This is a genomic window from Kaistia dalseonensis, assembly GCF_030814715.1.
GTDB classification, from domain to species: domain Bacteria; phylum Pseudomonadota; class Alphaproteobacteria; order Rhizobiales; family Kaistiaceae; genus Kaistia; species Kaistia dalseonensis.
Genome location: NZ_JAUSVO010000007.1, coordinates 283,587 through 334,524, shown reverse-complemented (window position 1 = coordinate 334,524; position 50,938 = coordinate 283,587). Strand labels below are relative to the sequence as shown.

Here is a 50,938-nt window from a genome sequence, read left to right as displayed (position 1 = left end):
TGGGAGGTCATCAAAGACAGAGATCTGGCCCGCCGCCCCCTCTCCCGCTCTCCCCCCTGCGGGGAGAGAGGGCTGGCTGAGGGCTTCATCGGCGGTAGCGATCGCTTCCGAAAGCCGGGCGGCGTTGCGATCGATCGCCTCGCCGATGCGCGCCTCGGCCGCCTGGCGCAGGACGGCCTTCAGCGCCGATCCGGTCAGTCTGCGCGCGCTCATGGCCGTTCCTCCTCGGTATCGAGCACGAGAAACCGCCGCGTCTCGTCCGGGTCGCGCCAGGCGGTGATGCGGAGCGAGCGGCCGCGATGGGCGATCCGCATGCCGCCCGCCAGATCGGCGCGGAAGCGGACGGTGATGCGATGGGTGAGCCGCGTCGCGAGCCGATCGGACGCCGCATCCTCGCGCGCCGAGACCGGGTCGATCGCCGCCCAGACGGTCGCGAGCGCCTCCCAGGTGAGCGCGGCGCCGCCGGCCCCGTCCGGCGTTGCGACCGGGCGTTGGATCGTGACGCGATGCGCCAGAATGCCGGGATCGAAGGCGGCCGTCACAGCGCATGCACGCGGTAGGGCGCCGTCAGCGCCTGGAAGCCGAGCGGCGCCACCCAGCCGGCGAGATCGGAGCCGACCGCGCCGCGATGCTCGTACCAATGCGCCACCAGCATCAGGATCGCCTGACGGAGCGGCGCGGGAACATCCCCCGCCGCCGGGCCATAGCCGGCCGTCACATCGATTTCGATGCCGTTTTCATAGAGCGCCGCCGCCGGCCGGCTCGCGAAGACGATCCGCCCCGGCACGGCGGCGCGATCGAGCCTGTAGCCGGCGGGATCGAGCACATGCGGCACGCCGGCCATGTCGTAGAGCGTGACGGTGTCGATCGAGATCAGCGGGGTGACCGGCAGTTCGACGATCCGCCCGCGCGGCCAACCGTCGCGATAGAGGCGCCAGGCCTGCGTGATCAGCGCGCGCCGCGTCGCGACCTCGACATGGATGCGCGCCGAGACGATGGCGGCCGCGAGGAGCGCGTCGTCGGCGTCGCCATCAAGGCGCAGATGCGCCTTGACCTCGTCAAGCGTAACCGGCTCGATCGCCGGCCCGGTGATGAGAGCTGCGGTCATGGGATTTCCTAGAAGTGAAGCTATGGCGAAGGGGCTAAACCCTCCCCTTGAGGGAGGGTCAAAACCGCCTTGGCGGTTTTGGGGAGGGGGCGCTTTCTCCGGCCAGCACGCTTTCGGCTGACGCCGAAGCTACCCCCGCCCCGAAAACGCAAGGGCGTTTTCGACCCGCCCTCCAGGGGCGGGTTCAAGCAAGAACAGCGGCTACGAAGTCCCGAACTTCAGCAGCTTGATCGCATCAAAGTCCTGGACGCCGCCGCCGACGCGCTTGGTGGTGTAGAAGAGCACATAGGGCTTGGCCGAATAGGGATCGCGCAGCACGCGGACGCCGAGGCGGTCGACCACCAGATAGCCGCGCTTGAAATCGCCGAAGGCGAGCGCCAGCGCATTGGCCGCGATATCGGGCATGTCCTCGGCTTCGGTCACCGGGAAGCCGAGCAGCGAGGCCTCCCCGCCCGCCATGGCCGCCGGCTGCCAGAGATAATGGCCGTCGGCATCCTTCAGTTTGCGGATGACGGCTTGCGTGCGGCGGTTCAGCACGAAGCGGGCATTGGCGCGATAGCCGGCCTTCAGCGCATAGATCAGGTCGACCAGGATGTCGGACGGGTTGCTCGCCGGCAGCGCGGCGGAAACGCCGGTCGCGAGATAGCCGAGCTTGCCCCAGGCCCAGGCGCTCTCGAGCGCGGTCGGATAGGCGAGGAAGCCCTTCGGCTTGTTGGTGCCGTCGCCCGAGACGAAGGCCGTGCCCTCCTGCGTCGCGAAGGCGCCCTCCACTTCCGCCGCGATCCACTCGTCGATATTGACCGCGCTGTCGTCGAGCAGCGCGGCGGTCGCGGCCGGCATGGCGTAAAGCTCCATGGCGGGAAAATCGAGTGCCGCGATGGTGGGCGATGTCGTCTGGCTGCGCGCATCCGTCTCGCCGGCCCAGCCGACCGCCGGGCCCGCCGTCATGAAGGGCTTGCGATAGGTGCCCGACGAGACCTGGCGCACATCGGCGATGGCGCGGATCGGCGAGATCGCGGCGAGCCGCTTGCCGATTTCCGTCTCGGTCTCAACAGGCACGAGATAGCCGCCATCGGCGTTCGAGCCGGCCGAAAGCGCCTTCTGCTCGATGCGGCGATAGCCATCCTCGTCGCCGGCGCGGATATAGCTTTCGAACGCCGCCTTGTGCTCAGACGGCGCGCGGCTCGCCGCCCGCTCGGCCGAAAGCGGCGGGCGACGGCTCTTCAGCGTCAGTTCGTCGAGCGCCTTGTTGATGCGGTCGAGCTTGTCGGTGGTGACGATATCGGCGGTGAATTTCTGCTCGATCTCGGCGAGGCGCTCGTCATTCGTTTCCTTGAACGCCTCGAAGGCGCGCATGAAATCATCGAAGGCGGCGCCGACATCGCCGCTTTCGGCGGCTTTGAATTCGGGCGCGGCGGCGGGAACGTCGGTCATCGGCTGGTCCTTTGGTTGAGGGTAAGCGCCGCCCGCCGCATCCGGGCGGCGAGGCGAAGGGTAGACGATTTGACGGCCGCGATGCGCGCTTCGGGCTGCATCGGGAAGGTGACGACCGAGACCTCCCAGAGGTCGATCTCGGAAAGCTGGCGCGTGCCGGCCTTGCGATCGGCGCGGGCCTTGACGGTCTTGAAGCCGATCGAGAGCCCGTCGAGCGCGCCGGCCCGCATCAGCGCCAGCGCCTCGCGGCCCCGGGCGACATCGGCCATGATGCAGCCCCGCACGAACAGCCCGCGCCGGTCTTCGACGAGCGCGAGCCAGACGCCGATCGGCGCGGCCGGATCATGCTGGTAGAGCATGCGAATGCCGTTCACGCCGCGCGCCCGGATGGAGCGGGCAAAGGCGCCGGGCATGACGATATCGCCGGAGAGATCGGCGCTGCCGAACAGGCTCGCATAACCGGAAAAGACACCCTCGCCATCGACGCCGGACAAATCGGCGGCGGCGAACTTCACCTCGAGCGCGGGACGGAGTCCGGTGGGCGGAATGGGTACGGGCAGGATCGGAGCAGGCATGGGTTCTCCTTCACGGGCGGTTGCGCCGGCGTGGGACGAGTCATTTCAGTTTGTTAGGCGGCTTTGTTGAGAGGTTGATTCCGCTGCACGCCGAGATCGCGCGCAGGCTGAACATCGACCGAGACTCGAATTCCAGAGACGGCATCCCCTCCCCCTCGTGGGGAGGGCCAGGGAGGGGGAGCGCCGGGGCAGGGCGCGGGCTGTCAGGATTGCATTCGGCCCGGCTCACGTTCGATGCCCGGCAAGGTCCTCTGTCCGATTCTTCCCGTGTAAGGGTCGTCGTACACCAAGAATAAAACCTGCTCGACTCTGCGAATGCAGTCTGTTTCTTTAGCTTCTCGACCTCAGGAGATAGAAATGTCTGCTAGAATTGCCATAGCCTACGGAACTCATATGCCGTCCCGGCAGAAGGCGTCCGATCTCATCGAGCGATATTTTCATATCGTTCCCGAAACGGAGCGTATGAGAGATCTGGCAGGGCCCAATGATACGCTACAGATACTTCTGGAGTGGTCTTGGTGGAAGCAGCTAATCGTCTCAGGCGCAGCAATCTATGTCTCGGCGATTGTAGCCGAAGCCGGAAAAGACAGCTGGGTAGGTATCAAGGGGCTCCTAACGAAACGAAAATCGGACAAAAAGAAAACACCCCCATTGGAAGATCCCATCCAAGAGCTATCAACTATCGCGCGCGAAGCGCAGGGCGCAGGCAATTCTGTCATCCTCGGACTTCCGCTGGCCAGTCAGACTCCGAAACGAAATATAGGCATAGAGCTAAGCGGATTCGCTCCAGATGAAGTATTCAAAGCGGCAGCAACGCTTGCCTTGATAGGAGAAAGCTTGGCGTCGACCGTTGATGAACTTGTCGCTCAAAATTACAGCGTTTACGCTGTTGAGGGCAATTCGGATCGCAGTTGCAGAATCAGGCTCAATGAGGATGGTTCGAGTGCGGTCGCCTTCCGGGTGCACCCTACGGATTTCCGCTCTTCCTACACGCTAACAGTAATCTATGATAGCAGTGGCAAGGAAGTTGAGAGATTGCAGTCGCCAATGAAGAGTACTTTTTGAAATTCAGGATGATATAGAAACATCCAAGATAATTTTTCAAAGGCAAGTCATTATTCGTGACTCGACTGACATTTCATCAAGCATCCATTTTCCAATGGATCGGCAGACCGAAATACGAGAACTCATAGCGTCCATACCCTTCTTGCAGCGAGGTGCGCAAAGGGAAAGAGCGGAGGCAGCGTGCGGACTGTCGGGAATGGGGAAAGGGCCTATCCGGAGAAACCGAGCCGGTACCCCCTCCCCAAATGGGGGCGGGAGAAGAGGAGTCCGGCCCTCTGGCAGAGCTTCAAGCAATCAGGATCGGCGCTACCGGCCCGTCAGCAGCTTTTCCAGCACGCCGGCGAAATCGCGGAACACCCGGCGGTGGTCCGCATCCGGCCGTCCGAGCAGTCGCTTCAGCAGGATGGTCATGGTGGTCTCCCGATCAGATGTTCGAATGATTGGCCTGCCGTCCCCACACTCCGCCGTCATCCCGGGCGGCGCGAAGCGCAGACCCGGGATCCACCCAGCCGTGAAGCCTCGCGGCTGGATGGATCCCCGCTTTCGCGGGGATGACGGCGGAGCGGCGGGATGACTGACGGAGTGCGGTGTCGACGACGCGCTCCGCCGGCAAGGCAGAACGCCTCGGCGAGCGCCGAAGCTACCCCCACCCCGAAAGCGCTGCGCGTTTTCAACCCGCCCTCCAGGGGCGGGTTGAAGAAAGGGCAGGCTCAGTTCCCCGCCAGCGGCCGTGGCCACAGCGCGGCCTGGGCCGTCCGCACCGATTCCAGAGGCGGACAAACCCTCCCCTCGAGGGAGGGTCAAAACCGCGCAGCGGTTTTGGGGAGGGGGTGCTTGCGCACGACGACGCGCGCTCCACCGGTCAGGCAGAACGCTTCGGCTCTCGCCGAAGCTACCCCCGCCCCGAAAGCGCTGCGCACTTTCGACCCGCCCTCCGGGGGCGGGTTGAAGCAAGAGCGGGCTCAGTTCCCCGCCAGCGGCCGTGGCCATAGCGCGGCCTGGGCCGCCCACGCTGATTCCAGAGGCGCCCAAACCCTCCCCTCGAGGGAGGGTCAAAACCGCGCAGCGGTTTTGGGGAGGGGGTGCTTGCGCACGACGACGCGCTCCACCGGCAAGGCAGAACGCTTCGGCTCTCGCCGAAGCTACCCCCGCCCCGAAAGCGCTGCGCACTTTCAACCCGCCCTCCGGGGGCGGGTTAAGGAAGGAAAGCCACGGCCAAAACACCAAGGCGCAGAATCCCTTACCGCCTTCCATTGAAGAACTGATTCAGCCGCGCGATCTCGGCGACGAAATCGTTGAAGCGGCGGTTGGAGGCCGCGAGCTCCTTGAGCGCCCAGACGAGCAGCCCGCTGGAGCCCGACGCCCAGAGGAACAGCGCGAGATGGGCGAGATCGCCGCGCGTGGCAAAGACCTTGGTCAGGGCGTCCATTCTCCTTCTCCCTCTTCTTCTCCCGCTCCCTCGCTGCCGCCCACGCCGGCCGGTCCATAGCCGACGGCCGCGCGCTTCTCGTCGCGCGAGAGGAACCCCGCCGCCTCGACCCGCGACCAGAGCGCCGCGCGTTCGACCGAGAGCGCCTCCACCGCATCGGCGTCGTACCAGAGGCGCAGCGTCTCGCCATAAGCCGGCGCCAGCCATGCGGTCAGCGCCTGCGCCGTGCGGCCGACCAGCGGCAGCACGGTCTGGCGCCAGAAGGCGCGGTTCGCCTCCTGATAATTGGCATAGGTGGCGTCGCCGGGAATGCCGAGCAGCATGGGCGGGACGCCGAAAGCGAGCGCGATCTCGCGCGCCGCGCCGTTCTTCGCTTCCATGAAATCCATGTCGTGCGGCGAGAGCGACATCGCCGTCCAGTCGAGCCCGCCTTCGAGCAGAAGCGGCCGGCCGGCGTTCATCGCGCCCTGATAATTCGTCTCCAATTCGCGCTTCAGCCGCTCGAACTGGTCCTGGCTCAGCGTGCCGCCGCCCTCGCCCTTATAGACCAGCGCGCCGGAAGGCCGGGCGGCATTATCGAGCAGCGCCTTGTTCCAGGCGCCGGCGGCATTGTGGATGTCGAGCGCGATGGCGGCGGCTTCGAGCGGGGCGAAGCCGTAATGATCGTCGAGCGGATGGAAGAGCCTGAGATGCAGGATCGGCGACGGCCCATCGCCGATCGGAAACCGCACGGAGCGGCCCGCGACGGCATAATCATAGGCCTCGGGCCAGCCATCGGCGCCGGGCACGATCTTCATCCGGTCGGGGCGCAGCGTGTGCAGTTCGGCCGGCTTCGTGCCCAGCATGACCAGCTCGGCATAGGCATTGCCGGCGACGAGCAGATTGCCATAGAGCGCCTCCAGGAACGCCGCGCCGGATTGACGCCGGTTCGGATGGGCGAGCAGGTCGGTCAGCGGATGCGCCGCGATCTCGTCCGCGCCCTCATAGAGCAGCCAGGGCACGGAGGCGGCCGCTTCCGCGATCATGGTGACGGCGCGATAGACGACGGCGTTCTTCATGAAGCCCTCGCGCGCCAGGCTGGCGAGATCGCGCCCCGTCCAGACGGGCCGCCCCTGCACCTGCAGCGCGATCAGCGGCCCGGTCCGCGAGGCCTTCGCCTCGGGCACGACAACGCGCCGCCCGAACAGGCGGTCGAGAACGCTCGGTTTCATGGGTTGCTCCGTCGAAGGACGTTTTGAGTTGCTCTCGCCTCGGCACGGCGAGAGGGGCGCCGGGCTGCTCAAGACCGCGCAGCTACTCGCAGCCGCGGCAAAGGCAAACCGATGGCTCGTTCCGAAATGATCGCCTGCGGCGTATCTGGAGGTTGCACATGAGCGCGCCTGCCCGCGCTCAGTCTTTCCCGGCGTCGCGATGTGTTCTCATGAACGCCCAGACGATCGAACCAATGGTGGTGCCGCCCAGAATCGCCGCGACCCAAGGCTGGCGGTAGACGATGGCAAAGACCGTGACAGCCAGGCTCACCAGCACGAAGGCGAAGGACAGAACGCGACCGAGCAAATCCGCGCGGGCGAAAATGCGCATCTCCTCGCGTTCCATGGCGCGGCGATGGTCGGATTCGCTCTCCCACTGGCGCATGATGCGCTCGGCGCCGTTTTCGACGACATCGTCGAACTGCTTCAGGAATTGTGGCGGCGGAAGGGGGCCGACCCAGGCCTCATGACGAATGGAAATATCAGGTGTCCGCTCATCCGTGGCGTCCGGACGGCGTGGCGTATCGCCAATGGTTGATTGATCCCGACTACTCGGTGGGTTACTTGGCGGGCCGCTCACGCCCCGCCACCTTCCTCAGATCAGCACCGATGCGATCCCAATCGCTGGCGAGCGCGCGCGCGGACTTAGACGCCGTCGAGCCGCTCTCGCTGCGGCGAAGCGGATGGGCGAATATCGCGAGTGCGCCCAAGCCCTTCACAAAGGCTTCGGCCGTCGTGCTGCTGGCAGATTTCTTCGACATCGTCATTCCTCGGCTCACCCTCAAGAGATGCGCCGAATACCGCCGCAAATCAAGGGATCGACCAGCTCCATGTCCGGGCCCGCGCCAGTCTATCGGATCATCCACCCCCTCACAGCCACCGCACCCTCGGCTCGGCCGGCGGCTTCAGCATCAGCGCGGTCAGCGCCCAGACGAGCGCGTCGAGCCGGTCCGGCGAGCGGCCATTGGCGAGCCCTTCCGGGCCGAAATCGGCCATTTCATCTTCGAGTGCGGGAAACGTCCCCGCATGGCGCACCCTGCCCTGCGCATAAAGCGCGGCCACCGGCTCGGCGCGGAGATATTTGCCCCGCGTCGCCCGCACGCTCGTCACCGGCACGCCGGGATCGATCTCCGCGATGACGCTTTCCACCATGTCGCCGCCCTGGTTCACCTCCGCGACCAGCCCATCGGCGTCGAGCGCGCGATAGAGCCCCACCGCCGCGGCCGCCCAGGCGGCGGGCTTCACCTCGGCGAGGCTGCGATCAGCCAGCACATAGCCGACGCCATCGACGCCGAGACCGCAGGCGACGATGCCACAGGCATCCGCCCACTTGCGGCGCGAGGCGGGCGGATCGACCGCGACCACGATCCGCGCCAGTTCCGGCGCCTCGTCGACCCGCATCGCCTCGATGCCGTTGCGGCTCCAGAGCCCGTCGGCGCGATCCTCGATCAGTTCGCCGTCGATCTCCTGCCGGCCGAGCCGCGTGCCCTGATAACGCCCGACGACACGCTCCAGAAAGCCCGGCGCGAGATTGCCGAGATTGGCGCGCGTCGAGGCGCGTGTGATCACCGTCCGCTCCGCCTTGACCAGCCGGCGCAGCAGCGGCGTGGCGCGGGGCGTGGTCGTCACCAATTGGCGCGGCACGGTCCCGAGGCGCAGGCCGAATTGCAGCATGTCCCAGCACGCCTCCTGATGGCGCCATTTGCCCAGCTCGTCCGCCCAGGCGGCCTCGAATTGCGGCCCGCGCAGGCTCTCCGGATCCTCGGAGGAGAAGCAGAACGCCACCGCGCCGCTCGGCCATTCGAGCCTGCGGCGCGAGGGCTGCCAGAGCGGCCGCGCGCCGGCATCGTGCACCGAAAGCAGGCCCGAGACGCCCTCGATCATCACGTCGCGCACATCGGCCAGCGTCTCGCCGATGAGCGCGATCCGCCCGACCGGCGCCGGCGCGAAACCCGGCCGCCCGGCGACCAGCCCGCGCACCCATTCCGCGCCGGCCCGCGTCTTGCCCGCGCCGCGCCCGCCGATCATCAGCCAGGTGAGCCAGTCGCCATCGGGCGGCCATTGGTCGTCGCGGGACCAGAACGCCCAATCCTTGCCGATCGCGTCGAAATCACCCGCCGCCCGGATCGTCCGCGTCAGAATATCCGCGGGGTCCCAGCCCAGCCGGGTCAAGCGCCGCCATTCGTCGCGCAAGCTCGGCGCGCAGTGCGTCGTGATCGACGGGAGCATGGTTCCGCTCCTCCTTCTCCTCGTCGGCGCGCAGACCGTTCAGCGTCTCGAAGGTGCGGGCGAGCGCCGCCAGCATGCGGGCATCCTTCTCGTCCGCCGCCGCCCCGCCCCCGGCATAGCGCTTTTCCAGCGCCGCGATCTGCCGCTCGAAGGAGCGGAAGAGCCGCGCCACCAGCGCCGCCCGGTCGGGCAGACGATGCGCCGGCTTCGGATGCGCAGCGCGCCGCCCCGGCCGGGCGGCCGGCATCGCCCATCCCTCGGCGAGCGCGCGCTTCATGATGGTCGGCCGCGTCTGGCCGTGCTTTTCGGCGATCGCGCGCTGGCTGAGCAACCCGGCCTCGCAATCGGCGCGGATCGCGGCCCAATCGGCCGACACCTCGTCATCGGCCATGGCCGAGCCTCCGCTTTTTCCATGGAGAGAAGGCGGCGCGCTTTACCCGCGCGGCCCGCTTCGCGAAAATGATCCCGGAGGAACCATCATGCTGATCATCTTTGGCGGCCTGCCCGGCACCGGCAAGACCACGCTCTCGCGTGCGCTCGCCGCCGCGCGCCGCGCGACCTATCTGCGCATCGACATCATCGAGCAGGCGCTGCGCGAGGCCGGCCATCAGGGCCCGATCACCGCCGAGGGCTATGTGATCGCCTATGCGCTCGCGAGCGCCAATCTCCGCCTCGGCGCCACCGTCGTCGCCGACAGCGTCAACCCGATCGCGCTCACCCGCGACGCCTGGCGCAAGGTCGCGACCGAGTCCGGCGCGCCCTTCGTGGAGATCGAGATCATCTGCTCCGATCCGGCCGAACACCGCCGCCGCGTCGAGACGCGGGAAAACGATATAGAAGGCCATGTGCAGCCGACATGGCGAGAGGTGGTGGAGCGCGACTATGAACCCTGGACACGCGACAGGATCGTGATCGACACGGCCGGACGCCCGGCCGAAGAAGCGCTGGCCGAACTGACCCGCGCCCTCCCCTGACCGCCGCCCCGAAGCGCAACTGTCCGACTATACCTGAACCCTACCCGAACAGCGTGACGCTGTCAAGGACTTTATTCCTAGTTTCTTTCCACCACCTTCTTCGCGCCACCTCCCGTTCGCCCCTCGGCCAGGGCCCGGAATCGGGACGGGTGAGAACGGAATCATCCCCGCCCGCCACGCCAAAATGCTAATCTGCAGGTGACACGCCTTGCGTGTGATCGGCATTTCGGAGGACATGGCGATGACGGCTTATAATGTGGTGCGCTTCCGCGTGAAGCCCGGCGAGGAGCGTGCGTTCGAGGAGCTTTTCCGCAGCATTCCGCGTCCGTTCGACGGCATGCGGAAGGCGGCGCTGATCAAGACCGGAGACCGCACCTATTGCTCGATCGCCGAATGGGAGAGCTTCGACCATATCGTCGGCGCGCGTCCGCAGATGATCGGCAATCTCGACGGCTTCCGCCATCTCCTGGAAGAATTCGCCGATGGCGCCGGCGTGACCGACGCCGTATCCGGCGAGGCGGTGTTCGAGATCACGCCGAACGGCTGAGCGCGGCCGGTTCGGTCGCGCGAGGAATTGTCATCGCGGCTGGCATCTGAGCGGTCTGCGGCTGCGCGTCGTGACCGTGCGTCCCGGGCTGCGCCCAACCCGCCACCCCTGCCAGCGGCGCCCCCGCACCCAACCCCCCACCAAGCGAAGCCTCAACAACCGGCTTGCCGCAAGCAGCCATCCGGCGTAATCGGCGTTGTCGCGAAAAGCGGCCGCTCGTCTTTGTTGCCCTTTAGCGACCGACCGGCGGCCAAGCATACGCCGCCCATGCGCCCTTCGCGGCATGGCCGGCCAGCGTCTCCCTGAAGCCACGCCTGACCTGTCAGGCCTTGTCCCAAGCCGTGAGCGCCTCGTCGCGCTGAAGCGCTTGCGCCATTCGGAGCGCGCCATGAACACGTCTCTCATCGTCATCTTCGCCACCATCATGCTCGATGCCGTCGGCATCGGGCTGATCTTCCCGATCCTGCCTTCGCTGCTGCAGGAGGTCACCAAGGCTGGAAACGTCGCGCCCTATATCGGCGTCATGACCGCCCTTTACGCCGTCATGCAGTTCGTCTTCGCGCCGGTGCTCGGCGCCTTGAGCGATCGGCTCGGGCGCCGGCCCATCCTGCTGATCTCGCTCGCCGGCGCGGCGGTGAACTATCTGTTCCTCGCCTTCGCCCCCAGTCTCTCGCTGCTCTTTCTCGGCCGCGCCATTGCGGGCCTGACGAGCGCCAACATCTCGGTCGCAACCGCCTACATCACGGACATCTCGCCCGAGGACAAGCGCGCGCGCCGCTTCGGGCTCCTCAACGCCATGTTCGGCGTCGGCTTCATCGTCGGCCCGGTGCTGGGCGGCCTGCTCGGCGATCACTGGCTGCGCCTGCCCTTCATCGCCGCCGCCGCGCTCAACGCCTGCAATCTCCTGCTCGCTTTCTTCGTCCTGCCGGAATCGCGCGTGACCACAGGGGAGACGATCGACCTTTCCGCCCTCAATCCGCTCCTCCCCTTGCGCTGGGTGTTCGGCATGAAGGGCCTGCTGCCGATCGTCGTCATCTTCTTCCTCTTCAGCGCCACAGGCGAAGCCTATGGCACCTGCTGGGCGCTCTGGGGCCGCGACGCCTTCCAGTGGAGCGGCCTCTGGATCGGGCTTTCGCTCGGCGTGTTCGGCGCCTGCCAGGCGATCGCCCAGGCCTTCCTGCCCGGCCCGGCCGTGAAGCTGCTCGGCGAGCGGGCGGCGATCATGACGGGCATAGCCAGCGTCTCGCTGGCTTTGGCCGTCATGGCCTTCGCGCCTCGGGGCTGGATGATCTTCGCCATCATGCCGGTCTTCGCCCTTGGCGGCCTCGGCGTGCCGGCCTTGCAGTCACTGGCGACCCGGCTGGTCGATGAGGACAGGCAGGGCCAGTTTCAGGGCGTGCTGGTCTCGACCATCGGCCTCGCCTCGATCATCGCGCCCCTCGCCTTCTCGATGCTCTATTTTGCCGTTCGCGATGGCTGGCCTGGCGCCATCTGGCTTTCCGTCATGGCGCTTTACGCGCTCGCCATTCCGCTAGTTCTCCGCCTGCGGATGACCAAGCCCGCCACCGGCGACGCCTGAAAGCGCGTTGCACGATCGCGCCGTTGCCCTGACGAGCAACGGCCGGGGCCGGCGTGCGGTCGGGGGCCCCCACAGCCCCCTTCCGTCGCGCTACCCCGGCCGCGCTCCTCCCGGTTCAATCCCGTAAAACCAGGCCTGCGTCCGGTCCTCGGAAAAGTCCGGAGAAGTCAAAGCCAACTCCTCAGGCGGCTCGTCGCCCGAGCGCCCGCATGTTCTCGATCCAGCCGGCCCGTGCGGCCGCGCTCACCCCCTCGGCATTGCCGAGGAACGTCTCGCGCACCGGCTTGATGCCGACGAAATTCAATATGTTGCGCTCCATTCCGCGCACGCCATGCGCGCGATAGAACCAGCGATAGAAGAAGCCCGGCATGCCCATGGTGACGATCACCCGCGCCGAGCGGCCGGCGAGCAGCTTCTTCGGCAGGCCCTTCTCCTGGTGCGCGAAGGCGAGCCCCGGCCGCATCACATGCTCCAGAAAGCCCTTGAGCAGCGCCGGCATGGTGCCGAGCCAGAGCGGGAAGATGAAGACGATGTGCTGCGCGCCATGGATCGCGTCGCTCGCCGCCTCCAGCGTCGCCGGCAGCGCGCCATGGAGAAACTCGGCCTCGCTGCGCATCAGCGGAAAATCCAGCGCAGCAAGCTCGACCCGCACCACCTCATGGCCCGCCGCTGCGGCGGCTTCGGCATAGGCATCGGCGAGTGCATGGCAGAGATGGCGTTCGCCCGGATCCGGGTGACCCTGGATGATCACGATTCTGCTGGCCAAGGCACGGCCTCCTCATCTCGTCTTGCAGGCCAGAATAGGCGGGCGCGCCGATAAGGCCTTGATCTTGATCAACAGCGGTCGGGCCGCTCCGTTCCCGCAACCCGCCCGGCGCGCGAAGCGCGGCGGGACAGGAGGGACATGCTGGATTATCGTCGGGCGAGACCGGCCGCGACGCGGCGGGGAAAAAGGGAGAAAACGCCGTGACCGACGCCACCACCATGACCACAGCGACCAGCGAAGCCGCCGCCCGGCCGGGCCTGCCGCGCTTCGATCTTTCCGGCCGCACGGCGCTGGTCACGGGCGCCGGCCGGGGCCTCGGCCGCGCCGCCGCCCTCGCGCTCGCCGCATCGGGCGCCGATGTCGCGCTCGGCCTGCGCGAGGTCGAGGCCGATGGCGGGCTCACGGCCGAGATCGAGGCGATGGGCCGCCGCGCGCTGGCGCTGCCGATGAACGTGCTCGACCTGCCGCAGGCCTATGCCGCGGTCGACGAGGCCATCGCCGCCTTCGGCCATCTCGATATTCTCGTCAACAATGTCGGCGGCGGCACGCTCGGGCCGATCGAGGCCTTTTCCGAGGCCGAGTTCGATTTCACGATCGATCTCAACGTCAAGTCGACCTTCTTCCTGTCGCAATATGTCGGCCGCCACATGATCGCCCGCAGCCGCGGCGCGATCGTCAACATGGGCTCGCAAGCCGGGGCGATCGCGCTGCCCGGCGAGGGCATTTATTGCCTCTCCAAGGCCGCCGTCTCGCATATGACGAAGTGCTTCGCGGTCGAATGGGGCAAGCATAATGTCCGCGTCAATTGCGTGGCGCCGACCTTCATCCATACCGACGGCACGGCGAAGATGCTCTCCGACGAGGCCTTCCACGCCGATGTGATCGAGCGCATCGCCGCGCTGCACCGGATCGGCGAGCCGGAGGAAGTCTCCGGCGCGGTCGTGTTCCTCGCCTCCGACGCGGCTTCGATGATCACCGGGCAGACGCTGCTCATCGATGGCGGCTGGACGGCGCGGTAGCGCACGCGCCGATCCGCCCGGATCAGGATCTGCAAATCGGAGGGACCTGCCGGGCCGATGGGCGTCCGATGGTCTTTCGACACGCCCGACGGTGAAATACGGCGCCGCCTCCCGGCGACGCCGCTCGTTGCCTTGCCCGCCTAGTTGGCAGCTTACTTGGCGGCGGCCGCAGCCTCGATGACGGCGGCGACTTCCGCTGCATGAGACGCCAGCGAGGCGTGGCTGCCATCGACCTTCGTCACCTTGGCCTTGATGCGCCCGGCGAAGAATTCCTGCGCATGCGGGTCGAGAACGAGGTCCTTCGTGCTGAGGACGTACCAGCTCGGCTTGTCGTGCCACGCCGCGACGGTGGCCGGAGCATCGAAAGCGGTATGGTTGATCGGCATCTGATGGGCCGCCAGATGCTCGCCGACCGCCTTGGGAAGATCACCGGCGACGGCGCTCGGGAACACGGCCGGGTCGATCGTCAGATAGCCCTTGCTGTCGGGACGGATCGCCGCGGTGCCCGGCGTGGCCGGCCCGCCCGCCGCCAGCGCCGAAACGCTTTCGCCCTTATCAGGCGCAAAGGCGGAGACGTAGACCAGCGCCTTGACCTTGGCATTGTCGCCGGCCTCGCCGATCACGACGCCGCCCCAGGAATGGCCCACGAGAACGGTCGGTCCATCCTGCGCGTCGAGAACGGCCTCGGTGGCGGCGACGTCATCGGCCAGCGAGGTCAGCGGGTTCTTGACGGCGGTGACGGTATAGCCCTTGGCGGCAAGGATCGCGGCAACGCCGTCCCAGCTCGACGCGTCCACGAAGGCGCCATGCACCAGGACGATGTTCTTGATAGTGCCCTTCGGCAGGGCGGTCTGGGCGAAGGCCGGGGCGGCGCCCAGCATCGCGGTGGAGAACATGAGGGCAGAGATGAGAAGGGATTTCATTTCAAAGCTCCATTTGCGGCGCCTCGGCGCCAGGGGATGTCAGTCCGGACGTTCTGCGATAGTCTCGGCGCCGCGTTTCGTCGTTCCAGCATTCTGGCGAAATCCGATAACGCTTTGATTTATCTTTGTTAGTCCGTCTCAGAAGACACCCGTAAATTAGGATGTGGCGCCGTGAGTGACCATGACCGGGACCCCGCAAGGCATGCTCCATCGTCCAGAGCTGCGAGCATGCTCGCAGCCCGGGTCGACCTGCTGTCGCAGATGCTCGATCTGGTGAGGCTTCGCGGCGAGCTGGTGTTCTCCGTCGACCTCAACCAGCCCTGGGCGCTGCGTTTCCAGCCCGGATCGGCCTATTTCTTCGTGGTTCTCGAGGGGAAACTCAGCGTCGCGGTGGCGGGCGAGCCGCCCGTCGAGGCGATTGCCGGAGATCTGGTCATGCTGCCTCGCGGCGTCGGCCACGTCCTGACCGATGGCAGCGGCGCAGCGGAGGCGAATGCCGACGAATTGATGGCGGCGCAGTTCACGGATGAGCGCCTCGGTCTGCGCCATGGCGGCAATGGCGCGCAGACCCGGCTCATCGCCGGGTCGTTCCATTTCGAAAGCTCGGCCGTGCCGTGGGTCGTTTCGGCGCTTCCGGCCGTCATCCATATCGAGAAGTCAGGCGGACAGACTGGCGGATGGCTCGAGGGACTGGCCCATTTCATGATGATGGAAGCCCAGACCGTCTATCCAGGCTCTTCCGTCATGATCTCCCGCTTGATCGACGTGCTGATCATTCGCGTGATCCGGACCTGGGCGCAGACGAGCCACCCGAACAATACCGGATGGCTGGGCGCCCTGGCGGATCCGCGCATCAGCCGCGCGCTCAAATCCATCCATGACGAGCCGTTTCGCAAATGGAGCGTTGCCGAGCTCGCGAACTCGGTCGGAATGTCCCGGTCGAGCTTTGCCGATCGGTTCTCGTCGCTGGTCCAGCAAGGGCCTCTGTCCTACCAGACCCGATGGCGGCTGACGCTGGCGCACGGGTTCATGCGGCAGTCGAATGCGCGCGTCGGCGATGTGGCGAGGCGGGTCGGCTATGATTCCGAAGCCGCGTTCAGCCGCGCCTTCAAGGCGCAGTTCGGTGTTTCTCCCGTCGATATCAGGGCAACCAGCGAGGGGCGGCCGTAGCCGGGCGCGCCCTTCCGGCGAATGTCGCGCGGCGATTTCGGCGCGTCCGATCAGGGCCCTCCCCGCTCTATTCGGCGGCCTTCGTCGTCTCGTCGGCGTCGAAGGCGGGGAGGTTCTGCACGATCCAGCGCCAGAAGGGCAGGATCTGCAGCAGCAATTCGCGGCCGAGCGGCGTCAGCTCGTAATCGACGCGCGGCGGCACCTGCGGATAGAGCGTGCGGGTGACGAGGCGGTCGGCTTCCAGCATGCGCAGCGTCTGCGTCAGCATCTTCTGGCTGATGCCGTCGACGCGCTCCATCAGCCGCGAGAAGCGCAGCGGCGCCCCCGCCTCGGCCAGCACCTGCAAGACACCGAGCGGCCATTTCGCCGATACACGCTCCAGCAGTTCGCGGGCGCGATTATCCTCCGCCTCGCTCATGCTGGCGCAGAATTCGGATGGCTCTTGCGGGCGTTCGACAATGGTTACCATGAGGTGTGTATAGATCATCCGGGTGCCTTCTTTCAATACGGAACCATCGGTTCTATCTCGGGCGGGTCCGCTTGAAGGAGAACCATTCCATGTCGAAGACCTGGCTCATCACAGGCAGTTCGCGCGGTTTCGGCCGTGCGCTCGCCGAGGCCGTGCTCGCCGCCGGCGACAACCTCATCGCCACCGCGCGCAATCCCGCCCAGCTCGCCGATCTCGTCGCCCGCCATGGCGACAGGGTCCGCGCGGTCGCGCTCGACGTCACCGATCCCGCCGCCGCGCGCGCTGCCGTCAAGGCGGCGGTGGACGCCTTCGGGCAGCTGGATGTCGTCGTCAACAATGCCGGCTATGGCGACGTCGCCTCGATCGAGGATATGAGCGAGGCCGATTTCCGCGCCCAGATCGAGACCAATCTGTTCGGCGTGGTCCATGTCAGCCGCGCCGCCCTGCCCGTGCTGCGAGCGCAGCGCGCCGGCCATATCATCCAGTTTTCATCGATCGGCGGGCGGACCAGCGCGCCCGGCCTTTCCGCCTATCAGGCGGCGAAATGGGCGGTGGAGGGCTTTTCGGAAGTGCTCGCCAAGGAGGTCGGCCCGCTCGGCATCAAGGTCACGATCCTGGAGCCCGGCGCCTTCCGCACCGACTGGGCCGGCGCGTCGATGACGGTGCATGAAAGCCATCCCGATTATGACGCGACCGTCGGCGCCATGGCGCGCTTCCGCGCCAGCCATGACGGCGCGCAGCAGGGCGATCCGGCCAGGGCGGCGGCGGTGATCCTGCATATTGCCGGTCTCGCTGAGCCGCCGCTCCGCCTGCTGCTCGGCAGCGACGCCGTCCGCATCGCCGAGGCGGCCGACCGCGCGCGGATGGAGAACGACCAGGCATGGCGCGCGCTCAGCCTCTCCACGGATTTCGACACACAGGACGCCGGCGCGCTCGATCTCCCCTGGGAGCGGCGATGACGGGCGCCTTCTGCGGCCAATCCGCCTGATGCGCGCAAAGCGTGGAACCATTGGCGGGCTCAAAGATTGAAGCGGGCTTGATTCACCAATGGAAGTTTCCCCGCATGAAGCAGAACACGCTCTTCCTCGTCATCGGCGCGCTCGTCGTCGTCGTTATCGGCCTTGGCATCTATGTCTATCGCGAGGAGACGCAGCCGAAGGGCGTCGAGATGAAGATCGACCAGAACGGCGTGTCCGTGCAGGGGAAATAGCGCCACCGGCCGGCCACGGCTCCAGCCGGCCGCCGCCGCCCTCCCCCGAAATGAAAGGGCCGCGCCCCTCGCAGGACGCGGCCCTTTTTCGTGTCCGCCCTTTGGGCGCTTACTGGTTAACCTGCTGCAGGCTGCGCTGCAGGGCCGCCTGGAGCTTAGCGATCTGCTCCGCCGTCAGCTTGGGCGGATCGAGCGTGATCTTGAGATCGTCGATCGTGCCGGTGAAATCGAACGGCACCTGGTAGTCGGCGCTGACGCCGGTCAGCGTATCGGCGCCGATGTCGAAACTCTCGTCGATCGGCAGCAGCAGCGGGATGGTGCGATCCATCGTCTGCGTCGCCACGACCGCGCCGTCGATCTTGAACGTGCCCGTGCCGCCATGGCCGACGCCGCTCGTATCGTTGAAGGCGAGCGTCGCGAAGCCGAGGCCGTCATAGGCGAAATCGAACTCGATCGTATGCTTGCCCGGCGCCAGAACATCCGGCCCCTCCCAGCGCACTTCCTTCAGGCCGAGCAGGTTCCACACAAAGACCGGCTTGCCCTTGAGCAGATACATGCCATAGCCGCCGAAACGGCCGCCTATCGTGTTGATCATGCCCTCGGCGCCGCCGGCCGGCACCTCTATATCGGCCTTGATCACATAAGAGGTGTTGAGCACGTTCGGCGCGGCCGCGCGCGGCAGGCCGACCATCCTGCGGCCGGAGAAGCTGAACTCCGTCCGTCCCGCCGTGGTGCCCGGGCGCGCCTCGACCACGCGCGATGCGACGGAGGCGTCGAGCGGCAGCACCTGATGGCTGGCGAGCTCGGTCCAGAGCCTGTCCTGCATCTCGCGCAGCTTGGCCGGATTTTGCGCCGCCACGTCGTGGTCCTGCGTCCAGTCCTTGTTGATGTCGAACAATTCCCATTTGAACGCCGTCGCCGGGTCCGCGATCGCCGCGCTCGCCATGTTCCAGGGCATGTTGAGCGGAACGGTGCTGAGCATCCAGCCGTCATGCCAGAGCGCCCGCATGCCGAACATCTCGAAATACTGCGTGTGATGGCGGGTCGGCGCGTCGGCATTGGCCTTGTCGAAGGTATAGGCGAGGCTCGTGCCCTCGATCGGCTTCTGCGCGACGCCGTCCACCACCGCCGGCGCCGGAATGCCGGTCACCTCGAGCAGCGTCGGCACGATGTCGACGACATGGGCGAACTGGTTGCGGATGCCGCCCTTGTCGGTGATCACCTTGGGCCAGGAGATCGCGACGCCCTGCCGCGTGCCGCCGAAATAGGAGGCGACCTGCTTGGTCCATTTGAAGGGGGTATCGAAGGCCCAGGCCCACGGAACCGCCATGTGCGGATAGGTCTTGTCGGTGCCCCAGGCGTCATAGAACTTCATCTGCTCGGCGACCGGCAGCTCGACGCCGTTGAAGACGAGCCCTTCATTCGGCGTGCCGTTCGGCGTGCCCTCAGCGGAGGCGCCGTTATCGCCGCTGATATAGATGATCAGCGTGTTGTCGAACTTGCCCATGTCGCGCACGGCCTGGATCACGCGGCCGATCTCGTGATCGGTATAGGCGAGATAGGCGGCATAGACCTCGGCCTGGCGGATGAAGAGCTTCTTCTCGTCCGGCCCGAGCTGGTCCCAGTTCTTCAGAAGGCCATCCGGCCAGGGCGTCAGATCGGCGCTCTGCGGGATGACGCCGAGACGCTTCTGATTGGCGAAGATGGTGTCGCGCAGGCTGTTCCAGCCGCCATCGAAGAGATGCATCGCATGGATCTTGTCGATCCATTCGGGGGTTGGATGATGCGGCGCATGCGTGCCGCCCGGCACGTAATAGAGGAAGAACGGCATCTTCGGGTTGACGTCGTTCAGCGTGTTCATCCAGTCGATGGCGTCATCGGCCATCGCGGTGATCAGGTTCCACTTCGGATTGTTCTGGAAGGGATAGATCTGCGTCGTATTGAGGAAGAGGTTCGGCTGCCACTGGCTGGTATCGCCGCCCTGGAAACCATAATAATGCTCGAAGCCCATGCCGTTCGGCCATTGGTCGAAGGGGCCGGCCGGGCTCTGCGCGAAATCGGGCGTGTTGTGGTTCTTGCCGATCCAGGCGGTGCGATAGCCGTTCTCGATCAGGATCCGCCCGATCGTCGCGTTTTCCGGCCCGATGACGCTGTTATAGCCGGGGAAGCCGGTCGATTGCTCCGACACCACGCCGAAGCCGACGGAATGATGGTTCTTGCCGGTGATCAGAGCGGCGCGCGTCGGCGAGCAGAGCGCGGTCGAATGGAAATTGGTGTAGCGCAGGCCCGCCTGCGCGATCTCGTCCAGCGCCGGCGTCGGGATCACGCCGCCAAAGGTCGACGGCGCGGAGAAGCCGACATCATCCGTCATGATCAGGAGAATGTTCGGCGCGCCCTCCGGCGGCACGATGCGCGGCGCCCAGGAGGGCGTCGATTGCAGCGCGTTCAGATCGATCCGCCCGGCAAAGGGCGCAGGCGGATTGGGCAGCACGCGGCCATCAATGGTCGTCGTGGCGTTGGGCGCGCCGGGCACGCCCGTGGTCTGCAGCGCCTCAGGCCGCCCGGCCGGAAAGGCGGGATTATCCTGCGCCCACACCGGCAGCACGCCGCCGAGACCGATCGAAACGATCGCGGCCGCCGTGCCCAGCAATATCCTCGAAATGCTCATGGCGTTCCCCACATATCATGACCTTGGCGATCAACTTGAGAACTACGCCGCTTCATCGGCGATTGCTTTGATCCGGATCAAATATATCGACGACACTCAAGTATAAACGCCGACAGGACACGCCGTTTCTAGCACGGGATTCTTGGGCGCGGAAGTTGCGGCGGGATGGGGGGGATGGGGGGGCACGTCGTCGCCTCGGACGCCGCGCGGAGCCGCTGCAGGATGACGTAGTGACCACGCGGCGGGCAAAGTTCACTGAGGACAACACCTCCGTTGAGCCTATCGCCGCTGGATCATCCATCCGATGATGAATGCTCACCCTGACGGACAACGTCGGAAGTCGCATTCTGTGTGTCCGCTGGGTTATACGCCTGCGGACAAGCCCCTATACTCCGCCTTATGTCGCTTGAGATGCAGTGCGCCGCGGCCCTTAAGAAAACACGTTGCGCTGTGCCGAAATCCGAACATGCACAACTGATGTGCGGGCCATGGGGGATACAGCTGTACGAAGGGAATTGGATACCCCCTTGTAAAAATTTGCAGTTTCTGAGATAGCGCGCTTATCTGCTGGCTCTAGCCGTAGCGCACAACATCCTCTTCGCTACGCTTTCTCTCCTCGGCGATAGCATTGTTTAGTCGATCAAGCTGCTCGGCAACCCAGCGACGAATGTTAGCATTTGGGTGCGATGACCAGCTTTGAATGAGTGGGATAAGCGGCTCAAGATAGCGCTCAAGCCCTCCCCAGTAGCTCGTGGGCAACAGACGACTTGATACCGCCGCTAACACGTCAGCCTGATTGCCAAACTCGGCGACAAAAGCTTCAAGTTCAGCATGCCACGTAAGTTGCCCACGATCGTTCTTATCTGCAATAGGAAGCCATGATACCGCCATTGCCGCGCGAGCATCCTGCTTTTCCCGTACCCAATCCATGTAAACTTGCGGCGGCACGTTAAACGATAGCCCGCGCCCCAGATACTCGCCATCATCGCCCAGGTGCTGAGCCTCAAGCAAATGCTCGGCGTAAAAGCGATCATACCACGATTTGCTTGTTAATTTTCTCGTTATCTCAGCCCATACGGTCGCAGGATAAAGAGCCATCAGGCTCTCCAGTATTTTACGGACGGGAGCGTCAAGATCATAGAAAACCCGGTCCGTACCCTGTCGACATATTCTCATAACTTGCTTCGAGAGTTTCTTTGCGTAAGGCTCACTTATGGCGCCAAGCCTTATCAAACGCTCAACCATCTGCTCCATGTGGTAGCCATCCATCTTGCTTGTGACGGCGTCCATGAGAGCTGGCGTTACCAACACACGTTCGATTAGGTCGACCAATTTCTTCGTTACTGGGTTCTTGTTATCGTACAGGTACATATCAACTACGTCGAGGATAGTCCAAAGCCCCTCATTCCCATGCCTTTCAAGCTCTTCCAGTAGCGGATTAAGTGAGCCCTCATCTATCCGAGCAAGACCAAGATTTCTACATTGCAAAGGTTGAATATCGGCGGATGCCAGAAGCGAGATAATCAACTGAATATCATCAGACTGCAAACGGCCTGAGCCAATGAGTGCTACCGCCTCGTTTTTAAGCTTGGGCGATTGCAGCGCTAAGCGGATAAGGCGCTTTGCTAGCTCACTGTCGCGATCATCTGCTCCTGTAATCAATCCGCCGAAGAAGCCTCGGTTTGGCGATGTTTCGCTGCGCTCAGCCACTGCAACAGCAATTTGCATTAGCTCATTTGGGTCGCTGACTTGCTTCATCAACTCCCTAGAAAATGCAAACGTGCCGTGCCCATCACCGCATGCAATCCGCTCCACAGATCGTTTGATGAGAAGCTCGTCAGCTGCGATCAAACGTGCCGTTGAGATGGCCTGTCGTGCCCCATAATCGAAGTCATACTTTGCATCGGTTCCACTGTCATACTTGGCGTCTGGATCATGCAAGTCGACCTGCCAACCTTGAGTGTATAAAATGGCAAGCTCGACGGGATCAGTTGGCAGCAATGCATCGTACATACCGCGCACTTCCTTAGAGATCGTCGCTGGCGTCCCTTTCTCACGGTCAAAGTAAAGCCAATCTGAAATCGACATCAGTGCTTCGGGCCAGAAACCTCTGACACGTACAACCTTGTCAATCATTGCCTTGACTTCGGCACTAGGTAGGTCGCGTAAAAGCCCACGAATGTGTGACGCGAGATGGGCTTGTGCGACGTTTGCGCAAACATCATTACTAACCGCTATATCTGTAAGACGAGAGACTGCGGCGCGAAAGAAATCGTGGATCTCGCCATAGGTCTTGGGCCGCCAGTCCTCTATTGCCTCTGCACTACCGATCTGCTCCGCACCGCCGCCACGCGAATAGTGCTGGCTGTCCAACATATGGCCGAGCGCATCGACACAAACGCGCCGTTCGGCCTCCGATGTTGATGCCAGACCATCGTCTAAAACCAACAGCCTTGCGGCAGGGGCAGCCTCGGTACCGCTTAGGTATAACTGGTAAAGCTGCTTGAATATGCCGCTAGCGTTATTGCCGTAGTTTTCATTCTCGGCTGCCGCAAGCTTCATGAGCAAATGAGCGGACCGTTCAAATGTCTGGGCCCTAAATACAAGTTTTTCCAAAGCCCAAACGAGGTGGCGATGACCATCATGCGCAACTTTTAATTCTTCGATAGTTAGGTGTCCGAACACTCTGTCGATGGTTGCAGACACGAGGTCCGGCGCAACGTGCACCAGACGATCAAGAGCTTTCGAACCAAATTCCGTATTGAGCGCGGCGAAGTTGCCAAACATCTCGGGCTGAAGCAGCCTCTCAGCAAACGCCACGGCGGTTGGCGACGTGTCCATCCACTTTATACGCTTGAGAAGGCTGGCCTGAAGCTCTGAAGGCGCCGTCTTAAAGAAGTGAACTAGTTGCTCTGCTGTCATCACGGACAGCCGAGCAAGACCAAGGCGGGCGGCCAATGGTGTTGGACCAACCTGCACAAAGTCACCACGTTGAGAAATAATGCCACGCGGCGTGAACGATAGGAGATGTTCTACAAATAGCGGCGCTGGGACATGTGCCAACTCTGCGGCGAGAAAGCCAGCTTGGCTCTCCACTCTCCCCTGCAATCCTAGCCACTCAAACAACGATGCGATCTCCAACACTCTCTGCGCGTCCGCCACACGTTGCTTGCCGCTCCATATGATCCTGTCGAGAACTTGCTCCGCTGACACCAGTGTCTGTCTACTATCTGCATCCTGCTGTGCAGCCAGCACTGCCATGCTCGGAAAACCCTCAGCGATCTCGGTGATAAAGCGAGTATCACCATCGCTAAGGCTAGGCGCTATGCTCTTCGCAATCTCGCCAATCAGTTTGTCATCCGACTTCTCGACACGGACAGAAAGTGTATTGTTCGCCTGAAGAACCTTAGTCTCGATGTCGAGCGTAACTAGCCTCAGCCGCGAATTGTTACGAGCTGCGATGCTAGCGAGCTTATTGTGCAGATCGTCTGCGCACTCATCGACTACGAGAATCGCTGGGAATCCAGTAGTTGCGAGCTCCAGTGCAAGCTTTACACATTCCTCGCCTGAAATTGAGCCATCAGTGTAGATCACCGAGCTTCGATCGATCTCGTCAGCGAAGGTGCTTGTACGGCCAAGCACTTCAAAGGTAAAACGTGATTTCCCATATCCAGATGGCCCAAACACCCGAACAATTGCTTTCTCAGAGGAGAGAAATTGCAAGATCTCTTCAGCAGCTTGCTCGTAGGTCCACGCGCTCCGTTTCGGATCGGCTCGTACTTCTAATGGCACGACGCGGTTTACAGGCGCAAACCTTGGCTCCTCACTGGATTTCCAAGCTGAGTTAAAATCAGGCACCTGCCCCCACGCTTCATGGGTTTGGAAACCAGCAAGGTTGCGCCCCATGCGTTGTGAGGCTAACCACAAGGCGACGGCGGGGTGGGTGTTCACCCAATCGGCTATCAGATTGGCGTCGTAGACCTCCATCGCGGCAGCATCGCTGGGATCCCCGCCGCCCGTGGTGATCGCAGAACGGATAGCTTTCACAAGCTTTGCTCGTTTTGCCGTAACCATCCGTTCGCGGCAAAATATTACATAGGCACCCTTGCGTGCAAGAACATCACGAATGACCGAGCTTAGCTCCGGCGGCTGTGCCTTAGCCACCTTCAGAACCTCATCGCGAACACGGCTCTCCGTTAGATTTTGGGCCTTTGATTGAAACGCAGTAAATCGACTTGGCAGATAGGCAGTCGATGATTGCCCACCGTTCCACTCGACACGACCATCTTCGCCACCGTCAGCTATGGTGATTTGCAAGGGTACAGCCGCCCCGCGTAGCGGTATCCCCGCAAGGCGGCTCTCGGATAATACGAGGCGTTTCAGGAGCCTCACCAATGTCTTGTCGTCGAGACCCGCGATGAAATCAGGATCAGCTTCAAACAACATACATGCCCCGTTTACGATATGCGTCCTGCTAAACGTTCCGCGCATCTCACCTTTAACATGAGTGCTACGTCTGGTGCGTCCTCCTCAAAATAATGAATTTCGCTATTCACAAGGAGATCGACGTAGACCTTGTACGAATGATTAAGGTGTACAGAACATGCGCGATGGGTTCGCGAGATGAAACTATTGCAAGTTATCTCGTTGCGTGAGACGCAAGCACACAAAAGGGAGACATCGTGTCCCCCTAGCCATCCCTGAAAGCCCAGTTTCTAGGCTTGTAAGCGATAGCGGGCGCTCCCTCTGGCGCCACCGTAAAGCTTAGCGCGAAGCTCTAATTAATGCCAATGCGACAGCCTCGTCGTGGCCGCTCCTGTTGCGGCCATGACGGAGCCCCGTGCTTTGGAGGGGAGGATTCCCAGCTGTTCAATCAGAACCTGAAACGCCGATAGTCCTCCCCCTTACGCAAACCCCATTACCTGATGCGGCGCATAGGGGGTTTCGAGCGCGGTGATTTCGTCGGGCTCGAGCTTCACTGTGAGGGCGGCGACGGCGTCTTCGAGGTGGCTTGTCTTGGTGGCGCCGACGATCGGCGCGGTGATGACGGGTTTTGAGAGCAGCCAGGCGAGCGCGATCTGGGCGCGCGGCAGCGAGCGCTTTTCGGCGATCGTCGCGACGGCGGCGACGACCTTGCGGTCGGCCTCCTCTGTGCGGGCATAGAGCGTCTTGCCGAATTCGTCGGTCTCGGCGCGGGCGGTGGCCGCGTCCCAGTCGCGCGTCAGGCGGCCGCGCGCGAGCGGGCTCCATGGAATGACGCCGATGCCCTCCGCCCTGCAGAGCGGCAGCATTTCGCGCTCTTCCTCGCGATAGAGCAGGTTCACATAATCCTGCATCGAGACGAAGCGGGCCCAGCCGTGCTTTTCCGAGGTCGCGAGCATCTGCGCGAACTGCCAGGCATACATGGAGGACGCGCCGATATAGCGCGCCTTGCCGGCGCGCACGACATCGTTCAGCGCCTCCAGCGTCTCCTCGATCGGGGTCTGATAGTCGAATCGGTGGATCTGGTAGAGATCGACATAATCGGTGCCGATTCGCTTCAGGCTGGCGTCGATCTCGGAGAGGATGGCGCGGCGCGAGAGGCCGGCGCCGTTCGGGCCGGGGCGCATGCGGCCATGCACCTTGGTCGCGATCACCACCTCTTCGCGGCGGGCGAAATCCTTCAGCGCGCGGCCGACGATCTCCTCGCTCGTGCCATCTGAATAGACATTGGCCGTATCGAAGAAATTGATGCCGAGCTCCAGCGCGCGCTGAATGAAGGGCCGGCTCTCCGCCTCCCCCAGCGTCCAGGCGTGGTTGCCGCGGTCCGGCTCGCCATAGCTCATGCAGCCGAGACAGATGCGCGAGACTTCGAGGCCGGTGCGGCCAAGTCGGGTGTAGTCCATTTGGATGATCCCTCTCGTGCGGATGGTTTAGGCCGATCGGCGATGTGGATCGCCCGGAATGCCTAGGCGAAGTCTAGACCCATTCGGGAACAAAGGCCTAGTCCGGATCATGGCCGGGCGGATTAGGCCGTCCGGCTCCGCGGACGGCGGATAGGCCAATGGCCGAACTGCCAGATAGGAAGGCCGCGGCCGCCGGGACAGTCTCCTGCGGCGAAATCCGCGGGCCGGCCCCGGCTATCCCAAGGGTAGCCCAGCTATCCCAAGGGTTGCTTCGGCTATCCCAGGGTAGCCCCGGCTATCCCAGGGTCTCGCGGCATGTGGCGGCATCGCCACCTCACTTCAGCAAGGAGAGGAACCCATCATGAAAGCACTTCTCGTCTCAGCCGCCCTCGTTCTCGCCCTGACGTCCGGTGCCAGCGCCTTTTCCGTGGGAAGCGGCAATGGCAACGGCAATGGCAATGTCGGCGTCGGAAACGGCAATCTGAACGGCAACGGCAATACCGGCGCGTTCAATGGCAACGGCAATGGCAACGGGAATTTCGGTGCCTTTAACGGCAATGCCAACGGCAATCTCAATGCCGGCCTTGGCAATGGCAATGCCAACGGCAATGGCAATTTCGGCGTCCTGAACGGCAACGGAAACGGCAACCTCAATTGGGGCGTCGGCAACGGCAATGCCAACGGCAACCGCAATTTCGGTCTCGCCAACGGCAACCTGAACGGCAATCTCAATTCGGGTTTCGGCAACGGCAACGTCAACGGCAATAGCAATTTCGGCGCCGGCAACGGCAACGGAAACGGCAATTTCCAGCATTGATAGCTGCCCTGCCCGGCCGGTTTGACGGCCAGCGGCGACAAGGCCGCCCGCATCGCGATCCCTGCGGGCGGCCGAAAACCCATCGGCCCAGGGACTTCATTCAGCTTGAGCGGCGAGGCCGCGGGGCGGGCCGTTCAAACTGGCGCCATGTCATGGATTTTGGAGGAGTACATCATGAACAAGCTTGGAACGCGCGTCACCGGTGGACGCATCGGTATGGTCCTGGCCTCGACAGCCCTGCTGCTCGCCATCTCGGGCGCGCCCGTCTTCGCCGCCTCGAACAGCGGCAACGGCAATGGCAACGGTAACGTCGGCGTCGGCAACGGCAACAATAACGGCAGCAACAATACCGGCACGCTGAACGGCAACGGCAACGGCAACGGCAATTTCGGCGCGTTCAACGGCAACAGCAACGGCAACAACAATTCCGGCGCTGGCAACGGCAACGGAAATGGCAACGGCAATGCCGGCGTCGCCAACGGCAACACCAACGGCAACAACAATTCCGGGCTCGCCAACGGCAATGGCAATGGCAACGGCAATCGCGGTGGCTTCAGCGGCAACTGGAATGGCAACAGCAATGCCGGCACTGCCAATGGCAACGGCAATGGCAACGGCAACATCGGTTTCCGCAGTGGCAACTTCAACGGAAACTTCAATACTGGCTCGATGAACGGCAACGTCAACGGCAATGGAAAGCCGGACGCCAATGGTAATATCGGCGCCTTCAATGGTGGAACCGGTAATATCGGCGCCTTCAACGGCAATGGCAATTCCAGCAATACCAGCGGCAACGGCAATGTTGGGGCTTTCAATGGCAACAACAATGGCGGTATGTTCAACGGCAATGGTAATCTTGGTGCTTTCAACGGCAACAACAACGGCAACGGCAATTCACCGTAACGGCGAATCGCACGACCCGTCGGTTGACCGCGTGGCAGGAAGGACTTCAGCCATGGACATGAACTGGGACAAGATACCCGACACTCTTCGTTCACCCGCGGTCTTGGTGCGCCCGGCCAGCCCCGAGATGTCGCCCCTGATCGATGACGGTCATTTCTATATCGTTCCCCCGATCAAGATTGCGGTCGGTCAAGGTAATGGGAACGGAAATGGCAATGTCGGCAGTGGCAACGGAAACAACAACTCCGGTAACAACAATGGAAATAATAATACCGGAAGCAATAACGGCAACAACAATACAACGAGCAACAACGGTAACGGCTATAGCGGCAACGGAAACGGCAATGGCAGCGGCAGTGCTGGTGGAACGTTCGCAGGATCATCCAATGGATCATCCGGGATGGACTATTCGAACAAGGGCTCGTCCGGCAATGGCAAGCCGCCGTGGTTCCTGCGCTGGCTGACAGGCCGCAACTGACCGCTCAAGCTGTAGCGGCAGAACAAAATCGGGGGAGACGCAGATCGCATCTCCCCCGATTATGTGAGTGAAGCTGACTGGTACATCGTGACTAAAAGGACGGCGTCGTCCCCCCGCTCATTCTTACAGCGATCTGCGTGCGGTTATGAACGTGCAGCTTTCGCATGATATTGCTGATGTGGACCTTCGTCGTGCTCTCGGAAATATTGAGTTCGAAGGAGATGATCTTGTTGGACTTGCCCTGTCTCAAGATCCTGAGCACTTCCAGCTCACGGTCCGTCAGGCCGACATCCGGCACCATATTGGCGCCAAGCTCGGTCCCGTCCATCAGCACCGCTTCACCATCCAGGCTCGGCAGGAACGCACCGCCGCTGAGCGCCGTCCGGATCGCCGCGACGAAGATATCGAAGCCGAACGAGGCAGCCACCCAGCCACGCACCCGGTGGCGCTCCACGACCTCCGCGATCCGCGCATCGACGCTGTCCGTCAGGATGACGAGCGGAGTCTCGCCAATCCGGCTGACCACACACCGGATGACCGCATCGATCGCCCCCGCGTCGACCTGCCGATGCATGAAATTGAACACGGCAATCTGCGGATCCCGCGGATAGACCTGATTCAAGCTCTTGATGACGCGGATCGATGCATTCTCCATGGCAGCGTTCAGCGCGCTGGCCAGCATCTCCCCCACGAGTGCCCGCCCCTCAATGATCAGAATGCGATTGCTGCCCGGCCACAACTCTTCCGTGACGGGCCATATGTACCGATCCTGATCGGTCCTAAGATTACCGACACACTCAATAAATCTATTCATTATACGACTCCCGTCCGCAGTTTTCCCTGTCATGACAGTTGCCCCGTCGCGATTGGACAATAGGATTTACCCATACGCCCCTGCCTACCTTGCCTGATCCCATCAATATACATCATTTGCACAAACAACTATGACTTAAATCACACATAGGTTTGTTCGGTAACGATATCATCTGTGCTCCTTTTGGCCGTATCAACAACTGGCCCAGAGATATGCTATCGCATTGACATGACTTGACAATTTTTGGTTGTATACCGCATTGATGCACCGCGATAAAATCACGGAATCGAGCGTAATTCGTTAGGTTCTGTTAACCAATGTGAACGGAATTCGACAACCGAAGATTGCCCACGGCTTGTTGGCGAGGGCTCGAGAGAGACTTTCGAACACAACCGGAGGCCGAATCACCCAAGGGCACGAATCAGATCGAGATCATCCCGCCGCGCCTTTTTGCCGGCAGATGCGGCTGCCGGGCTGGCATCACGTTTTCGCGTGTTTCGGTGATCGAAAAATCGACGGCTCTTGATCGCGCAGCGGCACGGCGGTCTCGGCCGCAAGGGATTGCCAATCCATGGCGCCCGGAACCGTGTGTCGATGTCGTGCGCCACGATGCCGGACTGGGCGGGGCGCAGGCCCCGCCCCTCGCCAAAGCCTCAGGCGGCCGCGCGCCCCTGCTCGTCGAGCAGGGCGAAATCAGCATCGCTCAGAACGAGTCCCGCGGCGGCGGTGTTCTCCTCCAGATGCTTGACACTGCCCGTTCCGGGGATCGGGAGCATCACCGGCGAGCGCTTCAGAAGCCAGGCGAGCGCGACCTGGCCAGCCGTGGCACCGAGCCGGCCTGCGATATCCGTCAGAGCCGAACCCGGCTTGGCCAGTCCGCCGGAGGCGAGCGGCGCCCAGGGGATAAAGCCGATCTTGTTGGCCTCAGCAAAATCGAGCACATCCTCGCTCTTGCGATCGACGAGATTGTACTGGTTCTGGACCGTCGATACCGGGAAGTACTTCTGCGCCGCCTTGATCTCCGTCACGGATACTTCGGAGAGGCCGACATGGCGGATCAGCCCTTCCTTCTGCATCTGCGCGATGACGTCGAACTGTTCGTTCGCCGGAACGACCGGATCGATCCGGTGCAATTGCCAGAGATCAATCCGATCGACCTTCAGGCGGCGCAGGCTCATGAGCACGCATTGGCGAAGGTATTCCGGGCGTCCGACCACGCGCCAGATGTTCGGACCATGCCGCGTCAACGCACCCTTGGTGGCGATGACGAGCTTGTCGTAGGGATGAAGAACCTCGGCGATCAGATCCTCGCTGACATAGGGGCCGTAGCTATCGGCCGTGTCGATCAGGTCGATGCCGAGCTCCGGCACGCGCTTCAACGTGCGCTTCGCTTCCTCGATATCGGGAGGATAGTCCCAGATGCCGGGCCCTGTAATGCGCATGGCGCCGAAGCCGAGACGGTTGACGGTCAGATCGCCACCGATCGTGAACTGACCCGATGCAGCGGCGGAAATGGTATTGGTCATGATGGATCCCTTTGAGACTCGGCTCCGGACAGCATCGGCGATGCGAGGGCCGAAATGCACTGAACGGGCAAGAAGATGGGTGGCAGGCAGGGGTCGCCACAGGCGACCTCGCTGAAGTTAGGTCCCGCCCCGGACAGCGTTAAGGGCCGAGATGTTCACGGCTTCGTGTTCGCCTCGGCGAGTTCATGGCGCAGGAAGAACGATACCGCCGCGAGAGCAATGAGTACGGCGCCATAGAGATAGGTCGCATGGGTCAGGCCAAGTGCGGGCGCCGCCAAGCCGATCAGGATCGCCGGCACTGCAAAGGCGAGATAGCTCTGGACATAATAGGCGGCGAGAAGGCCTGCCCGTTCGCCCGCGGCCGCCAGCGGCAGCAAGGTCCTGAATGTGCCGGAAAAGGCCGAGCCGAATCCAAGTCCTGCCACCAGTGCGCCCATCATCATCAATCCAGCCAGCTGAAAAAAGACCCCGGCCAGGGTGATCGCAATGCCCGACACAAGCCCCGTCGTGCCGATGGTGAGCAGCAGAGCTGCCCGGCGCTCGCGCAGCAGGAATACCGCGACGGCCGCCGTCATCGTCATAGTGGCGATCACCGCGCCGCCGACAAAGGGCGATCCCAACCCCGTAGCTGCGCGCACCAGAGACGGCATGAGCGAGAAATAGAAGCCACCGAGCGCCCAGGCCGCAATGTTCACCGGGGTAATGCGTATCAACGTCCGCAGCGCCTGCGGCGGCACCCTCACATCGGGCCTCAACGAGGCGAACGCACCCGACTTTCCGAGCGCCGTCTCGGGCATTGGCAGGACGGTCAAGGCCAGCACGACCGATGCGACCAGCAGAACGATATAGACGAGTTGGGTCGGCAATGGCGCAAACGCGACAAGGGCGCCGGATCCGAGCGAGCCAAGCGTCAACCCGGCGAACGCCGTCAGGCTATTGAACAGCGGCCCTCGCCTGCGTGCTGTATCGAGGATCGCGGCGCCGAGGGCGGTCGTCGCGGCGCCGCTCGCAAAGCCCTGTACTGCGCGGGCCAGGATCAGGAGACCGGCCGAATGCGCCTCGATGAACAGCACCATTGCGATGGCATTGACGATCAGCGCCGCGAAGATGACCGGACGACGGCCGACATAGTCCGACAACGAACCGACGGTCAGCAGCGCGGCCAGCAGGCTGAAGGCATAGACCGCGAAGATCGATGTTAGCCAGAACGGCGTCAGGCCGAGGCTCTCCTGATAGAGCCGGTAAACCGGCGTCGGGGCGGCACCGCTCGCGGAGAAGATGACGGCCGCGACAATTCCGAAAATCGTCATGGCACGTGGCGAAAGTGTACGGCGCTGGCTGGAACTCAGCGCACCGGCAATGGACATCGACATGGCGATTCCCTTAAAGCTAACCATATAGCGTTAAGGCATATAGGACGAGCTTGGCCTTAACGCAAATTCTTTGCGTTAAGGCGCATTGACGGTCCGGGACAGATCCCGGATCGAGATGCCTGGGCGGATGGGAGAATGGATATGGCGGTCAAGGAACGGATACGCGTCGGCGGCCGCAGCGCGCGGATCCAGGCAGCGGTGCATGACGCCGTCAGGGAGTTGTCAGCCGAAATTGATCGCGCCGAGTTGACCGTTCCGCTGATTGCGGCGCGCGCCGGCGTGACGCCATCGACGATCTACAGGCGCTGGGGCGACCTTTCCGAGCTCCTGGGCGACGTCGCCGTGGAACGCCTGCGCCCAGTCGCCGAACCGCTCGACACGGGGTCGACAGCCGGCGATCTGGAGGCCTGGGTTGTCCAATATATGGAGGAGATGTCGTCGGCAGTGGGCCGCGCGATGTTGCGCGACGTGCTGATCAACATATCGGAAGGCAATGCTTGCCAGTGCGCGAACTTCACCTATGAGCAACTACAGATGATCGCCGACCGAGCCGCGCATCGAGGCGAAGTGCCATTCGATGTCGATGACCTGGTAGACCGTGTCATCGGGCCCATCATGTACCATGTGCTCTTCGGCCATGGCGAGCTGACGCCTGATTATTGCCGGATGCTGTTGGCACGCGTGCCGGAGCTCAAAGGCGGGGCCGACGTCCAATCGGCGCGGGGAGAGGCTTCTTGATCGCACCCTGCCAGATCAGTCGGCGCCCGGATCTTCCCCCGGCCACATGACGACAAAGTCCTCATATTCCTCAACCGGAATATCGGCCTCGCTCACCGTTCGGCCGGAGACCGAAATTCCCGCCTCGTGCACCGTTTCGGGGTCACCCGAGACCAGCGGATGCCACCAATAAAGGTCTCGGCCCTCCGCGATCAGGCGGTAGCCGCAGGTCGGCGGCAGCCAGGTGATGGAGCGCACCGTGGCGGGATCGAGCGGAATGCAATCCGGCACCTTCACATGGCGGTTCGGATAATCGGAGCAGCGGCAGCTGTCGTCGTCGAGCAATTCGCAGGCGATCGCGGTCCAGACGATCTCCCCGGTGTCCCAATCCTCGAGCTTGTTCAGGCAGCATCGCGCGCAGCCATCGCAGAGCGATTCCCACTCGCTCGTGCTCATTTCCTCGAGCGTCAGACGCTTCCAGAACGGCTCGGCCGACCCGGGCGCATTGGCGGCCTCATTGGTCAGGCGCGACGGCGCGTCGTCTTCTTGCGCGGTCATCGAGATTGCTTATCCTTCAAGGTGATTGCGTATCCCTCGGCAATCGGCCAGAAACGGGCTCGTCCTAGCAGTTTTCATCGGCTGATTGGAACAGTTCTCGATGACGCGTCTCGACCGGGTTTGGGATTGGCTGGCCGCGCAGCAATCGCGGATCGCCGCGCGCTGGCCGTTTCGTCGCCAGGATGGTACCGGGGACACGACGACGGCGCGGATCGAGAAGTCGCCCGAACCACCAGCGGAGCCGCGCAAGATCCGCCTGATCGAGATCGATGCCTATATCGATAGCGCGCTCTTCAACATCTGGACGGCACTGGTCGAGGCGACCGAGGCGCTGTCGCGCTTCACGCGGCGCTTCCGCGTCACTGGCCTTCGCCGGGCGCCGATCGAGATCATTGGTGACGGGTTGACGGTCGGCGCCGGCGCCGGCGTGCTGATGCTCGCGCTCGCCCTGCCCGCCTTCGAAGCGACCAGGCAGGATTGGCTGGCGCAGTCCGACTATTCCGTCACCTTCCTCGACCGCAACGGCACCGAGATCGGCAAGCGCGGCGTGCGCCATTCCGACGCCGTGCCGCTCGAGGACATGCCCGACAGCCTGATCAAGGCGACGCTCGCGACCGAGGACCGGCGCTTCTACACGCATTTCGGCATCGACGTGTTCGGCACGTTCCGCGCCCTGTTCGAGAACCTGCGCTCCAATGCGGTGGTCCAGGGCGGCTCGTCGATCACGCAGCAGCTCGCGAAGAACCTCTTTCTCTCGAACGAGCGGACGATCGACCGCAAGATCAAGGAAGCCTTCCTCGCCATGTGGCTGGAGAGCAACCTCTCCAAGCACGATATCCTGCAGCTCTATCTCGACCGCGCCTATATGGGCGGTGGCAATTTCGGCGCCGCTGCGGCATCCGAGTTCTATTTCGGCAAGAAGGTCACCGACCTGAACCTCGCCGAATCCGCCATGCTCGCCGGGCTCTACAAGGCACCGACGAAATATGCGCCGCATATCAACCTGCCGGCGGCGCGTGCCCGCGCCAATGAAGTGCTGACCAACATGGTCCAGGCGGGCTTCATGACCGAGGGCCAGGTGCTCGGCGCGCGGCGCAAGCCCGCCGACGTCGTGCGCATCGCCAGCGACACCTCGCCGGACTATTTCCTCGATTGGGCGTTCGAGGAGGTGAAGAAGCAGGTTCCCGACGGCAATCGCAGCCTCGTCGTGCGTTCCACCGTCGACATGAACCTCGAAAACGTCGCCGACGACGCGATCGAGAACGCACTGCGCGAATCCGGCGAGCGCTATCGCGTCACGCAGGCGGCCATGGTCATCGCCGAACCCGACGGCGCCGTGCGCGCCATGGTGGGCGGGCGCGATTATGGCGAAAGCCAGTTCAACCGCGCGACCGGGGCGCTCCGCCAGCCGGGCTCGTCATTCAAGCCCTTCGTCTACACGGCTGCCGTGCTCAAGGGCTACACGCCCGAGAGCATCGTCAAGGATGCGCCGATCTCGATCGGCAACTGGTCGCCGAAGAATTACGGCGGCCGCTATATGGGCAATATCCAGCTCACCACGGCGCTGATCCATTCGCTGAACACCGTCGCAGTCCGGCTCGCCGGTGCGGTCGGCCGCGAGAACATCATCGCGCTGGCGCACAAGATGGGCATCACGACCAATATCGTGAACTCGAAATCGCTGCCGCTGGGCGCGACCGAGGTGACGGTCGTCGACATGACGGGCGCCTATTCCGTCTTCGCCAATGGCGGCTTCCGCGCCAAACCCTATGCCTTCACGCAGATCATCAATAGCGAAGGCGAGACGATCTTCGATCGCAAGCGCGATGTCGGCCCGCCCGAACGCGTGCTCGACGAGAAGACGATCGGCATGATGAACTACATGCTGAGCCAGGTCCCTGAGCGCGGCACCGGCCGGGCCGCGAAATTGCAGGGCATCAAGACCGCCGGCAAGACCGGCACGACGAACGCCTACCGCGATGCGTGGTTCATGGGCTTCACCGGCAATTTCGTCGGTGGCGTCTGGTTCGGCAATGACGACTTCACCTCCACCAACCAGATGACCGGCGGCTCGCTGCCGGCGCAGACCTGGAACCGGGTGATGACCTACGCCCATAGCGGCATCGAGCTGAAGCCGATCCCGGGCCTCGAAGGCAGCCCCTCGGATGGCGAACGCCCGGCACCGGCCATCGCGTCCGCCGATGGCGGCACTGCCCCGCTGTCGCTTTCATCGAAGACGACGGCGCAACTGATCGCGCTGGAAAAGCTGTTCGACGAAGCCCCGCCGCTGAAGCCGCTCAAGACCGTCGCCCTTGAGCCCTCGGATACGAGCGGCGGCTAACGGACGCCCGTTTGCCGCCACGCCATTCATCGTCGGGTAACGCCAAACGCATCTCCGGAACAGATGGAGACGATTCCCGGCCCGCCGGGCCACCTGCTCTATTGTTTCGGGCAGGCGGACGTGCACTTTGGCGTGGGGGCTGAAATGGGTCGTCTAGGCCGGTTTCGATCGGCTCCCGCCGGACGGGGGGCTATTCGGTTCAGCATGACACACGGATCCAGACGTCGGTCCCTGATCGGGCTCGCGGCAAGCCTTGTTTGCCTGGCGATCCTTGCCGCCTGCTCCACGAGCGGCGCATTGCGCGACGCTCCAGCCGAAGCCAACTCGGCCGCCGCCGCTGCAAAGTTGGCGGCCGAGACGATCAACATCATCTATGTCACCGACCGCGCGCCGGAGACGAAACCGGACGGATCGCTCACCTACAGCGCCAAACGTTCGAAGGCGATGAGCTTCGGCACCGTCGCCCTCGACGTCAAGGGGACCGGCCACAAGGTGTCCGAGGACATCGCGATCGAAAAGGTGACGGAGCTCGGGCAGTTCCCGGCGAGCCCCTATCCGATGCAGGTCGTCGGCGATGGCGTGCAGCGCACGGCCGCTGCCGTGGCTGCGCATGAGCGTGCTGCGGCCGGGCTTCGCGGCGAAGTCTCGCGCATGCTGAAAAAGGTGCCGCGGAAGGAGGTCGTCTTCTTCATCCACGGCTACGCCAATGAATTCGACGATGCGGTCGAGAAAACGGGCAGTATCTGCAACTCGCTCGACAATGAATTCGTCTGCGTCGCTCTGACATGGCCGGCCGGCGGCTCTGGCGGTGCCTTCATGGGCTATAATGTCGACCGTGAATCCGGCGAGTTCGCCGTTGCCGACATGAAGAAGGCGATCCGCATCATCACCGAGACGCCCGGTGTCGAGCGCGTGCACTTCATCGCGCATAGCCGTGGGGCCGATGTGCTCGCTTCCGCGCTGCAGCAGCTCGGCATCGAAGCCTATATCACCCGCTCCTCGCTCTCCGAGAAATACAAGGTCAACAATGTCGTGCTGTTTGCGGCCGACATCGACCTCGACGTCGCGACGACGAAGATGTTCGGCCTGGGGTCGGACCCCGATCTGCCCTATGGCCTGACGGCTCGCCCGTCGGAGGTGCTGCCGCAAGGCTTCTTCCACCTCACGGTCTATTCCTCGCCCAAGGATCGCGCGCTCGGCATATCGCGGCGACTCTTCGGCAGTACCGCTCGCCTCGGACAGATCAGCCTGCCGAAAATGGCCCTGAACAAGCCCTTCGCGCAGGCGAACAGCGCGCAGCTCGCCGAATTCATCGACTTCATCGAGTTCGACGGACATGCGGGCCTGATCGGACACAGCTATTTCCTGTCGAATCCGGCCGTGCGTGACGATCTGGTCGCGTTGATCCGCGACCGCCTGAAGACGGGCGACCCGCGCCGCCCCGTGGTCGAGATTCACCGCCCCTTCTGGCGCGTGATCGGAAAGCCAAACGGTGCGCAGGTAGCGGCCACGCCTCCGGCCAACTAGGCCGGCGGCGGACCGACGCACCAATCTGCGTTTCGGAGGACGTCATGGCACAGCCGGACTTGTCGGCGCGCCAACATGCCCCGCCTTATCAAATTCGTGGCACCCGCCCTTCCGACTTGCTAACCATGCAGCCCAGTCCGACACATCCTCCGGAGCGATCTCCATGACTGCCGCCTCGACAATCCCCTTCGCCGAACAGGACGCGCGCGCCGCCCGGCTGGATGCCGTCATCGACGCGGCAATCGCCGAGGAACGCATCGTCGGAACGGTGGTGATGGTGGCGGAGAATGGCGAGATCGTCTATCGCCGCGCCGCTGGCCATGCCGATCGGGAGGCCGGCAGGCTGGTCACCGAGGACACCATCTTCCGCCTCGCCTCTGTCACCAAGCCGATGGTCGCCGTGGCGACGCTTGCGCTCGTCGACGCCGGAAAGATCGCGCTCGACGACCCGGTCACGAAATATCTGCCGCAGTTCCGCCCACGCCTGATCGACGGCACCGAGCCGGTCATCACGATCCGCCATCTGCTTTCCCACACCAGCGGCCTGCAATACGGCTATGACGCCGGCGCCGATATCTCCGAGGGCCTGAGCATGCCGGGACGGGGCATGGCCGAGAACCTGGAGAAGATCGCTGCCGTGCCACTGATGTTCGCGCCGGGCACATCCTGGCGCTATTCGGTGGCGATCGACGTGCTCGGCGGCCTGCTCGAGCAGGCGATCGGCAAGACCCTGCCCGATATCGTCGCGGAACAGGTGACGCGGCCGCTCGGCCTCGCCGATACCGCCTTTTCGGTGACCGCGCTCGATCGCCTCGCTACAGCCTATGCCGATGGCAAGCCACGGCCGACGCCGATGACGGAGCCGCAGCGCGTCGAGGGCAAGGACGGTGCGCTGATCTTCTCGCCGGGCCGCCTGTTCGACCCGACCTCATTCCCCTCGGGCGGCGCCGGCATGGCGGGCAGCGCACCCGACTTCCTTCGCTTCCTCGAAACGATCCGAAAGGGTGGCGCCCCGATCGTCTCGCTTTCCGGTGTGAAGCTCCTGTCGGAAAACGCGATCGGCACCTTCGATACCGGCGTGCCGGGGCGCGGGTTCAGCCTCGGCTGGTCGATCACGATCGACCCGGCCGCCAGCCAGTCGCCCTTTTCGCCGGGAAGCTGGCAATGGGGCGGCGTCTATGGCCATTCCTGGTTCGTCGATCCGGCGCGCAAGCTCTCGGTCGTCGGCTTCTCGAATACGGCAGTCGCCGGCGTCAACGGCGCCTATCCGGATGCGATCCGCGCCGCGGTCTATGGCTGATGCGGGCTGCCGATAGCGCCCGGCCCGCCCACGCGCTATGGTCCGGCTGCCCCCAATCGAGGCCATGATTTGCGACTGCTGATCGATCTAGCCATCGCCATCCTGATTGCCGCGGTCGTCGGCTTCGGCTCGGCGGTCATCGTGCTCGATCGCGATCGCCTGTTCGGCGCCGTCACGCGCGGCGAATGGACGGCTTGGCCAGATTCCGGCAGCGCCAATGCCGATCCCTATACCGAGGCGATGCTGGCCCGCTCCGGCGAGGTGCCGCTCGGCTCCGGCGAAGGGCTCGCCTTCACCGCCGAGGCGGACCGGAACGGCGCGCGCCTTTCGGGACGGTGCAGCTACCGCATCGTCGGCCAGACGCCGGCTGCGCGGCTCTGGACGCTCACCGCCTATGATGGCGATGGGCATCTCATGGAGAACCCGGCCAACCGGACCGGCTTCCATTCGCGCGAGATCCTGCGCCGCGAGGATGGCAGCTTCGTCATCCAGGTTTCGCCTCATGTCGAACCCGGCAATTGGCTGCCGGTCGAGACCGACCGCGCGCTCCGCCTCGTGCTCAGGATCTACGACACGCCGCTCACCAGCGGCGGCGTAGGCGATGCCATCCTGCCCTCGATCGAGAGGGTGTCCTGCTCATGATTCGCGGCCTGCTCTTCGCGCTCGGTGGCCTGATCCTCGGCGGCATCATCCATATCGTGGTGATCCTGCTGGTGCCGGATTTCGCCGATCGTGACGCCTGGACGTCCATGGGCCGCTTCGGGCCTGATGGCGCCTTCCATGTCCTGCCAATGTCGGAGCCGGGGACAGAGCCGCTGCCCTATCTCGACCCGCGCATGGCGACGGCGGTCTGCCGGTTCTCGCTGGAGAATGGGCCGATCCGCATCAAGGCCGACATGCCCGACGATTTCTGGTCGATCGCGGTGTTCAACCGGCGCGGCAGCAATGTCTACAGCCTGAACGACCGCACCGCCGAGCGCAGCGATATCGACCTCGTCATCGCGACGCCGGTCCAACTGGTGCAGTTGCGCGAGAATCCGATCCCCGCGCTGGAACAATCGATCGTGATCGAAGTGCCGATCAGCCGTGGATTTGCGCTGATCCGCGCCTTTGTCGCCGATCCCACGTTGCTGCCAGGCGCCGAAGCGGCGCTGCGGGCCGCGAATTGCTCGGCCGACGTGAAGGCGCCGGCACCCCCACCCGCTCCGGCACCAACCGTCGAGCCCGATACGGACGCCCCTTAGCGCGACCAAGCCTCAAGATCAGAAGCTGCGGCCAGGCTTCGGCGCGCGCGTCTGCTTGGGCGAAGGTGGATCTGTCCGGGTCGGTGAACGATCGATCCGCACGCCGGAGAAGAAGACGATCTCGCCCCTGCGCTCGCCGCTCCTGACCGGCCGGGCGCGTCGGCGCCCCGCCGTCGAAAATGCCAGTATCACTGCCATCGCGACCTCCAAGGAGATCCGTCTGACTGGATCGACGCCCCTACTGTCCGGCGGACGCTCTCAACTTCACGAAAACTATTAACCGCCGAGCAAGGTTAACAGTCCGCTAACGACTTGTCGGCAAGAATGCGGCCCGAGCCCTTCGCTCTCCTGGTACCGCGTGATCATGCATCCCTCATTTCCTTCGGATGGTCTGATGGCCATGGCCGTGTCGAACCAGCAAAGCCGGGACGCCGCTCTTCTTCGAGCGACAGCGGATCTATTTGTCCTTGAGGCGAAACACGATCCCGATGGGATCCGGCGTTTCGAAGAACTTGCGACTCATTTTCTCACCAAGGTGACGCCCGCCGATCGCGCCTTCGTGGCCGAACGTCTGGCACGCCATCCCGACGTGCCCATCTCCGTCCTGCGGCTGCTCGCCAAGGATCTGATCGAGATCGCGGCGCCGATCCTGAAGCGAACGCCGGTCCTGTCCGAGTTCGACTGGCTGGCGATCATGGCCGCGACGGGAACAGCCCACCATCGCGTCATCGCCTCGCGCGCCGATCTTTCGCCCGCCATCGTCGCCGCCCTGAGGCTGACTGGCGATCCTGAGACCTTGCAGCTCGTCGCGCATTATCCCCCGACACCGACTCGGGTCGTCGGGGAGCCGGGACCGGCTCCGAGCAGCGAATCGCTTGGCGCGCCTGCGCCAGAAAGGTTCGTGCCCGCCAGCGATACGCCCATCGCCAAAGTCGAACAGCCGTCCCCGATCGCGCCGGCGCCACAGACCCAGACGCTTCTCGCCGCTGCTCCGGCAATCGCAGAGGCGCGCGAAGTCTATTCGGTGGCGCGGGCCATGACCGCTGCGCTCGGCCATGAGATGCAGTCGCTCGCCAGTCGGGAGATTCCGCTTCCCGCTTCAAAGCCTGCAACTGAAACGATTACTGCCGGCTCCAACCGGGCAAAGCCTGCGCCTGTTGCACCACCAAAAGCGACGCCGCCCGCTGCACCAGCACCCACCGTCAGCGTGATGCCACCGGAGCCGGCTGCGCCGGGCGAGAAATCTGCGGAAACGCTGCCCGACATGGAGGCATTTCTCGCGCTCGACCCGCCGGGCCGTCTGGCTGTTTTGTTGCGTCTCTCCGGCAGCGCGCCGGCCCCGAGTCGCCATTCGGCCGCGATCGACGCCGATCACGCCTTCCGCGCCGCCCTGAGCGGTGCACGCGTCACGCTGCTCGCACGGCAGAAGCAGCGCGACCAGCTCATCACGGCGCTTTCCACCGGCTTGCGGCTGGATCGCGACGCTGTGACGGCGCTCATGGACGATCCGTCCGGCGAGGCTCTGGTCATCCTGTTGAAGGCGATTGGCCTCGACGACGCGGAGGCCCAGCAGGTGCTGCTCTTCGCCAATCCTGCCATCAGCGCGGCCGTCGAGACCTTTGGCCGCCTGGCAGAGCTTCATGCCGGCGCCGACCGCTCCGCCGCCTCGCGCCTGGTCGATTTCTGGCGTCACGGTGCGGAGCCAGCCCGTAGGGGTCATCAGCCGCTCTTCGCCGATATGGAGCTTCGGCGCGACACGAGGCCAGAGGCGGAGCGCCGCGCGGCGGAGCCGCTCGCCGAACGCGCCACGGGAGCCCTGCGCGGCTCCTGACCGGACAGGCGTTCAGACGGTGTCGAGGCGGGAGCGGCCTTCACGGTCCTCGACCTCGACCACCCAGATGTCGGGGTCGAAGCGCAGCTCGGACGCCATCCGCTCCACCAGGGTCGGTCGATCGATCCGTTGGGCCATCAGCGTGAAGAGACGATCCGTCGGCTTGTCGTCGTCGAAAGCCGTCTGGGGTGCCGGGCCGTAGAGGTCGACCGTGCCGTCGAGCCGGTCAACGACGACGAAAATCGCCCCCGCCTCCTCCGATCCATGCCGCGTCAGCGCAGCGAAGCCGCCTTCGACGAAAATGCGACGGATATAGGCCGCGACCCAGAGCGACGATGTAACCCGCATGAAAAGCTCCGCGCCCAATGACAGACTATGTCTGTCGCAGGGTTACTTCATGGCGCCGATCATGACCAGCTTGGCGACCACGGTATCCGTCGCCTGGCCCGATATGGGCAGGCCGTTATCGAGCTCGAAGCGGCGGATTGCCGTCGCGGTCTTGCCACCGCCGCGCCCATCCACGGGAATCGGACCATAGCCGATATCGTTGAGTGCGCTCTGCACGCGCTTCAGCCGCGCCCGCGTCGCCGGATCGTCGATCGAACCGGTCGAGATCGGGTCGGCACTCGATTGGGCGCCCGACAGGCCCTTGCGCATCTGCTCCAGCAGATGCGGGCTTGGCTGTCCCGTCGGGATGAGGCCGATCCGCATCTCGAAGGACGAGATCGCCGCCTTGGTCTGCGGGCCCATCATGCCGTCGATCGGCCCGTCATAGAATTTGGCGGCGGCCAGCGCCCTCTGCGTATCGGCAATGATGTTGGCAGGCGCTGCGCTCGCAGTCGCAGACGTGGCCGGAACGGTCTTCACCGCGGTCGCGCGCGGTGCCCCGACCTTGCTCACCACCGCCTTGCCGTTGGCAGACGCCGCGCGGCTCTTGGGCAAGGGCACGGCGGCCGGCGACGGCGCGGCGGCCTCCGGTGGCAATCCCGGGAGCGGGTCGGTGTTGGCCGCTTCGGCGACCGGCGCGGTCGGAGCGGCGGGCGCAGGCTCGGACGCCGATGTGCGGGCCGGTGGCACTGTCGCGGCCGGCGCAGAAGCAGCGGGCGGGCGCGTGACGAAGAACGGATCGGGATGATGCGCCGTCTGCAGGAAGGCGGCATTGGAGACGATCGCGCCAAGCACCATCGCGATCAGCACGACACCGCCCGACCGCACGGGATTCTCGATCACAACGTCGGTCAGGCGGCCGAACAGGCCATCCGCCTCGGTATAGACATCACGGGTGCGGGTGACGGGCCGCTTGCGTCGCACCGGTTCAGGCAATTTTCCGCTCCCTGTCCCTGAAGACGGATTGCGGCAGGCGTACCGGCATGATCACGGCCGGCCGCGTCTCGATCCGTGCGGGGAGACGAACGGTGACGGTCGTGCCACGGCCGAGTTCGCTTTCGATGCCGAAGGTTCCGCCATGGAGCGCGACGAGGCCCTTCACCACGGAAAGGCCGAGGCCGGTTCCCTCATGGCGGCGATCGCGGCTCGACTGCGCCTGCATGAAGGGCGTGCCGATTCGCGGCAGCTCAGAGGGCGCGATGCCGATGCCGGTATCGCTGACCTGAAGCACCAGCCCGCCCTGCTCCATGCGCGCGGAAAGGGTGATCGTGCCGCCCGCATCGGTGAACTTCGCGGCGTTCGAGATCAGGTTGAGCAGGATTTGGCGGCAGGCGCGGCGGTCGGCGACGACATCCGGCAGGTCCTGCCCGACGACACGCACGAGCTTCAACCCGCGGCGCGCGACCTGATGCGACATCATCTCGATCGAACTGTCGATCAGCGCGCCGATCGGAAAGGCCTCCGCCGTGATCTCCTGCTGGCCTGCCTCGATCTTCGACATGTCGAGAATGCCGTTCACGACCTCGAGCAGATGCTCGCCGGAAGCATGGATCAGCCGGGCATAATCGTGATGGCGCTGGAACTCGAACTTGCCGAGCAGTTCCTGCTCCAGCATGTCGGAAAAGCCGATGATGGCGTTGAGCGGCGTGCGGAGTTCGTGACTCATATTGGCGAGGAAGAGATCCTTCGACCGGTTCGCCTGTTCCGCCGCCGCGCAGGCGGCCTGGGACGCCGCTTCCTGCGCCCGCAAAGCCGTGACGTCGCGGATGACCGCGACTACCGAGCGGCGCTCGTTGGCGGGATTGATCACCGGGCGACAACGCATTTCCAGCCAGACGAAGCGGCCGGTCGGCTGTTCGTCGGCGCGGCGCAGGCGGAACGCGACGACAACCGTCTCGCCGGTGCGATCGGCCTCTGACAGCGCCTGCAGATAAGCGGGGCGATCCGCGACATGGACCCGCTCGAACAGGCCCTGCCCCTGGATTTCGGCCGGCGCGCAGCCGATGACGGCGCGCACGGCCGGGGAAGCGAACTCGACATCGCCGCTCGCGCCGTGACGCGTGATGAGATCGGTGGCGTTCTCGGCGAGCAGCCGGTAGCGACCCTCGCCCTTGCGCGCGGCGGCCTCCGTCTCGCGGTGGATGCGATCAATCCGCAGGGCGAGCGCGCCGGCATAGACGATCGCGCTGGCGATCAGGAACGGACCGAGGCCGACCATGGAGGGCAGCGGCGCCGGCAGCAGCCCCAGCACAGACGCGGATACGAGGCCGAGAAGCCCGAACACGGCCAGACCGGCCGCCGTCAGGGTGACGGGGCGCGAGCCGGACAGGGCGGCTTCCGCCGGGACGATGGCGAGCCAGACGAGCGCCGGCGAGGCGAGTCCGCCCGTGAGCGCGCCAACCCAGGCGACGAGCCCGACGAGAGCGACGGCGGACAGCAGATGCGCCGCGCCATAGCGCCCGGTGCGCGACAGGAAGGCGGCGATCGGCAGCGGCGTGACCAGCAGACCGAAAGCCACGGCGCCGGCAAGCGACGGCACGCCGGAGAGCGCGAGCCAGACGGGCAGCATGGCGAGCGCGGCAAGGCCGGCGGCCAGATGGGCAGAGATGAAGGCGCGATGCCGGATGGTGGCGAGCACGTCATGGCTGACCGAGCCGTGCACCAGCCCGTCAATGATCCGCCGCAATGGCTCGAAGGAAACCGTCATACGCAACACAGTCAGTGACGCTCGTTTCGGCCTTGGGCCAGAGGCACGGGCCAACGGCTTGGGCGGTTGCCGGATGGACATCTCCGGCATGAGCGCATGGTCGCATCCGCGGCTTAAGGGACCCTAAAGATGCGGGCCAAACCACGACGAAAGGCGGGGGAGGCCGACCATCGGGATCCGCTACGTCATGCTTACGCAACCGTAACCAAATTCTCTCAATTTTTCCTCGGGGCGTTGAAGCTCGATTTTGACCGTTTATGCTATTCGAGCTTTGATGATTGCGGATTGTCGCGACAATTGACCGGCGTTGTTTGCGTAGCGAAGGGCCATCTCGATGTTTCTTCTTCGTGCTGCCTTCTGGCTCTCGATCGTGCTGCTCCTGATTCCGGGCGATCCGAGCACGGGCACGCCGGCCCCGCGCATCAGCGCGCTCGATGCCCTGATCGCCGCCCGTGGCGCGATCGCCGATCTCTCGGGCATGTGCGACCGCCAGCCCGAGGTCTGCATCAACGGCGGCGCCGCATTGCAGGCCTTCGGTGCCAAGGCGCGCGATGGCGTCGCCCTGCTCTACCAGACGCTGGACGGCAAGCTCTCCGCCCCAACTCTCCCGGCCCCGCCGGCCAGCGCGCCGCCCATGCCGCCCGCGGCCGGCACGCTGACCCCGGATGACGCCGCGCCTGGCTGGCGCGCGCCGGATGCCAACGGCCACAAGGCCTGATCGCGCGCACGTAGATCAGGACCTCGGCTGTCTCACCATCGATCCGCTGCCGCGATGCACGCCGGTGGTTTCAATCGGTCCTGCAAGGCGCTATATGCGCCAGCATGGATACGATCGTTCCCGTCCCGCCGATCGAGCGGATCATTGATGATTTCGGCTTCCTGGACGACTGGGAGGATCGCTATCGCTATCTGATCGAACTCGGCCGCGAACTGGCCCCCCTGCCCCCCGAGGCGCATAACGACGCCAACAAGGTGCAGGGCTGCGCCAGCCAGGTCTGGCTGCAGAAGACGCCGCGCGAAGAGTCCGACGGTCTTCATCTCGATTTCGCCGGCGACAGCGATGCGCTGATCGTGCGTGGCCTCGTCGCCATCGTGATCGCGCTCTTTTCCGGCCGCACCCCGGCGGAGATCATGACGATCGATGCCGAGGCGGTTTTTGCGCAGCTCGGCCTCAGCGAGCATCTGACGGCCCAGCGCTCCAACGGCCTGCGCTCGATGGTCTCGCGCATCAAGACCGAGGCCGCGGCCGCCGCCTGAAGACCGCTGCGATCAGCCGGCCTTCGGCCGATCGCCAGCACTCTGCCAGTGGCGAATACCGCGCCCGGACGCCCGTCCGGTCGCCTCGTTCGACAGGCCATAATGGCGCGCGAGCGCGGCGAGACCCAACTGCAGCACCAGTTTGGCCGAGCGTTTCGGCCAGTTCCGCTCCTGCTCGATCTGCTCCAACCCCTTCAGGAAGCAGCAGAAATCGACGATCGTGCCTGAGAGTTCGGGACCGAGCGCGGCAATCGCGCGCTCGACCCGCAGCCGGGCCGAAAGGGCAGCCTCCGTCAGTTCGGCAATGCCACCAGCTCCGCCGCCCCGCCGACCGCTTGCGCTTGTGACGCTCCAATTGGCCGTAACGCGCGGCATCAACTGACCACGCGTGAAATCAGAGCGCAGCCGCTCGCCCGCCGCGAAGGCGGCCGCGTCGATCATCGGCTGGCCGTCCTTGCCCTTGCGGGCCCTGAGCCAGCCGAGCGGGCTTTCGCCGAGATCGACCGTGACTGCCTGACGTTCACCCGCCTCCTCGATCGTGACATGCGCGCGCTCGGTGTGCTGGGCGCCATGATCATCGCCGCCAGCGAGCAGCCGCCGGACCATGCTGCGCCCTGCGGGCGAGAGCACGAGACGGCCCGTCTGATCCGCCTCGATCGCGCCGCGCGCCAGCAGTGCCTTGACCAGCAGCGGGGCGATCTCCATCCGAGGCCGGCCGCCCGGCGCGGCGAGCCAGTATTGACCGCCCGGATCGCGCTCGATCGCCATGCCCGAGCCGGCCAGGCGACGGACGATCGACGTCATCGTGCGATCCACCTTCATGCGAGCCTCCGAAAAGCGGGCATGAGCGCACCCTCCTGAGCGACGGCGCGGTCGAGACGATCGATCATCTGGTCGGTGCTCCGTTCGTCCCTCCGCTCCTCGACGCGGCGGCAAGCATGGGCCGCCGTGGTCCGGTCGCGGCCGAAGAGCTGCCCCGCCTCGGTGAAGCTGAGGCCGAACCGCGTGCAGGCGAGGTAGATCGCGATCTGGCGCGCATAGGCGCCACGCGCCGAGCCCCGGCCCGATGCGAGAAGTTCCCCCGCCTCGACCTCGAGCGCCGGGCCGACGACGGCCGCGATCAGATGCCGTGCCTCATCGGGGATGACCCGTCTTGGTCGGGCCCTACCCCGCTCGTTCTTGACCCTGCGCATCTCTGTCACCTCATCATAGGATTAAATTCCTATGACAGCTTAATGCAGTTTCAGAAGGCGGGGATAGATTTCTTTCCGGCTCGAATTCGGTGTGTCGCAGCCAGCGGGCCTGTGTGGTTCTTGCGCGCCTTGCGACGACCGAGACCATCCTGCAGCGCCGGTCGCTCAGATGCCGGGGCGCTCCGGCGGCAACGGTGGACGCGGCGGCGATGAGCGCACGACCGCAATGCCGGGTTCGGCAGCTTGCCCGGCGGGCTTGTCTGAAGCGATGACGCGCGGTGCCACATCCGATGAACGGACGATGATGGCGCCATCGCTCAGCATGTAGTCGACCAGCAGCCAGCTATTGCTGCCGCGCGCGAAGGCAAAAGCAAAGGCGAGCTTGAAGTTCGGCGTGGGCACGGCGCCGACGAGATGCAGGCGTCCATCGGCGTCGACTTCCGGCAGTCTGTCGAGTTCCGGCTCGGCAATCGCGGCAAAGCCGAAATCCCGCGCCCTGTCCCGAAACGGCTTCAACGCGGCCTGGAGTTCTTCGGCCGTGTGTTGCGCGGCCGTCGGCGGCGCCAGAAGCGCCCGCAGCACGGTGTAGTTGCCGGTCAGATTGGCCTGATTGAAGGCAATCAGCGTCGTCCGGAGCAGGATGGCCTCGGACGGCCCGAAGGGAACCTGACGCACGGAAGCGGGCGGCGCGGCTGTCTGCGCGGCCGAAACCGCAACAAAGTCACCCGGAAGCAGCAGGAGCCCCGCGAGCGCCGAGGCCCACGCCCGATATCGAGAACCAATCGCCGCCATTGCGCCTCGCCACCCCGCATTCGCTCCGTCCGACCCTGACGTCAGGATACCCGGCTATCGCGCTGCCGCAATGCCGAGACGACCCGGAAATGAAAAGGGCCCGGTTTGACCCGGGCCCTTTGCAGACATCGATGCGTGACGATCAGCGGCGCTTGCGCTGCTGTCCGAGGCCCATCTTCTTGGCCAGCTCGGAGCGCGCGGCCGCGTAGTTCGGGGCGACCATCGGATAATCTGCGGGAAGACCCCACTTCTCGCGATACTCTTCTGGCGACAGGTCGTAATGCGTACGAAGATGACGCTTCAGCGACTTGAACTTCTTGCCGTCTTCCAGGCAAACGATGAAATCGGGGAACACCGACTTCTTCGGATTGACGGCCGGCTTCAGCGGCTCCGGCTCGGGCTCGACGACTCCGCCATGCGTGCGGTTGAGCGCGCTATACACGTCGGAAATGAGGCCCGCCAAGTCATGAGCGGAGACCGAGTTGTTGCTGACGTAGGCGGAAACAATGTCGGCAGTTAGATCAATCAGATCGCTGCCCATCGCCTTTTCGGTCATATTAGCTCCTGTCTTCTTTTCTCTATTAGAAACAATGCAAGGAATGGTTTTGATCACTTGGCACGCCGACCAGGACTGAAGCCCGATATAGCTGGTCGGTGAGACAGACCGACGGCGCGACGATTCCTTTATTTCGTCGTCTCTATATAAGTGAGTTTATGCAAAGACAAGAGGTAAGTTGCGCTTGAAGCTTCGTCGCACATATTTCAGAACGCGACAGTTGCTCTCGCCACAATCTTGCCACGACTGAGAAGCGCCATCAATTCAAGGTCACAAGGCTGCGATCAACAGGAACAGGCCGAGCAGAGCCGTCGCCCAGAGCGCGATATCGCCGGTCCGCCAATTGCCGGCATTGAGCAGACTACGGCTTCGAAATGGCTTGAAACCGCCATTTTCAAGCTCAATCTGTTGACGAATCCCCTTGGCGAGCCGTTGCAGCGCCTGGCGGATCGTCTCAAGCTTCGCCAATACAACGGCCGGTAATTTGCGCCACAGCCAGTCCGTGTCTCGTGTAATCGCAACGTGTGGTAAAAATAGTTGCAGCAACAAAACGAAACAAAATCCTGATGCCGCGAGCAGCTGGAACTGGAACAGAATGTGGTCCGCGGTCAGGACGCGGACCTCGGATATACCCGGCGCGACAGCAACCAGCAGATTCGGGAAGCAACCGAGCAGCAGCAGCGCCGTGCAAACCAGCAACATCGCGGCCTGCATAGACCGGCGCGGCGCCAAGATGATCGGCCTGGGTGATGCCGGGCGGAACAGTGCAAACCAGGGGAGTTTCAAGCCGACATAGAGAAACGAGCCCGCGGAGACGGCCGTAAGCACGAACCAGGGCAGTGCCGCCTTGTCGTCGGCAAGTGCTTGCATGATGGCCGACTTGCTGACGAAGCCTGCCGTGAACGGCATGGCAGCAAGCGCGAAACCGCCGACGAGAAAGGCAGCGCTGGTCAACGGCAGGCTGCGGGCGATACCGCCCAGCTCCGTCAATCTGGTCGTGCCCGTGGCGCGCATGACGCTGCCGGCCGCCATCATCAACAGGGCCTTGTAGAGGATATGCGCGAAGGCGTGCACCGACGCCGCCGCCAGCGCCAGCGGCGAGCCAATGCCGACCGCAACGACCATGAAGCCGACCTGCCCGACGATCGAATAGGAAAGTAGTCGCCGGATGTCGTTTTCCAGCAACGCATAGATCAGGCCGTAGATGGCCATGATCAGTCCGAACCAGAGGAGTGCCTGTTCGCCCGGAAAGAGCCTGATCAACACCAGGACTGCCGCCTTGGTGGTGAAGGACGACAGGAAGACGGTTCCCGACCACGATGCGCGCGGATAGGCATCGGCGACCCAGGCGGAGAGCGGCGGCGCGCCGGCATTGACGAGAACGCCGGCGAGAATGAGCCAGTGGCCAACCGAATCCGCGCGCATCACGCGGATGGCCGTGCCGCCCTCAGCGACGGCCGCGACGATGCCGGCAAAGAGCAGCACGCCGCCCAGCACATGGATCAGCGCATAGCGCAGGCCCGCCTTCTCAGCGCCATTGGAGAGAATGACGAGCGTCGAGGCGATCGCCATCACCTCCCAGAAGGCGAACAGCGTCACCAGGTCGCCGGCGAAGACGATCCCCTGCGCCGACCCGGCATAGACGAGCGCCGAGGCGCGCTCGACGACGTTCTTCTGGTCGAGCGCATAGAGCGCGCCGACGGCTGCGGCGATCGCGAAGGCGGTGCCGAAGAGCCGCGCGACGCCGTCGACGGCCAAGGGCGTCAGTTGGAGGCCGAGCCAGTCGACCGGACCGGCCGAGCCGTCTGGCAGGACCCAGACCAGCGCCAGCGCCAGCAGGGGCGCGAGGACGAACAGCGCGTCCTGCAGCCTGCCTCGGAAGAAGGGCAGCACCAGGCCGGCGGCGATCAGGACGAAGGCGGGCGACACGGGCCCGAAATGCTCAATCATCCCGCTGATCCTCCGGCCGGCGGAAGATGCGTCCCCATCCTTCCGCAAGCACGATCGCGACCACGGCGCCGATGAAGCCGTACCAGGCGGCGAAGCCCGGCGTGCCATCAATGCCGAAGGCGCCGTGATGCTCGACCGTGAAATCGAGGCCGACCAGTATGGCGAGCACGACCCCGACTAGAACAAGCAGCATGCGACGAGAGATCATGGCCGTCATCCTCCGAGGATCGCGGATGCGAGGCGGAACGGCACCTCGGGGAAGAAGAAGAGCATCACCGTGCCGAGAGCCGTGGCCGAAAGCGCGACGACCATGGCGAGCGGCGCCTCCTTCACCGGACCGTTGGCGGGCTTCAGATAGGCTGCCGTC

The 50,938-nt window shown here is 64.2% G+C and carries 52 protein-coding genes (1 of these 52 running past the window's edge); 20 read left to right on the top strand and 32 right to left on the bottom strand.

What is annotated here, in order from left to right; all coding sequences use genetic code 11:
- The 5 genes from QO014_RS23370 to QO014_RS23350 all read right to left on the bottom strand — a co-directional run.
- Positions 1-213, bottom strand: a 213-nt coding sequence (locus QO014_RS23370) for a hypothetical protein (protein WP_266351161.1), incomplete at its 3' end; no start/stop codon positions are given.
- A complete protein-coding gene (locus QO014_RS23365; protein WP_266351160.1) occupies positions 210-542 on the bottom strand; it encodes a phage head closure protein in 333 nt (110 codons plus the stop codon). The genes QO014_RS23365 and QO014_RS23370, both read right to left, overlap by 4 nt.
- Positions 539-1,108, bottom strand: a complete 570-nt coding sequence (locus tag QO014_RS23360) for a head-tail connector protein (RefSeq protein WP_266351159.1) — start codon at positions 1,106-1,108, stop codon at positions 539-541. Before QO014_RS23360 ends, QO014_RS23365 begins: the two co-directional genes overlap by 4 nt.
- Positions 1,109-1,309: 201 nt before the next feature.
- A complete protein-coding gene (locus tag QO014_RS23355; protein WP_266351158.1) occupies positions 1,310-2,542 on the bottom strand; it encodes a phage major capsid protein in 1,233 nt (410 codons plus the stop codon).
- Positions 2,539-3,117, bottom strand: a complete 579-nt coding sequence (locus tag QO014_RS23350; protein WP_266351157.1) for an HK97 family phage prohead protease — start codon at positions 3,115-3,117, stop codon at positions 2,539-2,541. The genes QO014_RS23355 and QO014_RS23350 overlap by 4 nt, the downstream gene beginning before the upstream one ends.
- A gap of 357 nt (positions 3,118-3,474) precedes the next feature.
- Here QO014_RS23350 and QO014_RS23345 point away from each other — a divergent pair, with 357 nt between their 5' ends.
- The gene (locus tag QO014_RS23345; RefSeq protein WP_266351156.1) at positions 3,475-4,182 is read left to right on the top strand and encodes a hypothetical protein; all 708 of its coding nucleotides are present in this window, start codon (positions 3,475-3,477) and stop codon (positions 4,180-4,182) included.
- Between the two features lie 1,240 nt (positions 4,183-5,422).
- Here the strand turns inward: QO014_RS23345 and QO014_RS23340 are convergent.
- The 6 genes from QO014_RS23340 to QO014_RS23315 form a co-directional block, all read right to left on the bottom strand.
- Positions 5,423-5,611 carry a hypothetical protein gene (locus QO014_RS23340; protein ID WP_266351155.1) on the bottom strand — a complete coding sequence of 63 codons (189 nt, stop codon included), beginning with the start codon at positions 5,609-5,611 and terminating at the stop codon, positions 5,423-5,425.
- Positions 5,599-6,822 (bottom strand): phage portal protein, encoded by a 1,224-nt coding sequence (locus tag QO014_RS23335; protein ID WP_266351154.1) that lies wholly within the window; start codon positions 6,820-6,822, stop codon positions 5,599-5,601. Before QO014_RS23335 ends, QO014_RS23340 begins: the two co-directional genes overlap by 13 nt.
- A gap of 178 nt (positions 6,823-7,000) precedes the next feature.
- Positions 7,001-7,441 carry a DUF2335 domain-containing protein gene (locus QO014_RS23330; protein ID WP_266351153.1) on the bottom strand — a complete coding sequence of 147 codons (441 nt, stop codon included), beginning with the start codon at positions 7,439-7,441 and terminating at the stop codon, positions 7,001-7,003.
- A complete protein-coding gene (locus tag QO014_RS23325; RefSeq protein ID WP_266351152.1) occupies positions 7,422-7,622 on the bottom strand; it encodes a hypothetical protein in 201 nt (66 codons plus the stop codon). Before QO014_RS23325 ends, QO014_RS23330 begins: the two co-directional genes overlap by 20 nt.
- 109 nt (positions 7,623-7,731) lie before the next feature.
- Positions 7,732-9,033: a DNA-packaging protein gene (locus QO014_RS23320; protein ID WP_370877201.1), complete on the bottom strand. Its 1,302-nt coding sequence runs from the start codon at positions 9,031-9,033 to the stop codon at positions 7,732-7,734.
- Positions 8,972-9,481 (bottom strand): hypothetical protein, encoded by a 510-nt coding sequence (locus QO014_RS23315; RefSeq protein WP_266351151.1) that lies wholly within the window; start codon positions 9,479-9,481, stop codon positions 8,972-8,974. Before QO014_RS23315 ends, QO014_RS23320 begins: the two co-directional genes overlap by 62 nt.
- Positions 9,482-9,569: 88 nt before the next feature.
- On the opposite strand from QO014_RS23315, the gene QO014_RS23310 reads away from it, so the two are divergent.
- The 3 genes from QO014_RS23310 to QO014_RS23300 all read left to right on the top strand — a co-directional run bounded on the left by QO014_RS23310 (position 9,570) and on the right by QO014_RS23300 (position 12,190).
- Positions 9,570-10,064, top strand: coding sequence for a P-loop nucleotide/nucleoside kinase family protein (locus QO014_RS23310; protein WP_266351150.1), 495 nt, complete (start codon positions 9,570-9,572; stop codon positions 10,062-10,064).
- 241 nt (positions 10,065-10,305) lie between these two features.
- A complete protein-coding gene (locus QO014_RS23305; protein WP_266351149.1) occupies positions 10,306-10,611 on the top strand; it encodes an antibiotic biosynthesis monooxygenase in 306 nt (101 codons plus the stop codon).
- Between the two features lie 388 nt (positions 10,612-10,999).
- The gene (locus tag QO014_RS23300) at positions 11,000-12,190 is read left to right on the top strand and encodes a TCR/Tet family MFS transporter (RefSeq protein WP_266351148.1); all 1,191 of its coding nucleotides are present in this window, start codon (positions 11,000-11,002) and stop codon (positions 12,188-12,190) included.
- Positions 12,191-12,371: 181 nt separating this feature from the next.
- On the opposite strand, the gene QO014_RS23295 is transcribed toward QO014_RS23300, so the two are convergent.
- Positions 12,372-12,956 carry an NAD(P)H-dependent oxidoreductase gene (locus QO014_RS23295; protein ID WP_266351147.1) on the bottom strand — a complete coding sequence of 195 codons (585 nt, stop codon included), beginning with the start codon at positions 12,954-12,956 and terminating at the stop codon, positions 12,372-12,374.
- 218 nt (positions 12,957-13,174) lie between these two features.
- Between QO014_RS23295 and QO014_RS23290 the strand changes: the two genes are divergently transcribed.
- Positions 13,175-13,975, top strand: a complete 801-nt coding sequence (locus QO014_RS23290) for an SDR family NAD(P)-dependent oxidoreductase (RefSeq protein ID WP_266351187.1) — start codon at positions 13,175-13,177, stop codon at positions 13,973-13,975.
- Positions 13,976-14,127: 152 nt separating this feature from the next.
- Here QO014_RS23290 and QO014_RS23285 read toward each other — a convergent pair whose 3' ends face one another.
- Entirely contained in the window at positions 14,128-14,898 is a 771-nt protein-coding gene (locus QO014_RS23285; RefSeq protein ID WP_266351146.1) for an alpha/beta fold hydrolase, read from the bottom strand.
- Between the two features lie 228 nt (positions 14,899-15,126).
- Here QO014_RS23285 and QO014_RS23280 point away from each other — a divergent pair, with 228 nt between their 5' ends.
- Positions 15,127-16,068: an AraC family transcriptional regulator gene (locus tag QO014_RS23280; RefSeq protein WP_266351145.1), complete on the top strand. Its 942-nt coding sequence runs from the start codon at positions 15,127-15,129 to the stop codon at positions 16,066-16,068.
- Between the two features lie 67 nt (positions 16,069-16,135).
- Here QO014_RS23280 and QO014_RS23275 read toward each other — a convergent pair whose 3' ends face one another.
- Positions 16,136-16,555, bottom strand: coding sequence for a winged helix-turn-helix transcriptional regulator (locus QO014_RS23275; protein ID WP_266351144.1), 420 nt, complete (start codon positions 16,553-16,555; stop codon positions 16,136-16,138).
- A 71-nt stretch (positions 16,556-16,626) separates the two neighbouring features.
- Here QO014_RS23275 and QO014_RS23270 point away from each other — a divergent pair, with 71 nt between their 5' ends.
- Entirely contained in the window at positions 16,627-17,496 is an 870-nt protein-coding gene (locus QO014_RS23270) for an oxidoreductase (RefSeq protein ID WP_266351143.1), read from the top strand.
- A gap of 104 nt (positions 17,497-17,600) precedes the next feature.
- A complete protein-coding gene (locus tag QO014_RS23265; RefSeq protein ID WP_266351142.1) occupies positions 17,601-17,747 on the top strand; it encodes a hypothetical protein in 147 nt (48 codons plus the stop codon).
- A 109-nt stretch (positions 17,748-17,856) separates the two neighbouring features.
- Here QO014_RS23265 and QO014_RS23260 read toward each other — a convergent pair whose 3' ends face one another.
- The 3 genes from QO014_RS23260 to QO014_RS23250 form a co-directional block, all read right to left on the bottom strand.
- A complete protein-coding gene (locus QO014_RS23260; protein WP_266351141.1) occupies positions 17,857-20,415 on the bottom strand; it encodes an arylsulfatase in 2,559 nt (852 codons plus the stop codon).
- 573 nt (positions 20,416-20,988) lie between these two features.
- Positions 20,989-24,861 (bottom strand): hypothetical protein, encoded by a 3,873-nt coding sequence (locus QO014_RS23255; protein WP_266351140.1) that lies wholly within the window; start codon positions 24,859-24,861, stop codon positions 20,989-20,991.
- Positions 24,862-25,319: 458 nt separating this feature from the next.
- On the bottom strand, positions 25,320-26,300 hold the full coding sequence (locus QO014_RS23250) for an aldo/keto reductase (protein WP_266351139.1): 981 nt from the start codon (positions 26,298-26,300) through the stop codon (positions 25,320-25,322).
- Positions 26,301-26,661: 361 nt separating this feature from the next.
- Between QO014_RS23250 and QO014_RS23245 the strand changes: the two genes are divergently transcribed.
- The 3 genes from QO014_RS23245 to QO014_RS23235 all read left to right on the top strand — a co-directional run bounded on the left by QO014_RS23245 (position 26,662) and on the right by QO014_RS23235 (position 28,498).
- Positions 26,662-27,117: a hypothetical protein gene (locus tag QO014_RS23245; RefSeq protein WP_266351138.1), complete on the top strand. Its 456-nt coding sequence runs from the start codon at positions 26,662-26,664 to the stop codon at positions 27,115-27,117.
- A 174-nt stretch (positions 27,118-27,291) separates the two neighbouring features.
- Positions 27,292-28,020 carry a hypothetical protein gene (locus QO014_RS23240; protein WP_266351137.1) on the top strand — a complete coding sequence of 243 codons (729 nt, stop codon included), beginning with the start codon at positions 27,292-27,294 and terminating at the stop codon, positions 28,018-28,020.
- A gap of 52 nt (positions 28,021-28,072) precedes the next feature.
- Entirely contained in the window at positions 28,073-28,498 is a 426-nt protein-coding gene (locus QO014_RS23235; RefSeq protein ID WP_266351136.1) for a hypothetical protein, read from the top strand.
- 91 nt (positions 28,499-28,589) lie between these two features.
- Here the strand turns inward: QO014_RS23235 and QO014_RS23230 are convergent, their stop codons facing one another.
- From QO014_RS23230 to QO014_RS23220, 3 genes are all read right to left on the bottom strand, one after another.
- On the bottom strand, positions 28,590-29,312 hold the full coding sequence (locus tag QO014_RS23230) for a response regulator transcription factor (RefSeq protein WP_307259010.1): 723 nt from the start codon (positions 29,310-29,312) through the stop codon (positions 28,590-28,592).
- A gap of 653 nt (positions 29,313-29,965) precedes the next feature.
- Positions 29,966-30,838, bottom strand: coding sequence for an aldo/keto reductase (locus tag QO014_RS23225; RefSeq protein WP_266351135.1), 873 nt, complete (start codon positions 30,836-30,838; stop codon positions 29,966-29,968).
- A gap of 155 nt (positions 30,839-30,993) precedes the next feature.
- Complete coding sequence (locus QO014_RS23220; RefSeq protein ID WP_266351134.1) at positions 30,994-32,211, bottom strand: MFS transporter; 1,218 nt, start codon at positions 32,209-32,211, stop codon at positions 30,994-30,996.
- Between the two features lie 141 nt (positions 32,212-32,352).
- On the opposite strand from QO014_RS23220, the gene QO014_RS23215 reads away from it, so the two are divergent.
- A complete protein-coding gene (locus QO014_RS23215; RefSeq protein ID WP_266351185.1) occupies positions 32,353-32,949 on the top strand; it encodes a TetR/AcrR family transcriptional regulator in 597 nt (198 codons plus the stop codon).
- Between the two features lie 15 nt (positions 32,950-32,964).
- Here QO014_RS23215 and QO014_RS23210 read toward each other — a convergent pair whose 3' ends face one another.
- A complete protein-coding gene (locus tag QO014_RS23210) occupies positions 32,965-33,486 on the bottom strand; it encodes a YcgN family cysteine cluster protein (RefSeq protein WP_266351133.1) in 522 nt (173 codons plus the stop codon).
- A gap of 100 nt (positions 33,487-33,586) precedes the next feature.
- On the opposite strand from QO014_RS23210, the gene QO014_RS23205 reads away from it, so the two are divergent.
- The 5 genes from QO014_RS23205 (at position 33,587) to QO014_RS23185 (ending at position 39,898) form a co-directional block, all read left to right on the top strand.
- Positions 33,587-35,827, top strand: coding sequence for a transglycosylase domain-containing protein (locus tag QO014_RS23205; RefSeq protein ID WP_266351132.1), 2,241 nt, complete (start codon positions 33,587-33,589; stop codon positions 35,825-35,827).
- A gap of 297 nt (positions 35,828-36,124) precedes the next feature.
- Positions 36,125-37,354 (top strand): alpha/beta hydrolase, encoded by a 1,230-nt coding sequence (locus QO014_RS23200; RefSeq protein ID WP_266351131.1) that lies wholly within the window; start codon positions 36,125-36,127, stop codon positions 37,352-37,354.
- Positions 37,355-37,517: 163 nt separating this feature from the next.
- Complete coding sequence (locus QO014_RS23195) at positions 37,518-38,654, top strand: serine hydrolase domain-containing protein (RefSeq protein WP_266351130.1); 1,137 nt, start codon at positions 37,518-37,520, stop codon at positions 38,652-38,654.
- Between the two features lie 69 nt (positions 38,655-38,723).
- Positions 38,724-39,296 carry a DUF1214 domain-containing protein gene (locus tag QO014_RS23190; protein WP_266351129.1) on the top strand — a complete coding sequence of 191 codons (573 nt, stop codon included), beginning with the start codon at positions 38,724-38,726 and terminating at the stop codon, positions 39,294-39,296.
- Positions 39,293-39,898 carry a DUF1254 domain-containing protein gene (locus QO014_RS23185; RefSeq protein ID WP_266351128.1) on the top strand — a complete coding sequence of 202 codons (606 nt, stop codon included), beginning with the start codon at positions 39,293-39,295 and terminating at the stop codon, positions 39,896-39,898. The genes QO014_RS23190 and QO014_RS23185 overlap by 4 nt, the downstream gene beginning before the upstream one ends.
- 18 nt (positions 39,899-39,916) lie before the next feature.
- Here the strand turns inward: QO014_RS23185 and QO014_RS23180 are convergent, their stop codons facing one another.
- The gene (locus tag QO014_RS23180) at positions 39,917-40,096 is read right to left on the bottom strand and encodes a hypothetical protein (protein ID WP_266351127.1); all 180 of its coding nucleotides are present in this window, start codon (positions 40,094-40,096) and stop codon (positions 39,917-39,919) included.
- Positions 40,097-40,457: 361 nt separating this feature from the next.
- Between QO014_RS23180 and QO014_RS23175 the strand changes: the two genes are divergently transcribed.
- Positions 40,458-41,729 carry a DUF2336 domain-containing protein gene (locus QO014_RS23175; RefSeq protein WP_266351126.1) on the top strand — a complete coding sequence of 424 codons (1,272 nt, stop codon included), beginning with the start codon at positions 40,458-40,460 and terminating at the stop codon, positions 41,727-41,729.
- Between the two features lie 12 nt (positions 41,730-41,741).
- Here QO014_RS23175 and QO014_RS23170 read toward each other — a convergent pair whose 3' ends face one another.
- Genes QO014_RS23170 through QO014_RS23160 form a run of 3 tightly spaced genes read right to left on the bottom strand, consistent with a single transcriptional unit; the run spans position 41,742 to position 44,823 of the window.
- On the bottom strand, positions 41,742-42,077 hold the full coding sequence (locus QO014_RS23170) for a DUF1491 family protein (RefSeq protein ID WP_266351125.1): 336 nt from the start codon (positions 42,075-42,077) through the stop codon (positions 41,742-41,744).
- A gap of 42 nt (positions 42,078-42,119) precedes the next feature.
- On the bottom strand, positions 42,120-43,052 hold the full coding sequence (locus QO014_RS23165) for a peptidoglycan-binding domain-containing protein (protein ID WP_266351124.1): 933 nt from the start codon (positions 43,050-43,052) through the stop codon (positions 42,120-42,122).
- Positions 43,045-44,823: an ATP-binding protein gene (locus QO014_RS23160; RefSeq protein ID WP_266351123.1), complete on the bottom strand. Its 1,779-nt coding sequence runs from the start codon at positions 44,821-44,823 to the stop codon at positions 43,045-43,047. Before QO014_RS23160 ends, QO014_RS23165 begins: the two co-directional genes overlap by 8 nt.
- Before the next feature lie 334 nt (positions 44,824-45,157).
- On the opposite strand from QO014_RS23160, the gene QO014_RS23155 reads away from it, so the two are divergent.
- Positions 45,158-45,541, top strand: coding sequence for a DUF5330 domain-containing protein (locus QO014_RS23155; RefSeq protein ID WP_266351122.1), 384 nt, complete (start codon positions 45,158-45,160; stop codon positions 45,539-45,541).
- Positions 45,542-45,645: 104 nt separating this feature from the next.
- Complete coding sequence (locus tag QO014_RS23150; protein WP_266351120.1) at positions 45,646-46,080, top strand: SufE family protein; 435 nt, start codon at positions 45,646-45,648, stop codon at positions 46,078-46,080.
- A 12-nt stretch (positions 46,081-46,092) separates the two neighbouring features.
- On the opposite strand, the gene QO014_RS23145 is transcribed toward QO014_RS23150, so the two are convergent.
- The 7 genes from QO014_RS23145 to QO014_RS23115 all read right to left on the bottom strand — a co-directional run.
- Positions 46,093-46,902, bottom strand: a complete 810-nt coding sequence (locus tag QO014_RS23145; protein ID WP_266351119.1) for a DUF6456 domain-containing protein — start codon at positions 46,900-46,902, stop codon at positions 46,093-46,095.
- Positions 46,899-47,273 carry a helix-turn-helix domain-containing protein gene (locus QO014_RS23140; RefSeq protein WP_266351118.1) on the bottom strand — a complete coding sequence of 125 codons (375 nt, stop codon included), beginning with the start codon at positions 47,271-47,273 and terminating at the stop codon, positions 46,899-46,901. The genes QO014_RS23145 and QO014_RS23140 overlap by 4 nt, the downstream gene beginning before the upstream one ends.
- Positions 47,274-47,438: 165 nt before the next feature.
- A complete protein-coding gene (locus QO014_RS23135; protein ID WP_266351117.1) occupies positions 47,439-48,065 on the bottom strand; it encodes a hypothetical protein in 627 nt (208 codons plus the stop codon).
- Between the two features lie 142 nt (positions 48,066-48,207).
- Positions 48,208-48,621 (bottom strand): Ros/MucR family transcriptional regulator, encoded by a 414-nt coding sequence (locus QO014_RS23130; RefSeq protein ID WP_266351116.1) that lies wholly within the window; start codon positions 48,619-48,621, stop codon positions 48,208-48,210.
- Between the two features lie 270 nt (positions 48,622-48,891).
- Positions 48,892-50,571: a proton-conducting transporter transmembrane domain-containing protein gene (locus tag QO014_RS23125; RefSeq protein WP_266351115.1), complete on the bottom strand. Its 1,680-nt coding sequence runs from the start codon at positions 50,569-50,571 to the stop codon at positions 48,892-48,894.
- Positions 50,564-50,779: a hypothetical protein gene (locus QO014_RS23120; RefSeq protein ID WP_266351114.1), complete on the bottom strand. Its 216-nt coding sequence runs from the start codon at positions 50,777-50,779 to the stop codon at positions 50,564-50,566. The genes QO014_RS23125 and QO014_RS23120 overlap by 8 nt, the downstream gene beginning before the upstream one ends.
- Positions 50,780-50,784: 5 nt before the next feature.
- A protein-coding gene (locus QO014_RS23115; protein ID WP_266351184.1) for a proton-conducting transporter transmembrane domain-containing protein crosses the window boundary here: on the bottom strand, positions 50,785-50,938 show its 3' end. It continues 1,301 nt past the right edge of the window; 154 of the gene's 1,455 nt are visible here — the last part of the coding sequence; its start codon lies beyond the right edge, outside the window; its stop codon occupies positions 50,785-50,787.

Excerpts from the sequence above, each read along its gene's own strand:
- QO014_RS23360 (WP_266351159.1), bottom strand. The coding sequence starts at position 1,108 with ATGACCGCAGCTCTCATCACCGGGCCGGCGATCGAGCCGGTTACGCTT.
- QO014_RS23355 (WP_266351158.1), bottom strand. The coding sequence starts at position 2,542 with ATGACCGACGTTCCCGCCGCCGCGCCCGAATTCAAAGCCGCCGAAAGC.
- QO014_RS23350 (WP_266351157.1), bottom strand. The coding sequence starts at position 3,117 with ATGCCTGCTCCGATCCTGCCCGTACCCATTCCGCCCACCGGACTCCGT.
- QO014_RS23345 (WP_266351156.1), top strand. The coding sequence starts at position 3,475 with ATGTCTGCTAGAATTGCCATAGCCTACGGAACTCATATGCCGTCCCGG.
- QO014_RS23340 (WP_266351155.1), bottom strand. The coding sequence starts at position 5,611 with ATGGACGCCCTGACCAAGGTCTTTGCCACGCGCGGCGATCTCGCCCAT.
- QO014_RS23335 (WP_266351154.1), bottom strand. The coding sequence starts at position 6,822 with ATGAAACCGAGCGTTCTCGACCGCCTGTTCGGGCGGCGCGTTGTCGTG.
- QO014_RS23325 (WP_266351152.1), bottom strand. The coding sequence starts at position 7,622 with ATGTCGAAGAAATCTGCCAGCAGCACGACGGCCGAAGCCTTTGTGAAG.
- QO014_RS23315 (WP_266351151.1), bottom strand. The coding sequence starts at position 9,481 with ATGGCCGATGACGAGGTGTCGGCCGATTGGGCCGCGATCCGCGCCGAT.
- QO014_RS23310 (WP_266351150.1), top strand. The coding sequence starts at position 9,570 with ATGCTGATCATCTTTGGCGGCCTGCCCGGCACCGGCAAGACCACGCTC.
- QO014_RS23305 (WP_266351149.1), top strand. The coding sequence starts at position 10,306 with ATGACGGCTTATAATGTGGTGCGCTTCCGCGTGAAGCCCGGCGAGGAG.
- QO014_RS23300 (WP_266351148.1), top strand. The coding sequence starts at position 11,000 with ATGAACACGTCTCTCATCGTCATCTTCGCCACCATCATGCTCGATGCC.
- QO014_RS23290 (WP_266351187.1), top strand. The coding sequence starts at position 13,175 with ATGACCACAGCGACCAGCGAAGCCGCCGCCCGGCCGGGCCTGCCGCGC.
- QO014_RS23285 (WP_266351146.1), bottom strand. The coding sequence starts at position 14,898 with ATGAAATCCCTTCTCATCTCTGCCCTCATGTTCTCCACCGCGATGCTG.
- QO014_RS23280 (WP_266351145.1), top strand. The coding sequence starts at position 15,127 with ATGCTCGCAGCCCGGGTCGACCTGCTGTCGCAGATGCTCGATCTGGTG.
- QO014_RS23275 (WP_266351144.1), bottom strand. The coding sequence starts at position 16,555 with ATGATCTATACACACCTCATGGTAACCATTGTCGAACGCCCGCAAGAG.
- QO014_RS23270 (WP_266351143.1), top strand. The coding sequence starts at position 16,627 with ATGTCGAAGACCTGGCTCATCACAGGCAGTTCGCGCGGTTTCGGCCGT.
- QO014_RS23265 (WP_266351142.1), top strand. The coding sequence starts at position 17,601 with ATGAAGCAGAACACGCTCTTCCTCGTCATCGGCGCGCTCGTCGTCGTC.
- QO014_RS23260 (WP_266351141.1), bottom strand. The coding sequence starts at position 20,415 with ATGAGCATTTCGAGGATATTGCTGGGCACGGCGGCCGCGATCGTTTCG.
- QO014_RS23255 (WP_266351140.1), bottom strand. The coding sequence starts at position 24,861 with ATGTTGTTTGAAGCTGATCCTGATTTCATCGCGGGTCTCGACGACAAG.
- QO014_RS23250 (WP_266351139.1), bottom strand. The coding sequence starts at position 26,300 with ATGGACTACACCCGACTTGGCCGCACCGGCCTCGAAGTCTCGCGCATC.
- QO014_RS23245 (WP_266351138.1), top strand. The coding sequence starts at position 26,662 with ATGAAAGCACTTCTCGTCTCAGCCGCCCTCGTTCTCGCCCTGACGTCC.
- QO014_RS23240 (WP_266351137.1), top strand. The coding sequence starts at position 27,292 with ATGAACAAGCTTGGAACGCGCGTCACCGGTGGACGCATCGGTATGGTC.
- QO014_RS23235 (WP_266351136.1), top strand. The coding sequence starts at position 28,073 with ATGGACATGAACTGGGACAAGATACCCGACACTCTTCGTTCACCCGCG.
- QO014_RS23230 (WP_307259010.1), bottom strand. The coding sequence starts at position 29,312 with ATGAATAGATTTATTGAGTGTGTCGGTAATCTTAGGACCGATCAGGAT.
- QO014_RS23225 (WP_266351135.1), bottom strand. The coding sequence starts at position 30,838 with ATGACCAATACCATTTCCGCCGCTGCATCGGGTCAGTTCACGATCGGT.
- QO014_RS23220 (WP_266351134.1), bottom strand. The coding sequence starts at position 32,211 with ATGTCGATGTCCATTGCCGGTGCGCTGAGTTCCAGCCAGCGCCGTACA.
- QO014_RS23215 (WP_266351185.1), top strand. The coding sequence starts at position 32,353 with ATGGCGGTCAAGGAACGGATACGCGTCGGCGGCCGCAGCGCGCGGATC.
- QO014_RS23210 (WP_266351133.1), bottom strand. The coding sequence starts at position 33,486 with ATGACCGCGCAAGAAGACGACGCGCCGTCGCGCCTGACCAATGAGGCC.
- QO014_RS23205 (WP_266351132.1), top strand. The coding sequence starts at position 33,587 with ATGACGCGTCTCGACCGGGTTTGGGATTGGCTGGCCGCGCAGCAATCG.
- QO014_RS23195 (WP_266351130.1), top strand. The coding sequence starts at position 37,518 with ATGACTGCCGCCTCGACAATCCCCTTCGCCGAACAGGACGCGCGCGCC.
- QO014_RS23185 (WP_266351128.1), top strand. The coding sequence starts at position 39,293 with ATGATTCGCGGCCTGCTCTTCGCGCTCGGTGGCCTGATCCTCGGCGGC.
- QO014_RS23180 (WP_266351127.1), bottom strand. The coding sequence starts at position 40,096 with ATGGCAGTGATACTGGCATTTTCGACGGCGGGGCGCCGACGCGCCCGG.
- QO014_RS23170 (WP_266351125.1), bottom strand. The coding sequence starts at position 42,077 with ATGCGGGTTACATCGTCGCTCTGGGTCGCGGCCTATATCCGTCGCATT.
- QO014_RS23160 (WP_266351123.1), bottom strand. The coding sequence starts at position 44,823 with ATGACGGTTTCCTTCGAGCCATTGCGGCGGATCATTGACGGGCTGGTG.
- QO014_RS23155 (WP_266351122.1), top strand. The coding sequence starts at position 45,158 with ATGTTTCTTCTTCGTGCTGCCTTCTGGCTCTCGATCGTGCTGCTCCTG.
- QO014_RS23150 (WP_266351120.1), top strand. The coding sequence starts at position 45,646 with ATGGATACGATCGTTCCCGTCCCGCCGATCGAGCGGATCATTGATGAT.
- QO014_RS23145 (WP_266351119.1), bottom strand. The coding sequence starts at position 46,902 with ATGAAGGTGGATCGCACGATGACGTCGATCGTCCGTCGCCTGGCCGGC.
- QO014_RS23140 (WP_266351118.1), bottom strand. The coding sequence starts at position 47,273 with ATGCGCAGGGTCAAGAACGAGCGGGGTAGGGCCCGACCAAGACGGGTC.
- QO014_RS23135 (WP_266351117.1), bottom strand. The coding sequence starts at position 48,065 with ATGGCGGCGATTGGTTCTCGATATCGGGCGTGGGCCTCGGCGCTCGCG.
- QO014_RS23130 (WP_266351116.1), bottom strand. The coding sequence starts at position 48,621 with ATGACCGAAAAGGCGATGGGCAGCGATCTGATTGATCTAACTGCCGAC.
- QO014_RS23125 (WP_266351115.1), bottom strand. The coding sequence starts at position 50,571 with ATGATTGAGCATTTCGGGCCCGTGTCGCCCGCCTTCGTCCTGATCGCC.
- QO014_RS23120 (WP_266351114.1), bottom strand. The coding sequence starts at position 50,779 with ATGATCTCTCGTCGCATGCTGCTTGTTCTAGTCGGGGTCGTGCTCGCC.